The organism is Pseudomonas sp. Irchel 3F6, assembly GCF_900187595.1.
Lineage (GTDB): Bacteria > Pseudomonadota > Gammaproteobacteria > Pseudomonadales > Pseudomonadaceae > Aquipseudomonas > Aquipseudomonas siliginis.
Genome location: NZ_FYDP01000003.1, coordinates 230,008 through 287,678, shown reverse-complemented (window position 1 = coordinate 287,678; position 57,671 = coordinate 230,008). Strand labels below are relative to the sequence as shown.

Below are 57,671 nucleotides of genomic sequence, written 5' to 3'. Positions count from 1 at the left end.
CCAGTTGCGGCAGGGAAGCGACGCCAGCGGTAATCCGCAGATAACGGCACGAACCGACGACAAAGCCCCGAGGCTGGCTGGCTTTCGCGGTGCGGGTGCGAAAGCGGTAGAGCTGTCGCGGCCATTGCAATGGAAACTCAATGACCGTGTCGATGGTATGCACCGGATTCATCGGACTTAACCAGCCGGCTTGATATTCGTATTCACAATCAGCTTCGAGATCCTGCAATACCAGTACACCCGACATGTCATTGGCCGGTTTCAAAAGTGCAAATACGCTGTTCGACCATTTTTCCGTGCCGGCCTTGCGAGCGCGAACTCCGGCAAATACACGTTTTTTGTCCTGTTGTTCGCCGCGCATGAAAATGCGCACTTCGTTAGTTGTGGTGTGGCCCACGATAGGGCCGATAGTCGGTTTGAACATGATCGATTCCGTTCGAGATTTTAATAAACAAGAATTAAATAAGCGGAGCGCGTTGAAGCAACTTTCCTGAGCAGAGGTTAGTTGGCCAGCGGCGGAAAATATTGGCGTTAAGTGGACCAGACCTGTGGCCGATGTCAGCGCAGGTTGTAGGAAAGAGGCGCGATCCGGTTTATTTCAGGCAAAAAAAAGCCCCGTCAATTGACGGGGTTGAGGTACGAGCGTGTGGCGCTCGAAAGGGTACAGCAAGCGGCCCTCCGTCGCCGGAGGGCCGTTTGAGTTACAGCAGGATGGTGCGGATGTCGCCCAACAGACTGCCCAGACGCTGAGTGAAGCGTGCCGCTGCAGCGCCGTTGATCACGCGGTGATCGTAGGACAGCGACAGTGGCAGCATCAGCTTCGGCTGGAAGGCTTTGCCGTCCCAGACGGGCTGGATGGTTGCCTTGGAAACACCAAGAATCGCCACTTCCGGCGCGTTGACGATCGGCGTGAAGCCGGTGCCGCCAATATGGCCGAGGCTGGAAATGGTGAAGCAGGCGCCTTGCATCTCGTCCGACGACAGCTTCTTGGTGCGGGCTTTCTCAGCCAGCGAAGCCGCTTCGGCTGCCAATTGCAGTAGGCTCTTCTGGTCGACGTTCTTGATCACCGGCACCAACAGGCCATCCGGAGTGTCGACGGCGAAGCCGATGTTGACGTATTTCTTGCGGATGATCGCCTTGCCGCTTGGCGCCAGCGAACTGTTGAAGTCCGGCAGCTCCTTGAGCAAGTGCGCGCAGGTCTTGAGCAGCAGCGGCAGGATGGTCAGCTTGACGCCAGCCTTCTCGGCCACGGCTTTCTGCGCAACACGGAAAGCTTCCAGCTCGGTGATGTCCGCCGAGTCGAATTGCGTTACGTGTGGCACGTTCAGCCAGCTGCGGTGCAGGTTGGCGGCGCCGACCTGCATCAGGCGGGTCATCGGCACTTCTTCGATTTCGCCGAAACGGCTGAAATCGACCACCGGGATCGGCGGAATGCCCGCACCACCGGTAGCGCCGCCGGCAGCGGCCGGGGCTTCCTTGGCCTTCTGCATCATCGCCTTGACGTAAACCTGCACGTCTTCCTTGAGGATGCGACCGTGCGGACCGCTGGCGCCAACGGCGCTCAGCTCGACGCCGAACTCACGGGCCAGTTGACGCACGGCAGGGCCGGCGTGAACTTTCGCGCCCGGCTTGGCCGGTGCGGCGGCTGGAGCGGCGGCAGCAGGTGCAGCGGCAGCCGGAGCAGCAGCGGCAGGTGCCGGAGCGCTCGGAGCTGCGGCAGCTGGAGCCGGGGCAGCAGCAGGGGCCGCGCCTTTGACTTTCAGCTTGAGGATCAGGTCGCCGGTACCGACTTCGTCATCCAGCTTGATCGAAACGCTTTCCACCACGCCAGCGGCAGGCGATGGGATTTCCATGCTTGCCTTGTCGGATTCCAGGGTGATCAGCGACTGGTCGGCTTCAACGGTATCGCCCGCCTTGACCAACACTTCGATGATCTTGGCTTTGCCAGCCGAGCCGATGTCCGGAACGTGGATGTCCTGAACGCTGTCGGCAACCGGTGCTGCTGGCGCGGCTGCCGGAGCAGGCGCAGCGGCAGCGGCCGGTGCAGCAGCCTGGGCCGGAGCGGCAGCCGCAGGGGCCGCAGCACCCGCCACTTCCAGATCCAGAATCAGGTCGCCAGTGCCGACTTCGTCGTTGAGCTTGACGCTGATGGCCTTGACCACGCCAGCGGCAGGCGACGGGATTTCCATGCTGGCCTTGTCGGATTCCAAGGTGATCAACGACTGATCAGCTTCGACGCTGTCGCCGACCTTGACCTGGATCTCGATGATCTGTGCCTTGCCCGACGAACCGATGTCCGGCACGTGCACTTGCTGTACCGAAGCGGCAGCAGGAGCAGCGGCTGGTGCGGCAGCAGCAGGAGCGGCAGCCGGTTTTTCCTCGGCTTTCGCAGTAGGCGCAGCGGCAGGCGCAGGTGCCGCTTTAGCGGCGCCCTCGACTTCCAGCTCAAGCAGTTCGTCGCCTTCTTTCAGACGGTCGCCCAGCTTCACTTTCAGGCTCTTGATGACGCCGGCTTTCGGGGCCGGCACTTCCATGCTGGCCTTGTCCGATTCCAGGGTCAGGATGCTCTGGTCGGCTTCGATGCGGTCGCCGACCTTCACAAACAGTTCAATTACTTCACCTTCACCGCTGCCGATGTCAGGTACGCGAATGAGTTCGCTCACAAAATGTCTCCTCAGCAGTCCAGTGGGTTGCGTTTTTCCGGGTCGATGCCGAACTTGACGATGGCCTCGGCCACGACTTTAGGTTCGATATCACCACGGTCAGCCAGTGCTTCCAGGGCTGCCAACACCACGAAATGACGGTCGACTTCGAAGAAATGACGCAGTTTCTTGCGGCTGTCGCTACGGCCGAAACCGTCGGTGCCCAGGACTTTGAATTCCTTGGACGGTACCCACTGACGGATCTGCTCGGCGAACAGCTTCATGTAGTCGGTAGAAGCAATGACCGGACCTTTACGGCCGTTCAGGCACTCTTCGACGTAGCTCAGCTTAGGCTTCTGGCCAGGCTTGAGACGGTTGCTGCGCTCTACGGCGAGGCCGTCGCGACGCAGTTCGTTGAAGCTGGTAACGCTCCAGACGTCAGCGCCGATGTTGAACTCTTCACGCAGGATCTTCGCCGCTTCACGCACTTCACGCAGGATGGTGCCGGAGCCCATCAGCTGAACGTGGTGCGCCGCATCGCGAGTGTCTTCCTCGAGCAGGTACATGCCTTTCTTGATGCCTTCTTCGGCACCGGCCGGCATGGCTGGCTGCTGGTACGACTCGTTCATCACGGTGATGTAGTAGAAGATGTCCTGTTGCTCTTCGGTCATCTTCTTCATGCCGTCCTGAATGATCACCGCCAGCTCGTAGCCGTAGGTCGGATCGTAGGTGCGGCAGTTCGGGATGGTCGCGGCCAGCAGGTGGCTGTGACCGTCTTCGTGCTGCAGACCTTCACCGTTCAGGGTGGTGCGGCCAGCGGTGCCGCCGATCAGGAAGCCACGGGTACGGCTGTCACCAGCGGCCCAGGCCAGGTCGCCGATACGCTGGAAGCCGAACATCGAGTAGAAGATGTAGAACGGCAGCATTGGCTGGTTGTGGCTGGAGTACGAAGTACCGGCAGCGATGAACGAGCTCATGGCGCCTGCTTCGTTGATGCCTTCTTCAAGGATCTGACCTTTCTGGTCTTCCTTGTAGAACATCACCTGGTCTTTATCGACTGGCTCGTAGAGCTGGCCGACGGAGGAGTAGATACCCAGCTGACGGAACATGCCTTCCATACCGAAGGTACGGGCTTCGTCCGGGATGATCGGGACGATGCGCGGGCCGATTTCCTTGTCCTTGACCAGTTGCGCGAGGATCCGCACGAAAGCCATGGTGGTGGAAATTTCACGGTCGCCCGAGCCATCGAGGATGGCTTTGAGGGTGTCCAGATCCGGGGTCGGTACGCTGAAGCTCTGCGCGCGGCGCTGCGGCACGAAACCGCCCAGTGCGGCACGGCGCTCGGCGAGGTAGCGGGCTTCGGCGCTGTTCGGCTCTGGTTTGAAGAACGGCAGGTTCTCCAGTTCTTCGTCCTTGACCGGGATGTCGAAGCGGTCGCGGAACAGCTTCAGGCTGTCGACGTCGACTTTCTTGGTGTTGTGCGCAGTGTTTTTCGCTTCGCCGGCACCGGTGCCATAACCCTTGATGGTCTTGGCGAGGATGACGGTCGGTTGTTCCTTGTGGTTGACCGCTTCGTGGTACGCCGCGTAGACCTTGTACGGGTCGTGGCCGCCACGGTTGAGTTTCCAGATCTCGTCGTCGGACAGATCGGCAACCATTGCCTTGAGTTCAGGCGTGTTGAAGAAGTGCTCGCGAACGAATGCGCCGTCTTTGGCTTTGTAGTTCTGGTATTCGCCGTCGATGACTTCGTCCATGCGGCGTTGCAGGATGCCGTCGACGTCTTTGGCCAGCAGCGGGTCCCAGAAACGGCCCCAGATGACTTTGGTCACGTTCCACTGCGCACCACGGAACACGCCTTCGAGTTCCTGGATGATCTTGCCGTTGCCGCGAACCGGGCCGTCGAGGCGCTGCAGGTTGCAGTTGATGACGAAGATCAGGTTGTCCAGCTTCTCGCGGCCCGCCAGGGAGATCGCGCCCAGGGATTCCGGCTCGTCGCACTCGCCGTCGCCCAGGAAGCACCAGACTTTCTGTTTGCCCGGCTGGATGAAACCGCGATGCTCCAGGTACTTCATGAAGCGCGCCTGGTAGATCGCCTGGATCGGACCCAGACCCATCGATACGGTCGGGAACTGCCAGAAGTCAGGCATCAGCCAAGGGTGCGGATAGGACGACAGGCCTTGACCATCGACTTCCTGACGGAAGTTGTTCATCTGGTCTTCGGTGATGCGGCCTTCCATGAATGCGCGGGCGTAAACGCCTGGCGAGGTGTGGCCCTGGAAGTAGATCAGGTCGCCGCCATGTTCGTCGGTCGGGGCCTGGAAGAAATAGTTGAAGCCGATGTCATACAGGGTCGCACTGGAAGCGAAGCTGGAGATGTGACCACCCAGGTCCGAATCTCGCAGGTTCGTGCGCATTACCATGGCCATCGCGTTCCAGCGTACCAGCGAGCGAATGCGGCGTTCCATGAACAGGTCGCCAGGCATGCGTGCTTCGTGGGTAACGGGGATCGTGTTGCGGTAAGGCGTGGTGATCGCGTAAGGGAGCTGCGAGCCGCTGCGGGTCGCGAGTTCGCCCATACGGGTCATCAGATAGTGAGCACGGTCTTCGCCTTCTTTGTCGAGAACCGATTCCAGGGCGTCCAGCCATTCCTGGGTTTCGACGGGATCGAGGTCTTGCATGGCTTGCTCCAGGGCGGAAAGGCTTCCAGAATCGGTTGCCTGAGTTTGCGACTGGCCTTGTGGGCAGACGATTTAAAATTCTTGGATTGCCGACAGGTTGTTCCGGCGGCGTGTAGTTTTACTACAAATCTTCCGGCATTTCAGCCTTTCGAATGTATAGACGAGTAGTAAAACTACAGATGAAAGGCTTGTGGCCTCCGACTGCGTTGTGAGAATAATCGTTAAGGCGGGTCGATTTCCATCCGAATAAGGTGAAAGTTTGATGCTGGATGCCAAAGAAGAAGAAATTTCAGCTATTTCTAACTTTTGTTCGACAGTCCTTCACGTAGCGGGTTTTCATCATTCACTACAAGCGGCCCTTATTACGCCGATCAAGGATAGACCATGACCCTGCCCGTGCTTGCCGAACTGCCCGCCATTCTCCTGCCGTTGGTCAGCCGATCCGAGCAGTCGTTCCGTACGTCCGTCGCCGCCCTTGAAGACGATCACGGCCTGTCGAACTGGACGTCGGAGCGCTGGGCGCAATTCGCCCGCGTCAGCGCCGCCAGCGAATTTGTCATTGAACAGAGCATTCGTGACCCTTTGATGTTGCTGTCGCTGGTGGCGTCCGGCGAACTTGATCGGGCGTTCGCGCCCGGCGAACTGTGCGCACAGATCGCCGCCGCCGTGAACTGCGCGCAGAGCGAAGACGAAGTCGGCCGCGCCTTGCGCCGTCAGCGTGCACGGCATCAGGTGCGGATCATCTGGCGCGACCTGACCCGTCAGGCCGATCTGGTGCAGACCTGCCGTGACCTCTCGGACATGGCCGACGCCACCATCGATCAGGCTTATCAATGGCTGTACAGCCGCCATTGCGAGCAATTCGGCACACCCACCGGCCGGCGCAGCGGTGAGCCGCAGCAGATGGTCATCCTCGGCATGGGCAAACTCGGCGCGGTCGAGCTGAATCTGTCTTCCGATATCGACCTGATCTTCGCCTACCCCGAAGGCGGCGAAACCGTCGGCGTGAAACGCTCGCTGGATAATCAGGAATTCTTCATCCGCCTCGGCCAGCGTCTGATCAAGGCCCTCGATCCGATGACCGTCGACGGCTTCGTGTTTCGCGTCGACATGCGCCTGCGCCCCTACGGATCGTCCGGCGCGCTGGTGCTCAGCTTCAATGCGCTGGAGCAGTATTACCAGGATCAGGGCCGCGACTGGGAACGCTACGCGATGATCAAGGCGCGGGTGGTGGCTGGCGATCAGGTTGCCGGCGCGCAGTTGCTCGACATGCTGCGGCCGTTCGTCTACCGCCGTTACCTGGATTTTTCGGCGATCGAAGCGCTGCGCACCATGAAGCAGCTGATCCAGCAGGAAGTGCGGCGCAAAGGCATGGCCGACAACATCAAGCTCGGCTCCGGCGGCATTCGTGAAGTCGAGTTCATCGCTCAGGCCTTTCAGTTGATCCACGGGGGCCGCGATCTGAGCCTGCAACAGCGTCCTCTATTAAAGGTGTTGAGCACGCTGGAAGGGCAGGGCTATCTGCCGCCGGCGGTGGTCAGTGAACTGCGCGAGGGTTACGAGTTTCTGCGTTACACCGAACATGCCATTCAAGCGATTGCCGACCGTCAGACGCAGATGCTGCCGGACAGCGCGCAGGATCAGGCGCGGATCGCCTTCATGCTGGGTTTCGCCGATTGGCCGGCGTTCCACCAACAGCTGATGTACTGGCGCGGGCGCGTAGCCTGGCATTTCGCCCAGGTGATCGCCGATCCCGACGAAGAAGAGGGCGGCGAAAGCGAAGTGGTGGTCGGTGGCGAATGGCTGCCGCTGTGGGAGGAAGAACAGGACGAAGAGGCCGCGTGCCGACAGTTGCAGGAGGGAGGTTTCGTCGATGCCGGCAAAGCCCTGAAAGCGCTGGCCGGTTTGCGTGGCAGTCCGCAATTGCGCGCGATGCAGCGGCTGGGGCGCGAGCGTCTCGATGCTTTTATTCCGCGACTGCTCGCGCAAGCGGTGGAGCATGAAAATCCCGATCTGGTACTCGAGCGCGTGCTGCCGCTGGTGGAGGCGGTGGCGCGGCGTTCGGCGTATCTGGTTTTGCTCACGGAAAACCCCGGCGCGCTGCGCCGCCTGCTGACTTTGTGTGCGGCGAGCCCGTGGATTGCCGAGCAGATCACGCGCTTCCCGCTGCTGCTCGACGAATTGCTTAACGAGGGCCGGCTGTTCAAGCCGCCGCTGGCGCCGGAACTGGCGGCCGAGTTGCGCGAACGCCTGACGCGAATTCCCGAAGACGACCTCGAGCAGCAAATGGAAGCCCTGCGCCATTTCAAACTGGCGCACCGCTTGCGCGTCGCCGCCTCGGAAATCGCCGGCAGTCTGCCGTTGATGAAAGTCAGCGATTACCTGACCTGGCTGGCCGAGGCGATTCTCGAACAAGTGCTGGCCCTGGCCTGGCGGCAGACCGTGGCCAAGTACGGCACGCCGCTGCGCACCGACGGCACGCTGTGCGATCCCGGCTTCATCATTGTCGGTTATGGCAAAGTCGGCGGTATCGAATTGGGGCATGGTTCCGATCTGGATCTGGTGTTCATCCATGACGGCGATCCGCAGGCGGAAACCGACGGGCCGAAATCCATCGACGGCGCGCAGTTCTTCACGCGCCTGGGGCAGCGGATCATTCATCTGCTCACAGCGCAGACCAATTCCGGCCAGCTGTATGAAGTGGATATGCGCCTGCGGCCGTCCGGCGCTTCCGGGCTGTTGGTGAGCTCCCTCGGCGCATTCGCGCGCTATCAGGAAAACGAAGCCTGGACGTGGGAGCATCAGGCCTTGGTGCGCGCGCGCGTGCTGGTGGGCAGTCAGGATGTTGGCCAGGCTTTTGAAAAAGTCCGCGCGCAGGTGTTGGGCAAACCACGGGATCTGGCCAAACTGCAACAGGAAGTCAGCGAGATGCGCGCCAAGATGCGCGATAACCTCGGCACCCGCAGCACCGCAGCCGGCACGGCGGCGAATGCGTTCGACGCGGGCGTGCCGTTCGACCTCAAGCAGGACGCCGGAGGTATCGTCGATATTGAATTTATGGTGCAATACGCGGCCCTGGCGTGGTCGCACAGCCATCCGCCGCTGCTGCGCTGGACCGATAACATCCGCATTCTGGAAGAGCTGGAACACGAAGGGCTGATGCCCGCAGAAGATGCCAGTCTGTTGCGCGAGGCCTACAAAGCCTATCGCTCCGCCGCCCACCGGCAGGCCTTGCAGAAGGACGCCGGGGTGATACCGGGCGACCAGTTTGCCGACGAACGCCGGCAGGTTTTGCGGATCTGGAAAGAGATGGGGCTAAGCTGAAAGCGGTTTATGCAGCACCCAATACCCTGTGGGAGCGAGCTTGCTCGCGAAGGCGGAGTGTCAGACGACACCGATGTCGGATGTGATGGCCCCTTCGCGAGCAAGCTCGCTCCCACAGTGATCTGCGCTGAAATGCAGATGTTGAAACAGATGCAAAACCCTGTGGGAGCTGGCTTGCCAGCGATAGCGGAGTATCAGACGACAATAATGTTGAATGTGAAGACCCCATCGCGGGCAAGCCCGCTCCCACAGTAGATCTACAGTGTTTGTAGAATTCTCGAGGCGGGGAGGCGTAAATGCCTCCCCGGTTCGTTTTTGGAAACCACATGAATATTCTGATCGTTGGGCCCAGTTGGGTCGGTGACATGGTGATGGCGCAGACACTGTTTCAGTGTCTCAAGCAGCGCCACCCGCAATGCGCAATCGACGTGCTGGCGCCCGAATGGAGCCGGCCGATCCTTGAGCGCATGCCCGAAGTGCGCAAGGCCTTGAGCTTCCCGCTCGGCCACGGCGCGCTGGAACTGGCGACACGCCGACGCATCGGCAAGTCCCTGCGCGGTCAGTACGATCAGGCGATCCTGCTGCCCAACTCGCTGAAGTCGGCGCTGGTGCCGTTTTTCGCCGGCATCCCGAAACGCACTGGCTGGCGCGGCGAATTCCGCTATGGCCTGCTCAACGACGTGCGCACTCTCGACAAAGAACGCTACCCGCTGATGATCGAGCGCTTCATGGCCTTGGCCTATGAAGCCAACGCCGAGCTGCCGAAGCCGTACCCGCGCCCGAGTCTGCAAATCGACCCGGTGACCCGCGAGGCGGCACTGGTCAAGTTCGGCCTGAGCCTTGATCGCCCGGTCCTGGCCCTGTGCCCCGGCGCCGAGTTTGGCGAATCCAAGCGCTGGCCGTCCGAGCATTACGCCAAGGTCGCCGAAGCGCGCATCCGCGAAGGCTGGCAGGTGTGGCTGTTCGGCTCGAAAAACGATCACGCGGTCGGTGAAGATATCCGCGCACGTTTGATCCCGGGCCTGCGCGAAGAATCGGTCAACCTCAGCGGCGGCACCTCGCTGGCCGAGGCCATTGACCTGCTGTCCTGCGCCGATTCCGTTGTGTCCAATGACTCCGGCCTGATGCACGTCGCTGCGGCATTGAATCGTCCGCTGGTCGCGGTATACGGCTCGACCTCGCCGGGCTTCACCCCGCCGCTGGCTGAGCAGGTCGAGATCGTGCGCCTGGGCATCGAATGCAGCCCGTGCTTTGATCGCACTTGCCGGTTCGGCCATTACAACTGCCTGCGTCAGTTGATGCCGGAAGCGGTCAACGATGCCTTGCAGAAGTTGCAGGGCTCCGTGGTCGAGGTTCATTAACTTGCGGGTATTGTTGATCAAGACCTCATCGCTGGGCGACGTGATTCACGCGTTGCCGGCGCTGACCGATGCTGCACGCGCGATCCCGGGGATCAAGTTCGACTGGGTGGTGGAAGAGGGCTTCGCCGAGATTCCGAGCTGGCACCCGGCGGTCGATAAAGTGATTCCGGTGGCGATCCGCCGCTGGCGCAAGAATCTTTGGAAAACCATCACCAGCGGCGAGTGGAAACGCTTCAAGCAAAGCGTGCGCGCCAATAAATACGATCTGGTGATCGATGCCCAAGGCCTGCTGAAAAGTGCCTGGCTGACCCGCTACGTCAAAGCCCCGGTGGCCGGCCTCGATAAAACCTCGGCCCGCGAGCCGATGGCTGCGCGCTTCTACGATCGCAAGCTCGCCGTCGCCCGTGGTCAGCACGCCGTCGAACGCGTGCGCCAGTTGTTCGCCATTGCCTTGGGTTACGACCTGCCCAAAGGCCTCGGCGATTACGGCCTCAACGTTGAACGACTGGTCGAGTTGCCGCGCAAGAACGCCTACGTGGTGTTCCTCCACGGCACCACTTGGGACACCAAGCACTGGCCGGAAATCTACTGGCGCGAGCTGACCGAGCGGGTCGGCTACCTCGGCGTTGGCGTGAAGCTGCCGTGGGGCAACCCGCAGGAAAAGGCCCGCGCCGAACGCATCGCTGCCGGCTTCAAACACGCCGAAGTGCTGCCGAAACTCAATCTGGCCGGCGTCGGCAAAGTCCTCGCCGGCGCGCAAGCCTGCGTGGCGGTGGACACCGGGCTCGGCCATCTGGCCGCTGCGCTGGATGTACCGACGATTTCGTTGTTCGGCCCGACCAACCCGGGCCTCACCGGCGCCTACGGCAAGCTGCAGATTCATCTGGCCAGCGACTTCCCGTGCGCGCCCTGCATGCAGAAAAAATGTACCTATCAACCGACCGCGCAGGATGCCCGTCAGTTTGACCTGAAACGCGAGCAGCCTTTGTGCTTCACGCGTGTGAACCCCGAGCGTGTCGCCAGCCGACTGAGCACGTTGTTAATGGCTGAGGAGCTGCGCTGATGCAATTGGCATTTGTCCTGTACAAATATTTCCCGTTCGGTGGCTTGCAGCGCGACTTCATGCGCATCGCTCTCGAATGCCAGAAACGCGGCCATCAGATTCGCGTCTACACGCTGATCTGGGAAGGCGACGTGCCGCCCGGTTTCGAAGTGCTGGTGGCGCCGGTCAAGGCCTTCTTCAACCACCGTCGCAACGAAAAGCTCAGCGCGTGGATGGCAGCGGATCTGGCCAAGCGTCCGGTCGATCGCTTGATCGGCTTCAACAAGATGCCGGGCCTGGACGTCTACTACGCCGCCGACGGCTGCTTCGAAGACAAGGCGCAAAATCTGCGCAACTCGCTTTATCGCCGCTGGGGTCGCTATCGCCACTTCGCCGAGTACGAGCGCGCGGTGTTCGCCAAAGACGCGAAGACCGAAGTGCTGATGATTTCCGAAGTGCAGCAGCCGCTGTTCATCAAGTATTACGACACGCCGCTCGAGCGCTTCCACCTGCTGCCGCCGGGCATTGCCCAGGATCGTCGGCGGCCGGCGGATGCCGATGAGATTCGCGCCGGTTTCCGCGCTGAATTCAATCTCAAGGACGACGAGTTGCTGCTGGTGCAGATCGGCTCCGGCTTCAAGACCAAGGGTGTTGATCGCAGCCTCAAGGCGCTGGCCGCCCTGCCGGCCGAATTGCGCAAACGCACCCGGCTGTTTGTAATCGGCCAGGATGACCCCAAATTGTTCCAGATGCAGAGTGCGACGCTGGGCCTGGGCGACAATGTGACCTTCCTCAAAGGGCGCAGCGATATCCCGCGTTTCCTGCTCGGCGCCGACCTGTTGATTCACCCGGCCTACAACGAAAACACTGGCACCGTGCTGCTTGAAGCACTGGTGGCCGGTTTGCCGGTGCTGGTCAGTGCGGTCTGCGGTTACGCCCATTACATCGCCGAAGCCGATGCCGGGCGAGTGCTGGACGAGCCATTCGAGCAGGCGCAGCTGACCCGATACCTGACCGAGATGTTGAGCGACGACGCTGCACGGGCGGCCTGGAGCCGCAACGGTCTGGCCTTCGCCGAGACGGCCGACCTCTACAGCATGCCGCAGCACGCGGCGGATGTGATTCTGGCGGAGCACGCTTAATGAAGTTGATGCTGGCTGAACCGTTCAAAAGCCTTTGGGCCGGACGCGACCCGTTCGCCGAAGTCGAAGGCTTGCAGGGCGAGGTGTACCGCGAGCTGGAAGCGCGCCGGACATTGCGCACGGAAGTCGACGGCAACGGGTTTTTTGTGAAAATCCACCGTGGCATCGGCTGGGGCGAGATCTTCAAGAACCTGCTGACCGCCAAGCTGCCGGTGCTCGGCGCGGGTCAGGAGTGGAAAGCCATTCAGCGTCTGCAGGAAGCCGGCGTGCCGACCATGACTGCCGTCGCCTACGGCGAGAAAGGCAGCAACCCGGCGGATCAGCATTCGTTCATCGTCACCGAAGAACTCGCGCCGACCATCAGCCTCGAAGACTTCAGCATTGACTGGGTCAAGCAGCCGCCGGAGCCAACACTCAAGCGCGCGCTGATTGCCGAAGTCGCGCGGATGACCGGGATGATGCACCGCGCCGGGGTCAATCACCGTGACTGCTACATTTGCCATTTTCTGCTGCACACCGACAAACCGGTCACACCGCAGGATTTCAAACTCTCGGTGATTGACCTGCATCGAGCCCAGACCCGCGCAAAGATCACTCAGCGCTGGCGCAACAAGGATCTGGCGGCGCTGTACTTCTCGGCGCTGGACATCGGCCTGACCCGCCGCGACAAACTGCGTTTCCTCAAGGGCTATTTCCAGCAACCACTGCGGCAGATTCTGGCGGAAGAAGCGCCATTGCTGAGCTGGCTGCAAGGCAAGGCCGACAAGCTCTACGAGCGTAAACAGCGTTACGGGGATGCGCTCTGATGGCGGGTTGGACACTTGAGCCGCAGTACGGCGAACTCGCCGAAGATTTCGGCAGCCTCGAAGCCGTATTTGCCTTGCAGGGCGAACGCCTGACCCGCGATCCGCTGTCGGAGGTGGTTCGGGTGCAGCGCGACGGCGTCAATTATTACGTCAAACGCTACGTCGGCGCCGGTAAAGGCCTGCGCCGTTACCTCGGCAAGCCGCGCGTAAAAATGGAATGGCAGAACCTCAAGCGCTTCGCCAAGTGGGGCATCCCCACTGCCGAGGTGGTGGCCTGGGGGCTGGAGCGGCGGGGCGCGGCCTACGATCGGGGCGCGATGATCACCCGTGAGCTGCCCAATACCGAAGACCTCTCGGCACTGGCCGAGCGCAAGGATCCCAGGCTCAAGGATCGCGCCTGGGTCGACGGTGTCAGCCAGCAATTGGCCGGTTACACCCGGACCATGCACGACCATCGGTTTACGCATAACGATTTGAAATGGCGCAACCTGCTGATCGACGATCAGGCGCGCATCTTCCTCATCGACTGCCCCAACGGCGAATTCTGGCGCGGCTTCTGGCTCAAGTACCGGATCACCAAGGACCTCGCCTGTCTCGACAAACTGGCCAAATATCACCTGTCCAACACCCAGCGCCTGCGCTTCTACAAGCAGTATCGCCAGTGTGATCGGCTCGATGTCGCCGACAAGAAACGGATCCGCCATGTGGTGAGATTTTTTGAGGGGCGCGAATGACTGATTTTCTTGCCGAACAGGACCGCGCACTGCTGGAGCGCCACGGTCTCGGCAATTTCGATGCACTGTGGGCCAAACAGCTTGAAGCTGTGGATGAGCCCAACACTGCCGGTGGCGGCTGGAGCAGCGTGTTCCGTCTCGATCTTGAAGGCCAGGGCTATTACCTCAAGCGCCAGAGCAATTATCTGACCCGCACCTTGCAGGCGCCGTTTGGCGAACCGAGCTTTGCCCGCGAATTTCGCAACATCAGCCGTTACCGCAAGCTAGGCATTCCGGCGTTGCAGGCAGCCTTTTTCGGTGAGCGCAAGGTCGCCGGGGAAGTGCGCGCCATTCTGCTCACCCGTGCACTGGACGGCTGGAGCGACCTGGATTCGTTGCTGGCGTGCTGGGCGCAGCTCAGTGCCGCGCAGCATTCGGCCATTCTCAAGGCTTGCGGGCTGTTGGCGCGGCGGCTGCACGGCGCGCGTCAGGTGCATGGCTGTTTCTATCCCAAACATATTTTCCTGCGCGCCACCGGCGACGGCTATGAGGCGCAGCTGATCGATCTGGAGAAAACCCGGCCGTTGCTGTTCGGCATGCGTGATCGGGTCAAGGATCTGGAACCGTTGCAACGGCGAGCGCCGCAATGGAGCGAGGCAGACTTGCGCCAGTTGCTCGCGGCTTATCTCGATCAGCCGACTGACAGCTCGCTGCTCGACAGCTGGCTGAGCCGACTGACAGCGCGGCGCAGCCACAAGGAGACCCGCTGATGCAATTGTCCGAGCTGGCCCGCTCCGGGCGTACCCCCTCACTGCCGCTGACCGTGACCCTGGCGGACGCCGCCGGTGTTGCGGATTTGCAGTTGCTGAGCCTGCTGCGGGTGTTGCCCGGGCAGCGCTATGTTGGCGCCGGCGTCTGGCGCGGTCGGCCGGTATTGGCCAAGTTGCTGGTCGGCAGCAAGGCCGCCCGGCATTTTCAGCGGGAGCTGGACGGTGTGCGCCTGCTCGCTGCGCAAGGTCTGACCACGCCGCTGCTGTTGGCCGATGGACTGAAAGACGGTGAGGGTGGCTGGCTGCTGTTCGAATTCCTCGAGGGCGCCGAGAGCCTCGGTGATGCCTGGGCCGAGGTCGAGTCTCTGCCGGCACTGGCCGATGAGCAGACCGCCGTTCTGGCCGAAGCGCTTGACGCTATCGGTCGGATGCATGGCAAAGGACTCTGGCAGGAGGATCTGCACCTGGACAATCTGCTGCGTCACGGCGGTCAGTTGTACCTGATCGATGGCGCCGGAGTTCGTGCGGAAGCTGCGGGCCAGCCACTGTCCCGACAAAAAGTGCTGGAAAATCTCGGGGTGTTTTTCGCTCAGCTTCCGAAGTCACTCGAGCCGTTCACCGAAGAGTTGCTGGTCTATTACCTGTTGAGCAACAGCGAACATGCTTTGCCGCTGGAGGCGTTGCAGAAACAGATCGACAAGGTGCGCAGTTGGCGGCTCAGGGATTATCTGAACAAGGTCGGCCGTGAATGCACGCTGTTCGCCGTGCAGCGCGGTGCATTTGTCCTGCGCGCCGTTCGCCGTGAAGAAGCAGCGGCCATGCTGCCGGTGCTTGATCAGGCCGACGCCTTGCTTGATCGGGGGCATCTGTACAAGACCGGCGGCGCGGCCAGCGTCGGCAGAGTCGAGGTGGCCGGGCGAGCTCTGGTTATCAAACGCTACAACATCAAGAATTTCGCCCATTGGCTCAAGCGCTTCTGGCGCCCGAGCCGGGCCTGGCATTCGTGGCGTGAAGGCAATCGCCTGGCGTTCCTGGGCATCGCCACGCCGAAACCGCTGGCGGTACTGGAAAAGCGTTTTTTGTGGCTGCGCCGCAGTGCCTATCTGGTCACCGAGTTCCTGCCCGGGCCGGACATCATCAAGCGCTTTGCGCCGTACGTGGAAAATGGCCAGGCACCGGAAGCCGAGTTGCTGGCGCTTGATCAATTGTTTGCCCGATTGATCGCCGAGCGCATCAGTCATGGCGACTTCAAAGGCCACAACCTATTCTGGCAGGCGGATCGCTGGGCGCTGATCGACCTCGACTCCATGTGTCAGCACTCATCGGTCGGCAGTTTTGCCCCAGCTTACGCCCGCGATCGCGCGCGGTTCATGCGCAACTGGCCTGAAAGCAGCGCGTTGTACCAGGTCATTGATCAGCGGTTGCCGAAAGAAGTCTCCAGCGCAGGGTGATTCCTTCTCACGAGCAGACTCGTTCTTGCAATGGACCTGGTCCACTGCGAAACGGAGTCTGTGGGCAGTAGCGGACAAAATACAGCGATCTGTCCTACAACTTCTCCAGAAGCCATGAACTGTGCCCTGCTCGGGCTCGATGCTAATTTGCCTGACGATCTCGGAGGGCGAATCTTGAGCATGAAAAAAATTCTGACGCTGGGCGTAATGTCTGCAGTTCTCTCAGGCTGTGGCAGTGTCTCGACCGTTTTGCAGGGCGACGCCGATGCTGCCCGTGACCTGCGCAAAAAGAAGACCTACTGCCAATCGATTCCGCGCATCTACAGTGGTCTGGCCTTCGATTTTTGCACGCTGAATGCGCCGCCTGATCCTACGGGTATGCTGGCGCCCTTTGTGTTGCTCGATCTTCCGCTGTCCGCCGTGTTCGATACCGTTTCCTTGCCCTATACGATTTACCGGCAAATCGAGGATGGCAATCTCAGTATCTATTGGCGCCCGAATCGCGGGTGACGTTGTGCAGTTTTCTCGTTTTGAAAATCGGGGCGAGGTGCGCGAGGTTCTTGAAGGCGTAGAGCCTCAGCACACCGACGCGAGATACAGTGATTTCGTCATTTATGTTGATGAAAGCGGTGATCACGGAATGCAGCGGTTGGACCCTTACTATCCGATTTTCGTACTCGCCTTTTGTGTGTTTCATAAGCGCCACTATTGCGAAAAGGTCATCCCAGCGGTTCAGAAGTTCAAGTTCAATCACATGGGACATGATCTGATCGGGCTGCATGAGCTTGAGATTAGAAAAGAAAAAGGCGCTTTCTCTAGTTTGTTTACCTCAAAGGCGCACAAGCATGCGTTTCTTGCCGAATTGACCGGCATCATTGAGGCCAGCAATTTCGTTTTGATCAGCTGTGTCATCGATAAGGCTCCACTCTGCGAGAAGCAGGGTTCTCTAGAGAATCCGTATCATCTGGCGCTCGGCTTCTGTCTTGAAACTTTGTACGATTTTTTATCTGAGAAGGGTCAGCACCGCGCATCAACACATGTGATTTTTGAACGCCGAGGAAAGCGGGAAGATAACGAGTTGGAGCTGGAATTTCGCAGAATGTGCGGTGGTGCCAATCGAATGGGCGTGCAACTGCCGTTCGAAATAGTCTTCGCCACAAAGCAGGTCAATTCCACCGGCTTACAGCTGGCTGATCTTGTTGCGAGACCCATTGGTATGAGTGTTTTGAGAGCGGGTCAGGAAAATCGCGCTTTCGAGGTGCTCAAACGCAAGTTTTATTGCAGCGGTGGGCGCATAAACGCTGGAGAAGGTTTCGAAAATTGGGGCTTGAAGATTTTCCCGCCTCCAAAAAGCGAAAAGCCCCGGTGATCTCACCGAGGCATTAGCGCCGACCGGGATCCCCCAGTCCATTTGAGTTGGAGTCTATTGCGACGTCCAAAGCCTGTCAACGTGGCGACTGCCTGTTCCTGCTAGAGGCTTGCGGGCGCTTTTACGCTATAATCCCGCCCTTTAGCTGCCACTCGCCCTGTGCGAGGGCACATCAATTTTCAAGGCGCATCGCGCCTGCATGCAGACTAAAGAGGCTAGACCCCTGTGGCATTGACGATTCTTGGCCTGTCCGGCGCCCTTAGCCATGATCCTTCCGCAGCCTTGTACATCGACGGCAAGCTGGTCGCGGCGGCTGAGGAAGAGCGCTTCGTACGCGATAAACATGCAAAGAACCGCATGCCCTACGAATCGGCGAAATTCTGCCTCGAGCAAGCCGGCATCAAACCGTCCGACGTTGACGTGGTGGCGATTCCTTTCGCCCCGATCAGCCTGTTCGGCAAGGCCCGCTGGCACTACGCCAAGCGCTACTGGTACGCCCCGGATCGTGCTCTCGATGCGATCCTGATGGGCAACCGTCGCTACAAGCGCTATCGCAACAAGATCGTCTGGTGCCTCGAGCAACTGGGCTTCGATCCGAAGAAAATCAAGATCGAGCCGGTCGAGCATCACCTGGCACATGCCTCCAGTGCTTATCACTGCTCCGGTTTCAAGGAAAAAACCGCAATCCTCGGCATCGACGGTAAAGGCGAATACGCCACGACCTTCTTCGGTTACGGCGAAAACGGCAAGATCCACAAGATCAAGGAATTCTTCGACCCGGATTCCCTCGGTGGTCTGTACGGTGCGATCACCGAATTCCTCGGTTTCGAGATGCTCGACGGCGAGTTCAAGGTCATGGGCATGGCGCCATACGGCGATGCCAGCAAGTACGATTTCTCACGTCTGGCCTCGTTCGAAAATGGCGAGCTGGTGATCAACACCGACTACGCCAACGTGATCGGCCTGCGTCGCTATAAAGAGAAGGGCAAGGGTTTCTACTTCTCGCCGAAGCTGATCGAGTGGCTGGGTCCGAAGCGCGAAGGCGACATCGCCGACGAGCCGTACATCCACTACGCCGCGAGCATGCAAGCACTGTTCGAGAAGCTGGCGCTTCAGATGATCGACCACTATCTGGGCGACGTGCTCAAGGAAACCGGCAAACTGGCTTTCGCTGGTGGCTGTGCGTTGAACGTCAAGCTGAACCAGAAAATCATCGCTCGCGACGACATCAAAGAGCTGTTCGTACAGCCTGCGTCCGGCGATGCCGGCACCGCAGTCGGCGCTGCCGCTTACGTGTCGCACGCCCGTGGCGTACCGGTCGAGAAGATGGAACACGTCTATCTCGGCCCGTCGTACAGCAACGAGGACGTGATTGCTGCGTGTGCCCGGCACGAGAACAAGCCGACCTGGCGCAAGCTCGACAACATGCCGGAGCAGATCGCCCAGATCATGGTCGATGGCAACCCGGTCGCCTGGTTCCAGGGCCGTATGGAGTTCGGTCCGCGTGCGTTGGGTGGTCGTTCGATCATCGGCTGCCCGAGCGTGGCCGGTGTCGCCGACCGCATCAACCACCAGATCAAGTTCCGCGAGCGCTGGAGGCCTTTCTGCCCGTCGATGCTCGACACCGTCGCTCCACAGATGATCAAGATCGATCACCCGGCGCCGTTCATGACCTTCACCTTCGAAGTCGCCGAAGAATGGAAAACCCGCGTGCCGGAAGTCGTCCATGAGGACGGTACTTCCCGTGCCCAGGTGCTCAAGCGCGAATACAACCCGCGCTACTACGACATGATGAAGGCGCTGGAAAACCTCACCGGTAACGGCGTGTCGCTGAACACTTCGCTCAACCGTCGTGGCGAACCGATGATCTGCTCGCCGACCGACGCGCTGAACATGTTTTTCGGCTCGGATCTGCAGTACCTGATCATGGAAGACATTCTGGTGGTCAAAGAGGGCGCCAACGCTTATGACTCGCTCGGCTGAACGCCATGTGCTGCAGTTCTGTCACGGCTATGACGGGCCGTTCCTGGACTGCGCGCGGCAGTACGCCAGCCTGTTTGCCGGCACCGGCTATCGGGTGACCACGGTGTTTCTGACCGGGGCCGCCGATAGCGAGGTGGCCGCAGCGTGTGCTTCCGATGAAGTGTTGTTCATGGAGTACAGCTCCAAGGCCATTCGTGGCCTGAAACTGGGGGCTATCGGCGATCTGCGCAAGATCGTCGCCTCACGCAATTTCAGCCTTTGCATCGCCCATCGCTTCAAGCCGATCTATATCGCCTTGCTCGGCACATCGCTGCCGGTCATTGGTGTGCACCACGCGTTCGGCGATTACCAGCGTGGGACGCGCAAGTTGTTCGCGCATATTTTCCGCCAGCGCCTGAGCCTTCTCGGCGTGTCGGATGCAGTGCGTGACGACATGCGGCGCTGCCTGCCGAAATGGCCGGCAAGCCGAATCCAGACGTTGTACAACCGCATCGATGTGCCTGCACTGCAAGCCCGTCAGGTACCTTCCGAAGAAGCGCGGCAGATCCTCGGGCTGTCGCCGGATGCCTGGATTGTCGGTAACGTCGGCCGCCTGCACCCGGACAAGGATCAGGCCACGTTGCTGCGCGGGTTTGCCCAGGCGCTGCCAGGCCTGCCGGACCACAGTCAGTTGGTCATTCTCGGCAGTGGTCGCCTGGAGCAGGATCTCAAGGGGCTGGCCCGTGAGCTGGGCATTGCCGACCGAGTGCTGTTTCTCGGTCAGGTGCCTGATGCGCGCAATTATTTCCGCGCCTTCGATGTGTTCGCCTTGAGCTCCGATCATGAACCGTTCGGCATGGTCTTGCTGGAGGCCATGGCCGCCGGCTTACCGTTGCTGGCCACCGCGTGCGGCGGGGCGAAGGAAGTGGTGGAGGGTGTGGGCATCCTGTTTCCATTGGGCGATGCCGAACATCTGGCTCAGGGGCTGCAACATCTGGCCGCGATGGATGAGCCGCAGCGTCGTCAATGTGCGCAGATGATGCTCGAGCGACTGCATGAGCGTTTCTCCGACCGTGCGGTGCGCGAGACCTTCTGGCGCCTGCCGCCAGTTACCGATCTGGCAACGAGGGGCTGATGCTCAACCGATTTCAAGGCTGGCGCGAACGTGGCTGGTCGCCCGTTGACGCCTCGACCTACGCCACTGCCTGGCAACGTTATGGCGGCAGTGTCGCGACACATCCGCTGGTCATCGAGCGCCTGGCCGACTTGGCCGGGATCCCGGTGCGTTATCTGGCCTGGCAGCAGCAGGGCGAGGTTGAAGCCGCCATCGCTACCTGGGGACGCGACCTGGCGTTGTCCAAGGACGTGCTCAAACGCAACGGCAAGAAAGGCCTGTTCGACCTCGGCAATGCCGAGCTGATTCTGCCGGCCGCCGTCGATGCTCAGGCACCGCTGCGGCATCGGGCGCGCTATCTGTCGGCACTCAACGAAGGCCGTTTCAGTGGCCTGAAGTTGCAGGCTGAACAACTGGCCATGGCCCGCACGCCGGAAGAATTGTCGAAAAAGTTCCGCTACAACCAGCGTCGCGAATTGCGTCTGCTGGAAGAAGCGGGCGGTGTGGTGCGAGCGGTCAGCGAGTTTTCCAGCGTTGAGCTGGCCGCGATGTACTGCGATCTGTTTCAGCGCCGCTGGGGCTTTCCGGCGACCGGCGCGGCGCGCATGGCCGAGGTCATCGAGTTGCTGCGCGAGCTGTTGATCGGCTCGGTCATTTTCCTCAACGATGCGCCGATTGCGATTCAATTGGTCTACCGCGTTGAGGCGGCAGAATGGATCAGTGTCGAATACGTGAATGGCGGCGTGGATCCCGAAACCCGCGAGTTCAGCCCCGGCAGCGTGCTGAGCTTTCTCAATACGCAAAGCGCCTGGGAACACGCACGGGCACTCGGCAAGCCGTTGCGTTTTTCGTTCGGTCGCGCTGACCGTGAATACAAGGACCGCTGGTGCAACCCTGTGCCGGTGTTCACCGTATGAGTCAGACCATGAGCCGCAAACAGCAATTGCTCAGACGCCATCGACGCAACAAGCGCGTGGCCATGTTGGTCGCGCTGGCCGCCATCATCGCGCTGAGCGTGCTGGTCGCCTGGTGGCTGGCGCCGGTGTTGCTGATTGGCGGCTGGATCGCCCATGAGGCGTGGTTTGCCGATCATCTTTTCTACGCGCCCGGCGACGATTACCAATACAGCTTCCCGGCGTATACGCCGCAGCCTAAGGTGCATCTGAACGGCGAGCAACTGCGTCTGGATGAAGGGGTGATGCTGGCTGACGAAGCCGTGCTGATTCTGGCTGTAAAGGTCAAAAGCACTTGGCTGGGACGTTTTCTTGACCCTTTCATCGAGTTGTCGGGTGGCGCCAATCCTGACGTGCAGACCTTTGAACGCGGTGTCGGCGGCCTGCGCTATCTGAACCTGAGCGGTCAGGCGCAAGCGTTGTCCGAAGGCGTGTTGCGCCTGCGTGGACGCTTCTGTCGTATATCGGGAGAACCGGTACTGTGGGCGCTGGAACACGCTGATTATCGTCGCCAGCGGGTCATGGTCATTGCCCCTCACGCCGACGATGCGGAGCTGGCGGCGTTCGGGTTGTACTGTCAGGCCGATGAAGCCTGGATCGTCACCCTGACCGCTGGCGAAATCGAGGCCGAACATTATCAGCAGATGTGCATGAGCAAGGTCGACGCCGCGCGGCTGAAGGGACGTTTGCGCGCTTGGGACAGCCTGACCGTGCCGCAATGGGCCGGTGTCCCCCAGGAACGCTGCGTGCAGTTGGGGTATTTCTGTCTGCAACTGGCAGCGATGCGCGACCACCCGGAGCAACCGGTGGGCTCGCGCGAGGCGGATTTGAGCGATACCCGTCTGTTCCGTCAATTCAACCGGTTTGTTCTGCCAAGTGACGCCGATGGCGCGCCGACCTGGAACAATCTGCTGGCTGATCTGCGCGAAACAATGCTGCGCGCGCGTCCGGACGTTATCGTGCTGCCGCATCCGACGCTGGACCCGCACCCCGACCACATCTGTGCGCAGCAGGCTGTACTTGAAGTGTTGGGGGGGCTGGACTGGCAGCCGACGCTGCTCGGTTATGCCAACCATCTGCACGATAACGACCGGTGGCCGATGGGCAATAGTGGCGATGGCGTGGCGCTGCCGCCAGCCTTTGATGCTGGCGTGCCGGTGCAGCCTGTATGCCTGACGTTGTCCGTGGATCAGCAGCGTGACAAGGCAATGGCCCTGGGCATGATGCATGACCTGCAGCCGCCCGCGCCGTTCAAGCGTCGCTTGCGTCGAAGCCTGCAGCGATTGCTGGCTGGGCGCGCCGGTTCGCCTTATGGCGAAAACGAATTTTTCCGCAAGGCGGTTCGGCGACACGAACTGTTCTGGCGTTTGTAGCGACACAGGCGCCCGCGCAAGACTGTCTTGCAGGCGGGCATGTTCAGGTTTGCTCGGGTTGCTGTTGCGGCAAGGAAGACAATGAAAGTTCTATTTCTGGTGCAGAAAGATCAGCGGGCCATCCTCGATCGCTTGTATGAGGGTGTCGCCGCCCATTGTGATTGCGACCTGCGCTGGTTGAGCGGCGAGGAGCAGCGCAATCTGCGGCGATATTTCCGCCGCGAAGTCGACGTTTCCCGCTATGACCGCATCGTATTTTTCCTGCGCTTCAAGCAGGAGATCCGGCAGGTCGGGTTTATCCGCACCATCCCCAATCTGGTGATTCTGGAGCACGATGCCTATCAGAATTACATCCCCTGCAAGTACACCGGCAAGTTCAGTGCGCACTATCGGCGTTTGCCGTGGGCACGGGTGATCAGTTCCGGTTTCGTGGTGGCCGAGCGCCTGCGCTCGGAGGGCTTCGACGCCGTGTTCGTGCCCAAGGGCTACGATCAGACGCAATTGCAGGACCAGGGGCGCGAGCGGGATATCGAACTCGCCTTCGTCGGCAGCACCAACAGTGTGGCCTACAGTGGCCGCAAGGCGCTGCTGGATGAACTGGGCCAGGTCGAGCCGCTGCTGGTGACGCGGACCAAGTCCGGGGCTGAATACCTGGAAACGCTCAACCGTATCCGTTTTTTTGTCAGCGCGGACGTGGGCATGGGCGAGTTCATGATCAAGAACTTCGAAGCCATGGCTTGCGGCTGCGTCCTGCTGGCCTATGATCAAGGCGCCGCCGAAGCTGCGGCGCTGGGTTTGCAGGACATGCACAACGTGGTGTTCTATCAGACGATCGCGCAGTTGCAGGAAAAGCTGGCCACGCTGCGCGAGGATCCGCAACTGGCGCAACGCATCGCTGACAACGGTCGCGAACTGGCGGTGGAGCAGTTCAGCTTCGCGCGGATCGGTCAGCGCATCGTTGAAGAACTTGAGCCGCCGTTGCGTGATCGGGCGCCGCTGAGCCTGCTGGAAAAAATCCGCCTGAAAGTGGGCATTTGACAAGTGTCATATAGCCAGTGATATTGCTGGCGACTTCTGATTAACGAGATATCGGTGCAATTTTCCAAAGAAAGCCAGATTACATTGGTGGTTACCAGCTGCGGTCGACTCGATCTGCTCAAGGCCACTCTCGATAGCTTCGACCGGTACAACACGGCACCCATTCGTGAAGTGTTCATCACCGAAGATGCCGGCGACGAAGGCGTTGCCGGGATTCTGCCTGCCCACTGGAAAGAGCATTGCACGGTTTTCGTCAATCGTCCGAAGCTGGGCCAGTTGGCTTCGATCGACCTGGCCTACGGACACGTCAGCACCCCCTACATTTTTCATTGCGAAGATGACTGGGAGTTCTATCGTCCGGGGTTCGTCGAAGACTCGATGACCATTCTGCAAGCGCGGCCGGAAATTCTGCAGATCTGGTTGCGCAGCTATAATCACGATCTGCGTGTTCACAGCCCATACATCCACTTGGGCGCGCGCGAGATTGTCGATGGCGTCGCCTGTTATCCGCTGATTTCCGACAAGCCGGAGTGGCAAGGGTTCTCGCTGAACCCGGGGTTGCGCCGACTCGAGGATTATCGGTTGTGCGCGCCTTTCGCCGGACACGGTGGCGAGAAGGCCTTGTCACAGCGCTACTCGCAACTGAACAGGGAGGCCTTGATACTCGAGGCAGACGCGGTCATGCACACCGGTTTTGGTCTGCATGTGCAAACGGATGTCGAGCGTGAACGCAAAGCGCGCCGCAATCGCCGCGAGCAGATTAAATTTGCCTTGTTTCTGTTGCTGGGAGTCTGCATTGGCTGGTTCATCAACTGAGTTCGAGTACCGCGCAGCTTGTCCCCGCAAATCCGTGCAACGGCTTTCTGCCCTATGAATATTCTCAATATCATGTGGGCCGGTGGCGCTCCGTTCGCATCAATCCATAAAGTGCATCAGCAGATACTCTCTCAGGCTGCGCCGTCGGCGGTGGTCAAAACCTGGCTGCTCCAGGGGCAGGGAGCCGAGTGCGGCGTGGATGTCGGTGAGGTCCGGGAGTGGCAGTTATCGTCAGCCCGCCTGAAGGGCCGGCATTTCTGGCGTTTGGCCAAACCCGTGATGCGGGCGAGGTTTCGCCAGGCGCTCGTGGACAGTGACGCTCGATTGCTGCTGCTGGACGGCATGGGTGTCGCACGCACGTTATTACCGGTCCTCAAGAAACTGCCGCATATCCGCGCGGTAGTGATCTTCCACGGTTCGGCGCGTTTGAATGCCGGCGACCAGGCTCTATTCCAGGCAATCCCTGCGTCCCGGCTGAAACTGGTTGCCGTTTCCAGCACTCTCGCCGATTCACTGGCCCGCGATCTGCAGATGCCTGTCACCCCGTTGCGAAGTGCGTTCGATCCGGAAGCGTTTCGTGCTGACCTGTTCACCCGCGAGCAAGCCCGGACACGGTTGGGGTTGCCGCAAGGCGATACGCCGGTATTGGGCGCGGTAGGGCGGCTGGTCTCCGAGAAGGGGTTCGGTTATTTGCTGGATGCCTTTGCCGCAGCACTCGACAGCCGCCCGGACTTGCGCCTGGTCATTATCGGCGAAGGCTCCAAACGCGCGGCGCTGGAGCAGCGCATCGACGCGCTTGGCTTGCAGGAGAAGGTCTTGCTGACCGGGCATCTGAACGAAGCAGCGCAGCTTTATCGTGCGTTCGACTGGGTTGCCATCCCTTCGCTGGAAGAGGGCTTGGGTCTGGTGATGCAGGAGGCGGTGATGGCCGGCGTACCGGTGCTGTGCAGCGATCTGGAGGTGTTCAGCGAACAGCTGGGCAGCGCCGGCTGGTATGCGCCGGTCAATGACACGAAAGCCTGGGCCGAGGCCATCGACCGCGCCTTCAGTGCCTCATCTCAAGCGATCAATGCCGAGCAGTACCGGATGCTTTCACCGGACGAGGCCTGGGCGAACTTCAGCCAGGCTGCCCGCGCATTGTTTTCATGACGACAAGACCGCGCGCTCAAGTGCCTGCATCGGAAAGCTGTCGTTCAGCTTTTCGCGCGCAATATAGCGTGCGAAGTGTTGCAGGTTGCGTTTGATCAAGCGCTTTGGCAACGGTCCGCGGGTGAAGCGCATGTCGGCGACATCGATCAGGCCCATGCGGTTGTCTGGTGTGACCACGATGTTGCCAAGATGCAGGGAGCGGAAATAGATGCCCGAGCGGTGCAGGCTGCGTATCAGCTCGGCCAGATCCGGCAATGCCTGAGTCCAGTTGAAACCTTGTTTTGCGGCGATCTGGCGCAGCGTTTGCCCGGGCAGAGGCTCATACAGCACGGCGGTCATGCCTGGTTTCTCAAGGCGAAAAAACTGGAGGATCTGCAGCGTCGGTACGCCGAGTTTGTGCAGCTCGACGGCGTTGTCGATGAATCGCTTCGAGTAGGGGCGAAACAAGGCGGATGAAAAAAACCTTTTGCGACGAAACAGTTTGAGAATTTTCCCATCCTGCAGCAGGTAGACTTTCGGCCCATAGCTGTCCGCTTCCAGAACTTTGGCGGCGTCGATCATTTGGTCTAGAGCGGCTTGTGAGAGCCGGGAGCATCGCATCGTAGGAAGCCTTGTCGAAAGTGCGGGGTGTAGTAGCGGGCAATGATGCCGAAAAGTTTCGATTTTAACCATGCCGCGTCGCATGGGCGAACCCTTGTCAGGAGCAGATTGATGCAGGAAACACGCTGGGCGCAACTATGGATGGCGATGGGGCTCTTGTGGTTTTTACTGGCTATTGCCGTAGCGCCCACCAACAAGGTCTACCAGCAGGGGCTGGTGGCTCTCGTCTGGTTGCCGGCGCTAGTGCTGGGCTGGGCTGCGCGGCACCGCGTCAGAGAAGTGCTCCATGAACAACGCTGGATCTACCTGCCATTGCTCGGATTGCTGGTCTGGTCGCTGATCAGTCTGGCATGGACAAACGCACCGGAAACGGGGCGCGAGGCCAAGCGTCTGTTGTATATCGTGGTGTTCCTGCTGTTTTTTCCGGTGTTCGCCAGCGGACGCCCCGAGCGGTTGATTCGCCTGATGCAGTGGGGCGGGCTGGGATTGGCAGTAACTGCGCTGGTGGCCATCGTCAGGTTTTACGTCATCGAAGGTAACGCCTGGTCTGCCCGGGTGGAAGGGCTGGGTGAGCTGGCGCATCCGATCCTCGGCGGCTATGTCATCGGCCTGGCGGCGGTGTGGCTGGCCCTGTGGGCGCCGCGTGGCGTGATGTGGCAAGGGGTCTGGACACTGGCGTTGGCGGTGCTGGGTATCTTTGTACTGATGAGTCAGAGTCGAGGCGCGGCGCTGGCGTTGTTTCTGACCATCCTGGCCATGCCGATCTGGTGTCGTGACCGCCACAGCCGAATCGTCGCAGCCGTGGCCCTGGTGGTGGCGATTGTGGCGCTGTGGCTGTTCGAACCGTTGGTGCTGGCGCGCGGAGTTTCCTTTCGTCCGCAGATTCTGATGGCCTCTCTGGATATGATTGCCCAACATCCCTGGGGTGGGTTGGGCCTGGGTGGGGACTACCGGGTTTTCTGGTCGGGCATGACTTTCGATCACGCCCACAATCTGTTCACCCATGTTGCGATCGTACTGGGTCTGCCGGGACTGCTGTTATGGTCTGCCGTCTGGTTCGCCGTTATTTTCCAAGCGTGGAAAGTTCGGGAAACGCTGTATGCCCGGGGGATCATCGGTATCTGGCTGTTCTCGACACTGGCGATGCAATTCGACGCTGCCAGCCTCACCGGCACCCCGCGCGCCGAGTGGTTCATCAGCTGGCTGCCGTTGGGGCTTGCCAGCGTTTTGGTATGGGCGCGGGCCAATGGCAGCGCTTGTGATAAAATTTCGCGTTCTTCTTAACCAGTGAGCTCTACGATGACTGACGCACCGCCCAAAGCGGAACAGGAATCCAGCCTGAAAATCTACTTTCGGCTGTTGGGGTACGTAAAACCCTATATCGGTCTTTTCCTGCTGAGTATCGTGGGCTTCGTGATCTTTGCTTCCACGCAACCAATGCTGGCCGGGATTCTCAAGTATTTTGTCGATGGCCTGAGCAACCCGGAAGCGGTGCTCTTCCCCAACGTTCCCTATCTGCGAGACGTGCAATTGCTGATGGCTGTGCCGTTGCTGATCATCCTGATCGCAGCGTGGCAAGGCCTCGGCTCGTTTCTCGGCAACTATTACCTGGCGAGGGTTTCGTTGGGGCTGGTGCATGACCTGCGTATCGAACTGTTCAACAAGCTGTTGGTACTGCCCAATCGCTATTTCGATACCCACAACTCGGGTCATCTGATATCGCGCATCACTTTCAACGTGACCATGGTCACCGGCGCCGCCACGGATGCCATCAAAGTGGTGATCCGCGAAGGCCTGACCGTGGTTTTCCTGTTCGCCTATCTGCTGTGGATGAACTGGAAACTGACTCTGGTGATGCTGGCGATCCTGCCCGTGATCGCGTTCATGGTCGGCAATACCAGCAAGAAATTCCGCAAGCAGAGCAAAAAGATTCAAGTGGCCATGGGCGACGTCACCCACGTGGCTTCCGAAACCATTCAAGGCTATCGCGTTGTGCGCAGTTTCGGTGGCGAGGCTTATGAGCAGCAGCGTTTTGCGGCGGCCAGCCAGAGCAACACCGACAAACAGTTGCGTATGACCAAGACTGGCGCGGTGTATACGCCGATGCTGCAGCTGGTGATCTACACCGCCATGGCCGTACTGATGTTCCTCGTACTGTTCCTGCGCGGTGATGCAACGGCCGGTGATCTGGTTGCCTACATCACAGCTGCCGGGTTGCTGCCCAAACCGATCCGGCAATTGTCTGAAGTCAGCTCGACCATCCAGAAAGGCGTGGCCGGCGCCGAAAGCATTTTCGAGCAACTCGATGTTGAACCGGAAATCGACACCGGTACGATCGAGCGTGATCGGGTCAGTGGCCATCTGGCGGTGAACAACCTCAGCTTCACTTACCCGGGCACTGAACGGGAAGTGCTGAAAAACATCAGCTTCACCGCTTCGCCAGGTCAGATGATCGCCTTGGTTGGGCGTTCCGGCAGCGGCAAATCGACGCTGGCCAGTCTCATTCCGCGCTTCTATCACCACGAGACCGGCGAAATCCTGCTCGATGATGTCGAAATCGAGGACTATCGTCTGCGCAATCTGCGTCGCCATGTAGCGCAAGTGACCCAGCACGTGACGCTGTTCAACGACACCATCGCCAACAACATCGCTTACGGCGATCTGGCAGGCGCGCCTCGCGAAGATATCGAGAAAGCCGCCAGGGATGCATTTGCCATGGACTTCATCGCGCAGATGCCTCAAGGCCTGGATACCCAGGTCGGCGAGAACGGTGTGCTGTTGTCTGGCGGACAGCGTCAGCGTCTGGCGATTGCCCGGGCCTTGCTGAAAAACGCCCCGCTGCTGATCCTCGACGAAGCGACTTCGGCCCTTGATACCGAGTCCGAGCGGCACATTCAGGCGGCACTCGACCATGTCATGAAAGGCCGCACCACGCTGGTGATTGCCCACCGTTTGTCGACCATCGAGAAGGCCGATCTGATCCTCGTCATGGATCAGGGCGAGATCGTCGAACGCGGCACTCATGCCCAACTGCTTGCTCATAATGGCTACTACGCGCGTCTGCATGCGATGGGGCTGGATGCTCCGGCTGAAGACATTGCCTGATCTGCAGATGAGGGTGGGCCAGCCTCACCCTCGTGTATTCCCGGCGCGCGCGATCCTGTTAATATCGCGCCCCTGTTCATTTTGTATGTGGGTTGCTCCATGAAATTGTCGATGCCGCGATTCGATCAAGCCCCTGTCTTGGTGGTCGGCGATGTCATGCTCGACCGTTACTGGCATGGCGGAACCTCACGGATTTCTCCTGAAGCGCCGGTGCCGGTGGTCAAGGTCGAGCAGATCGAGGATCGCCCGGGCGGTGCCGCCAACGTGGCGCTGAACATTGCCGCGCTGGGTGCACCGGCATCACTGGTGGGCGTGACCGGCGATGACGAAGCCGCCGACAGCCTGAGCAACAGTCTCAAGGGCGCGGGCGTGCGCGCCTTGTTTCAGCGCATCGCGCACCAGCCGACCATCGTCAAGCTGCGGGTCATGAGCCGGCACCAGCAACTGTTGCGTATCGATTTCGAAGAAGTGTTCGCCACCGATGCTCTGGCACTGGCCGCGCAGGTTGACGGGTTGCTGGAAGGCATCAAGGTGCTGGTGTTGTCGGATTACGGTAAAGGCGCACTGAAAAATCACCAGGCCCTGATCCAGGCCGCCCGTGCCAAAGGTATACCGGTATTGGCTGATCCGAAGGGCAAGGACTTTTCGATCTACCGCGGTGCCAGCCTGATCACACCGAATCTCAGCGAGTTCGAAACCATCGTCGGTGGTTGCGCCGATGAGCACGAACTGGTGAGCAAGGGCGCCGTCCTGATGCAGGAGCTCGACCTCGGCGCGCTGCTGGTGACCCGTGGTGAACACGGCATGACCTTGCTGCGTCCGGATCATCCGGCGTTGCATCTGCCGGCCCGCGCCCGCGAAGTGTTCGACGTGACCGGTGCCGGCGATACGGTGATTTCGACCCTGGCCGCGGCCATTGCCGCAGGCGAAGAACTGCCGCACGCCGTGGCGCTGGCCAATCTGGCAGCAGGCATCGTCGTCGGCAAGTTGGGTACCGCAGCGATCAGCGCCCCGGAACTGCGCCGCGCCATTCAGCGCGAAGAAGGTTCGGAGCGAGGCGTGCTGGGACTTGAGCAGCTGCTGCTGGCGGTTGACGATGCCCGTGCGCACAACGAGCGGATTGTTTTCACCAATGGCTGCTTCGATATCCTGCATGCCGGCCATGTCACCTATCTGGAACAGGCCCGTGCTCAGGGCGACCGCCTGATCGTGGCAGTCAACGATGACGCCTCGGTCAGCCGCCTGAAAGGCCCGGGCCGGCCGATCAACAGCGTGGATCGCCGCATGGCGGTACTCGCCGGTCTCGGCGCGGTGGACTGGGTGATCAGTTTCTCTGAAGGCACACCGGAAAACCTGCTGCGCGAGGTCAAGCCGGACGTGCTGGTCAAGGGCGGCGATTACGGAATCGATCAGGTGGTCGGCGCGGATATCGTCACCGCCTACGGCGGCACCGTGAAAGTCCTGGGGCTGGTGGAAAACAGCTCGACGACAGCGATCGTGGAAAAGATCCGCGGCCAATAAGATCAAAAGATCGCAGCCTGCGGCAGCTCCTACATGGGAATACATTCCAATGCAGGAGTCGTCGAAGGCTGCGATTTTTTGCTTTCAGGAATTCACTTTCTTGCGCGGTACGATTTTCTTCAGCAGCTGCCTGGCCTTGCCGCGCAGGCGTGCCAGTCCAGTAGCCTTCTCGGGTGGCGTCAGACCCTGTTGGCGCAACCAGTCCTTCCAGCGAATCCGCTCATCACGCACCAGCCAGCCATCCTGTCGCGCGAAGCTTTCGGCCAGATACAGACCGCGGGTACTCGCCGGATACAGTTGATCCTTTTTCAGGGTGTACAACTCGGGCAGCGGCTGGCCGTCGTGCAATGGCATTAAGTACAGGTCTGGCCGTTTGCGATCGAGTCGCGCCACCAGTTGATCGCCTTCCAGACGCTCGTCGACATGAAACAGGCTCAAGGACTTCGCCTCCTTGGGCACGTCCAGGCGCAAGTCATAGATCAATTGCAGGGACGCCGTCGGCAGATGCACGTACGCCCTTGGTCGCTCCAGCAATTGCAGGTTGGCGCAGCGCACCGGACGCGCCGAACCGGACAACGGCGTCAGGCGAAACGGCAACGCCTCACGGTAATGCAGCGCAGCGGAGTAGGGCGCCGGCAACCAAGTCTCGTTGAAGCGCCCGCCGAGCCAGCCTTCCGGGGTTTCCAGCAGACACTCTTCGGCAATCTCCTGAATCGCCGTGTGCAGCGGAATATTCAGCTCATGAGCAGGCACATAGCCGGAAATCAGTTTCAGCACCACGTCGCCGCGATCCTGCCGACGCTGGCGCACCAGCACCCAGTAATCGCGATTCTGCCAATGCAGGGTCAGGCGCACGGACACGCCGAGGTTGGCCAGTTCCAGGGCGAAGCGCTCGCTGTCGGCGACGCTGACCGGTTTACGCCGTTGCAGGGTCTGGGCGAAGTTCAGCGGCATGCCGACGCTCTGATAGCTCAGGCCTTCGGGTGTGGCTTCGACGAACAGCGGCAGTGTCTTGAAGTTGCTCGGGTTCTTGCGGATGAGCGTGCGCGGCATATCGGCTCCTGGCTTAAGGCCGCGGGGCGGCGTCAGTGACTACGCAGGACCTGGGCAACGGTCGCTACGTTATGGGCGAGGTGCAGCGGATTGATCGTGCCGACAATAGCACTGGCAACGCCGGGATGAGTGAACAGCAACTCGAAGCTGGCGCGCACCGGATCGACTCCCGGACTCAGACAGACATGACCGCTGGCCAGGGCTTTTTTCACCAGAATGGCTTTGCCGTGGGCAGCAGCATAGTCAATGACCGCCTTTTCGTTTTGTTCGTTCAGATTGTAGGTGACCATCGCGCAGTCGCCTTGCTCCAGCGCTTTCAAGCCGCCTTCGACGGTTTTGCCGGAAAACCCGAAGCCGCGAATCTTGCCCTCGGCCTTCAGCGCCGCGAGGGTGGCGTAGACCTCTTCGTGCTCGAGGATGGCCATGTCGTTGCCGTCCGAGTGCACGAGGACCAGATCGATAAAATCCGTTTCCAGACGTTGCAGGCTGCGCTCGACCGACATTCGCGTGTGCGCGGCGCTGAAATCGTGACGCGACAGGCCATCGGCAAACTCTTCACCGACCTTGCTGACGATCACCCAGTCCTGACGCTGACCGCGCAGCAGCGGGCCGAGGCGTTCTTCGCTGCGCCCATAGGCCGGTGCGGTGTCGATCAGGTTGATGCCCAGATCGCGCGCCTGGCGCAGCAGCATGCGCGCTTCATCATCGCCGGGAATCTGAAAGCCGTTGGGGTATTTCACCCCTTGATCGCGGCCGAGTTTGACCGTGCCCAGGCCCAGCGGCGAAACCGTCAGGCCGGTGCTGCCCAGTGGGCGATGCAGTTCGTGCAGAGTGGCGATGCTCATGGCAGCAGTTGCTCCCACGCGGGTACACCGAGCGGTGGTTTCGGCAGCGGCGGCAGCGGATCAGTCGCCTGCGGCTGGATGCCGTCGCGTTGCAGCGAGGCGATAACGCGGTCGGCGAAGTCCGGCGCCAGTGCCAGTTTGGTCGGCCAGCCGACGAGCAAGCGACCTTCCTCGGCGAGGAATGCGTTGTCCGGACGGGTCAGGCCGGTTTGCAGCGGCTCCGCGCGGTCGACGCGCAGGGTGGCCCATTGCGTGGTGCTGAGGTCGATCCACGGCAGCAATTGGCCGATTTCCTTTTGCGCGGTGGCGATCTGTTCGGCTGGTTCGCGGGCCACGCCTTCGCTTTCGGCGATGTCGCCGCCCATGTACCAGACCCACTGGCCATCAGCCGCCGGATGCGTGGTCACGGTGATGCGCGGCTTGGTGCCGCCGCCCAGGCAGTGCGCGTACAGCGGTTTCAAACCGGGGCCCTTGGCGAGGATCATGTGCAGGGGGCGGCGCTGCATGGCCGGACGGCTCAGGCCCAGGGCGTCAAGCAGTTCGGCCGTGCCGGCGCCGGCGCTGAGGACGATGCGCTGGGCGCGGATCTCACGGCCGTCGACTTTCAGGCCGACCAGCACGCCGGCTTCCAGCAGCGGCTCGATGACCTGCCCGGCGAGCAGACCGTCACCGGCCAGATCGGCGAGACGCTGGATCAGGCTCGGGACATCCACTACCAATTCGGCGAGGCGATAGACTTTGCCCTTGAAACGCTTGTCTTGCAGGGCTGGCGGCAGTTCATCGCCCTTGACCTGATCGACCCGGCCACGCACGGCTTTGCTGGCGAAGAAACTGGTCAGGTTGCCGGCCAAAGTGCCTGGCGACCACAGGTAATGGGCTTCGGACAGCAGACGTACGCCGGACAGATCCAGCTCACCATTACCGGCCAGCGCCTCGCGCCAGCGGCGCGGCATGTCGGCGATGGCTTCCGAGGCCCCGGTCAGCGCGCCGTGCAGCGCGTACTTGGCACCGCCGTGGATGATGCCCTGGGACTTCACGCTCTGCCCGCCACCGAGGCTGGCGCTTTCCACCAGCACGGTCGAGAAACCCTGACCGCGCAGGCGCGCATTCAGCCAGAGGCCGGCGACACCAGCGCCGACAATCAGAACGTCGGTGGAAATAACGGATGGCATGCAACGACCTCAGTGCTCAAGACGAGGGCGCAGTATACAGACTCAGACATCGGCCTCCGATGTGAAAAAAGATCGCAGCCTTCGGCAGCTCCTACCTTGGAATGCGTTACCTGTAGGAGCTGCCGAAGGCTGCGATCTTTTTCTTCAATGCCCCGCGGTTTTCGAAAACAGCTGAATCACGACGACCCCTAGCACGATCAACGCCATCCCCAGCATCGCCGGTACGTCGAGTTTCTGCCCGTAGATGAACAGCGCCGCGACGCTGACCATGACAATGCCCATCCCCGCCCAGACGGCGTAGGCAACGCCCACCGGTACGGTGCGCACTACCAGCGTCAGCATCCAGAATGCAATCCCGTAGCCGACAATGACCAGAATCAGCGGTAGAGGAGTGCTGAAGCCCTTGACCGCTTTCATCGAAACGGTGGCGATCACTTCGGCGCAGATGGCGATGGCCAGATAGACGTAGGCGTTCATGGTTTGATCCTCAAATAAATCATTGCTTGCTGGAGTGACATTCTAGGGATTGCTCAGATGGGGTAAAGTCATTACCTATCTGTTCAGTAGATAGGTTGAAAAATCGTATGCAATGGAATCTTGAGCACCTGCGGGTATTTGTCGACGTCGCCGAACAGCGATCGTTCTCCGCCGTGGCACGTCGACAACGCAAGGCGCAATCGGCGATCAGCAGTGCTGTCGCGATGCTCGAAGAGGATTTGCGCGTGAGCCTGTTCGAGCGCAGCAGTGGCCGTCAGCCCAGTCTCACCGAGGCGGGCGAGGCATTGCTGGAAGAGGCGCGGGAAGTGTTGCGCCAGTGCGAGCGCCTCAACGGCCGCGCGATGGCCATGCTGCGCGGCCAGGAGGCGCAGTTGCGGGTGGCTCAGGACGAGGCGATGCCGTATCAGGCGCTGGTGGAAAGTTTCGGCGAACTGGCCGAGCAGTTTCCCAGCCTGGAAGTGCAACTGACCAGCGCCGCCCAAGGCGAAGTCGCGCGCAAACTGGTCGAACGTCGCGCCGACCTCGGCCTGCTGTTCTATCACGATGAAATCCCCGAAGCCCTTGAGCGCCGCGTACTGGGTCGAGTGGAAATGGTCACGGTCTGTGGCGTCAATCATCCGCTGGCGCAGCATTCCTATGTGACCTGCCAGCAACTGGCGCAGCACCGGCAATTGCTGATGTCGACGCAGACCAGCGTCTATCCCGGCAACGAGCCGGCCAGCCCACAGGTGTGGCGCGCCGACAGCTTTTACGTAATGTCCGAATGGCTGGTGCGCGATCTCGGCTGGGCTTGGTTGCCGCGCCACGTTGTGCAGTACTCGGCGTATCAAGGCCAGATGATTGAGCTCGACAGCGAATGGACGCCGCCAGCGCTGGTGGTGGAACTGGTCTGGCGCCGCGACGAACCGCTCGGCCCGGCCGCGCGCTGGCTGGCGGAACGTTTTGCCGTGCACTTGCGGGCGATCGGCGACAAAAGCCGATAAACTCCGCCGCCATGAATAGAACTCTCTACACCGCGCTGTTTTACTTGGGGCTGCCATTGGTGGCGATTCGACTATGGCTGCGTGCGCGCAAGGCGCCGGCGTATGCCAAACGCATTGGCGAGCGCTTTACTTATGGCATGCCGACGTTGCAGCCCGGTGGCATCTGGGTGCACGCGGTGTCGGTCGGCGAAAGCATTGCCGCCGCGCCGATGATCCGCGCGCTGCTGGAACGCTACCCGACGCTGCCGATCACCGTGACCTGCATGACCCCGACCGGTTCGGAGCGGATTCAGGCACTGTTCGCCAACGAGGCGCGCATTCAACACTGCTATCTGCCGTATGACTTGCCTTGTGCGGCGGCGCGTTTTCTTGATCGCGTACAGCCCAGGCTTGCAGTGATCATGGAGACCGAGCTGTGGCCTAACCATATTCATCAATGTGCCAAGCGCGGGATTCCGGTGGCGTTGGCCAATGGGCGGTTGTCGCAGCGTTCCGCCAAAGGCTATGGCCGCTTCAGCAAACTCACTGCGCCGATGCTCGCCGAGATGAGTTTGCTGGCCGTGCAGACCGCAGCCGAGGCCCAGCGCTTCCGCGATCTTGGCGCACGTCCGGAAACTGTCGAGGTCACCGGTTCGATCAAGTTCGACCTGACCATCGACCCGCAACTGTTGCAGCGTGCAGCCGAACTGCGCAGCCGGTGGCAGGCGCAGGATCGCCCGGTATGGATCGCTGCGAGCACCCACGAAGGCGAAGACGAAGTGGTGCTCGAAGCCCATCGTCGTTTGCTGGGCAGTCATCCCGATGCGTTGCTGATTCTGGTGCCGCGTCATCCCGAGCGTTTCAATTCGGTGTTCGACTTGTGCCAGCGCGAAGGTTTCGCCACGGTACGTCGCTCGACCGGGGCCAATGTCGATGCGCAAACGAGCGTGCTGCTCGGCGACACCATGGGTGAGTTGCTGTTTCTCTATGCCCTGGCCGACAGCGCATTTGTCGGCGGCAGTCTGGTGCCGAACGGCGGGCACAACCTGCTCGAACCCGCCGCGCTGGCGAAACCGGTACTCAGCGGCCCACACCTGTTCAACTTCCTCGACATCGCCGCGCAATTGCGCGAAGCCGGGGCGTTGGCCGAAGTGGATGATGCCGAAGGGCTCGCAGTCGAGGTGCAGCGCTTGTTCGAACTGCCACGTGATGCGCAGCGCATGGCCGAGGCCGGGCTGGCGGTGATGCGCCGTAATCAGGGCGCGTTGCAGCGCTTGCTGGATGGCTTGGCGCGGCTGATCCAATAGTCGCCTGGAATATCAGGGTGGCGAGGGGATTCATCCCCGCTGGGTTGCGAAGCGGCCCAAAAACCATTCAGCGCGGTCATTCAGTCAGATCTGACAAGCAGGATTCACGACTGCTGCGCAGCCGGACGGGGATAAATCCCCTCACCACAGGGATTCATCCCCGCTGGGTTGCGAAGCAGCCCCAAAACCATTCAACGCGGTGATTCAGTCAGATCTGGCAAGCAGGATTTACGACTGCTGCGCAGCCGATCGGGGATAAATCCCCTCACCACAGGGATTCATCCCCGCTGGGTTGCGAAGCAGCCACAAGACCATTCAACGCGGTGATTCAGTCAGATCTGGCAAGCAGGATTTACGACTGCTGCGCAGCCGGACGGGGATAAATCCCCTCACCACATGGGATTCATTCCAGATTGTTTATGGCCGGGGCCTTTGGCTGGATGGTCTGGCGCGGCTGATCCAATAGTCGCCTGGAATATTACTGTGGTGAGGGGATTTATCCCCGTTGGGTTGCGAAGCAGCCCCAAAACCATTCAGCGCGTTGATTCAGTTAGATCTGGCAAGTCGGATTTACGACTGCTGCGCAGCCGGACGGGGATAAATCCCCTCACCACAGGGATTCATCCCCGCTGGGTTGCGAAGCAGCCCCAAAACCATTCAACACGGTGATTCAGTTAGATCTGGCAACTCGGATTTACGACTGCTGCGCAGCCGGACGGGGATAAATCCCCTCGCCACAGGAATTCATCCCCGCTGGGTTGCGAAGCAGCCCCGAAACCATTCAGCGCGGTGATTCAGTTAGATCCGGCAAGTCGGATTTACGACTGCTGCGCAGCCGGACGGGGATAAATCCCCTCACCACAGGGATTCATCCCCGCTGGGTTGCGAAGCAGCCCCAAAACCATTCAGCGCGGTGATTCAGTCAGATCTGGCAAGCAGGATTTACGACTGCTGCGCAGCCGATCGGGGATAAATCCCCTCACCACAGGGGATTCATCCAGATTGTTTAAGGCCGGGCCTTGAGCTGCGCCTCGGCCGCCGACGCCAGATCCGGCGGCAGGAAATCCTTGTCCGGGTTGTAGTCGGCTTTCAGATAACGCCGCAGGTCTTCCAGGTCACCCGGGTTCAGCGTCCCCGCCGCCTGCTTCAGGCGCAGGTTGTCGAGGATGTAGTCGTAGCGGGTGTTGTTGTAGTTGCGCACCGAGGTGTACAGCTGGCGCTGCGCGTCGAGCACGTCGACGATGTTGCGTGTGCCGACCTGATAACCGATTTCCGTGGCTTCCACCGCGCTCTGGTTGGAGATGATCGACTGGCGGCGCGCCTGCACCTGCTCGACGTCGGTGTTCACCGCGCGGTGCAGATTGCGGGTGTTTTCCACCACTTGCCGGCGCAGCGATTCGCGCTGCTGTTCGCTCTGATCCAGTTGCGCATAGGACTGGCGCACTTGCGAACTGGTCAGCCCGCCGCTGTAGATCGGGATGTTCAGTTGCAGGCCCAGCGTGCTCTGCTCGACGTTGCCGCCATAAGGCGCGCCGAACGAGTTGGGGTTGGCGAAGCCGAGGGCGTCGTTGTCGCCTTTCTCGTATTTCGCCACGGCGTCGAGGGTCGGCAAGTGGCCGGCCTTGCGCTGCTTGAGCGTCTGTTCGGCGGAGCTGACCGCGTAGTTGCTGGCGAGCAGATTGAGGTTCTGCCGCGCCGCCGTGTCGACCCAGGATTTCGCATCGTTGGGCGCCGGCGGCAGGATCGGCAGCGTATGAACGATGCCCTGAATCGAGTTGTACTGACGGTTGGTCAGGGTGATCAACGCCTGGAACGCATCATCGACCTGACGCTGGGCGACGATGCGGTTGGCTCGCGCGGTGTCGTAACTGGCTTGCGATTGCAGCACGTCAGTCTTATCCGAGAGGCCGACATCGAAGCGCTCGTTGGACTGATCGAGCTGACGTTTGAACGCCGCTTCTTCAGCCTTGGTCGAGGCCAGATTGTCCTGGCTGCGCAGCACGTTGAAGTAGCTTTCGGCCGATTGCAGGATCAGGTTCTGTTCGGTCGCCGACAGCTGCAGCGCGGCCTGCTCGTTGACGTCCTTGGCTGCTTGATACTGGAACCAGCGATCGGCGCGGAACAGCGGCTGCGCGAGTGTCGCCTGGTAGGAATGCGCGCTGCGGTTGGCGATGGCCGAAGGCTGGTCGATCGAGGTGCGCACGTCGGCGACTTCGGCGCCACCGGACAGGTTCGGCAGCAGACCGGCGCGAGCCTGCGGCACCACTTCTTTCTGCGCGCCATACTGGGCGCGGGCCGCCGCGAGGTCGGCGTTATTGTCGACCGCTTCCTGATAGACGCTGACCAGATCGGTTTTGGTCGACAAGGGTGCTTCCGCTGCCCAGGCCATTGTGTTGGACGCACAGGACACGGCAACAGCCAATGAAAGTTTGCGCAGCATGAGGCGATCCCTAGCATGAATATTATGGAAGTAATCCGGGCGCCAAAGGTAAGGCGCAGCCCGCACAGCGTCAAGGCTGAGCAGGCCCAGCGAGTGTAGTTGCGCATTGCTCCGGCAACAATCGGCCAGCCTGGGTATTTACGCCATTCATCATGGCGTTCGCTGCGGTGTTGGCGTTCCTTGATGGTTGTGTCTAGACTGGCCGGGTTCTTGTCGGGGTGCCTTGCTATGAGGCTGAGATCGAATAATTTCGGATCCCGTTGAACCTGATCAGGTTAGCGCCTGCGTAGGGAACAAGATTTCTCGTCACCCGGCGAGTCCTCTTGTGCTTCGTCCGGGATATTGTTCGACAATCGAACGCTCATGACGAATGCACAGCACCGGTCCTGGTGCGTCCGTGCCTTTCAGGTTCTGCTCCGACAATCCACTGCTGGATGCTGTCTGGAGAGCCCGTGATGACAACAAAAGAAAAAAACGCGATCAACCTGAGTGACTCGGCCAAGGTCGACGAGCAATCGGTCAAGCCGTTCACCCGTTCGCAAAAAATCTACGTTCAGGGCTCGCGCCCGGACATCCGCGTGCCGATGCGCGAAATCAGCCTCGATGTAACCCCGACCGATTTCGGCGGCGAGATCAATGCGCCGGTCACGGTCTACGACACTTCCGGCCCGTACACCGATCCGAACGTGGTCATCGATGTGCGCAAAGGCCTTGGCGATGTGCGTTCAGCGTGGATCGATGACCGTGGCGATACCGAGCGCCTGCCGGGCCTGAGCTCGAACTTCGGCCAGCAGCGTCTGGCCGATGCCGAACTGACCAAACTGCGCTTCGCTCACGTCAACAACCCGCGCCGCGCCAAGGCCGGGGCCAACGTCAGCCAGATGCACTACGCGCGCAAAGGCATCATCACCGCCGAGATGGAATACGTCGCCATCCGCGAAAACATGAAGCTGCAAGAGGCCCGTGCAGCCGGCCTGCTCAAGCAGCAACATGCCGGCCACAGCTTCGGCGCAAGCATTCCGCAAGAAATCACCCCTGAATTCGTCCGCGAAGAAATCGCTCGCGGCCGCGCGATCATTCCCGCCAACATCAACCACGTCGAACTGGAACCGATGATCATCGGCCGTAACTTCCTGGTGAAGATCAACGGCAACATCGGCAACAGCGCCCTGGGTTCTTCGATCGAAGAAGAAGTGGCGAAACTGACCTGGGGCATTCGCTGGGGCTCGGACACGGTGATGGACCTGTCCACCGGCAAACACATTCACGAAACCCGCGAGTGGATCATCCGCAACTCGCCGGTGCCGATCGGTACCGTGCCGATCTATCAGGCGCTGGAGAAGGTCAACGGCGTCGCTGAAGACCTGACCTGGGAGTTGTTCCGCGACACCCTGATCGAACAGGCCGAGCAGGGCGTCGACTACTTCACCATTCACGCCGGCGTGCTCCTGCGCTACGTACCGCTGACTGCCAAACGCGTCACCGGCATCGTCTCCCGTGGCGGTTCGATCATGGCCAAGTGGTGCCTGGCGCACCACAAAGAGAACTTCCTCTACACCCACTTCGACGAAATCTGCGAAATCATGAAGGCCTACGACGTCAGCTTCTCGCTGGGCGATGGCCTGCGTCCGGGCTCGATTGCCGACGCCAACGACGAAGCGCAATTCGGCGAACTGGAAACCCTCGGCGAGCTGACCAAAATCGCCTGGAAACATGACGTGCAATGCATGATCGAAGGCCCGGGCCACGTGCCGATGCAATTGATCAAAGAGAACATGGACAAGCAGCTCGAATGCTGCGACGAGGCGCCGTTCTACACCCTCGGCCCGCTGACTACCGACATTGCTCCGGGCTATGACCACATCACCTCGGGTATCGGCGCGGCGATGATCGGCTGGTTCGGTTGCGCGATGCTCTGCTACGTGACGCCGAAGGAGCACTTGGGCCTGCCGAACAAGGATGACGTGAAGACCGGGATCATCACTTACAAGATCGCCGCCCACGCAGCGGACCTGGCCAAGGGACACCCGGGCGCGCAGATTCGTGATAACGCACTGAGCAAGGCGCGTTTCGAATTCCGCTGGGAAGACCAGTTCAACCTCGGCCTGGATCCGGACACCGCGCGCTCCTATCACGACGAAACCCTGCCGAAGGACTCGGCCAAGGTCGCGCACTTCTGCTCAATGTGCGGGCCGAAATTCTGCTCGATGAAGATCACCCAGGAAGTCCGTGAATACGCAGCCAACCAACGCATCGATGCGGTCGACGTGGACGTCGCCAAAGGACTCGCGGAACAGGCCGAGCGGTTCAAGAAGGAAGGCAGTCAGCTGTACAAGAAAGTTTGACCCCGTACTGATCGTTCCCACGCTCCGCGTGGGAATGCAGCCCGTGACGCTCCGCGTCACTGGACGCGGAGCGTCCCGAGAGGCATTCCCACGCAGAGCGTGGGAACGATCACACCAAATGTCCCTTTGAGATAACACCCTTGAGCATTCAACCCGGCACTTATTCCCCCGACCTCGCCGTCCCCGCTGAAAAGCGTGTGTTCGGCGGGCGCGATCTGTTTTCCCTGTGGTTCTCCCTCGGCATCGGCCTGATGGTTTTGCAGACCGGCGCATTGCTCGCGCCGGGTCTGGGTCTGTCCGGTTCTTTGCTGGCCATCTTCCTCGGCACGCTGGTCGGCGTGCTGTTGCTGGCTGCTGTCGGCGTGATCGGCAGCGACACCGGCCTGTCATCGATGGCGGCGCTGAAGCTCAGCCTCGGCAGCAAAGGCGCGAGCCTGCCGGCGCTGCTCAATCTGCTGCAACTGATCGGCTGGGGCTCGTTCGAAATCATCGTCATGCGCGACGCCGCCAGTCTGCTCGGCAGCCGCGTCTTCAGCGAAGGTTCGCTGTGGGCCAATCCGATTCTGTGGACGCTGTTCTTCGGTGCGCTGGCGACCTTGCTCGCGGTGAGCGGGCCGTTGACGTTCGTGCGGCAGATTCTGCGCAAGTGGGGCATCTGGCTGTTGCTCGCCGCGTGCCTGTGGCTGACCTGGAACCTGTTCGCCAAAGCCGACCTCGCGGCGCTGTGGGCGCGCGCCGGTGACGGTTCGATGCCGTTTGCCGTGGGCTTCGACATTGCCATCGCCATGCCGCTGTCATGGCTGCCGCTGATTGCCGACTACTCGCGTTTCGGCAAACGCGCGAAGAATGTTTTCGGTGGCACGGCTGTGGGTTTCTTCATCGGTAACTTCTGGCTGATGAGCCTTGGCGTGGCCTACACCCTGGCGTTCGCGCCGAGCGGTGAAGTCAATGCGTTGCTGCTGGCCTTGGCTGGCGCCGGTCTGGGCATTCCGCTGTTGCTGATTCTGCTCGACGAGTCGGAAAACGCTTTTGCCGACATTCACTCGGCGGCGGTATCGAGCGGGATTCTGTTGCGTCTGAAAGTCGAGCATCTGGCCTTGGCCATCGGCGTGATCTGCACGCTGATCGCACTGCTGGCGCCGTTGGCGCAGTACCAGAATTTCCTGCTGTTGATCGGCTCGGTGTTCGCGCCGCTGTTCGGCGTGGTGCTGGTGGATCACTTCATTCTGCGCAAACGCAGTGCTCAGGTCGCGTCAGCCGCATTGCGCTGGCCGGCGTTGCTGGCGTGGCTGGGTGGTGTGAGCACCTACCACTTGCTGGCGAATCTGTATCCGGATGTCGGCGCAACCCTGCCGGCGCTGGTGCTGGCAGGATTGCTTCAACTGGTGCTGGGCCGGGCCTTCAGTTACGGCCGGGAAACAGCTCAGGCTTGAGAATGCCGTTCAGGCGCGGGTAAGGAATCTTCAGTTCGACGTGGCCCAGCGCATAAGGCGCGATGGTGGTCACGTCGTACTTGAGGATCACGCCACCATAGGTCAGCGCCACGTGCGGGGTTTTCACGAACGGCCAGTTCGCGACGAATTCCGCCTCCTGATCGAGTTTGGTACTGATCAGCCAACTGTTGTGCGCCACTTGCGCGGCTTTCCAGAACGCCTCTTCCTGCCCCGGCAGCAACATGTCGGACAGGTTCAGCACCTTGTGCTGCTGGCGCGAATAGTTGATGAAACCGCGACCCGGCGTGCCGTGGGCGCCGCCGGTGTCGAGGTAGCTCGACAGCTCGATGATCACCAGTCCGTCATGCTGCTCGCGTACTTTCGCTTGCAGATAGCTGCTGTTGCGCGGGCCGGCGCTGGCGAGGAACTGCTCGCGGTAGGCGGCCAGGGTTGGCGCTACCGGCGCGTTCTTCTCGGTGCGGGTCATTTGCAGCAAACGTTTTTCGATGATGCCATCCAGCGCCGGTTCGTCCGGGAAGCGCAGGGTGTCGATGTTCACCAGCGGGCAATCGGGGTTGGAACAGCCGGGTTTGAGTTGTTCCGAGGCGTCGCGGGTGGTTTCCAGCGGCGTGCGATAGTTGGGCTGGAACAGGCTGGCACAAGCGCCCAGAGTCAGGGCAATAGCGGCCACAGAGGCAATTTTGAAAAGCGACATGGGCGTCCTTTCGAAAGCAGGGGAAGGCGAAAAAGTTACCGCTTCGACTCTCAACGGAGCAGTCAGTTCGCCACTAAGCTGATTAGAGTGTGTTTCACCGTCACCGTCCATCCCGCTGACGGTAAAGGGGCTGCATCAAACGGTGCGGGCGCGTTAGGATGGCGCGAAGTCGAGGTTGCCGGTTGTACACAGCAACCTCGTAATGGATGTGCAGTAAAGAGGAAGATTATGACTGACTTTGCCAACGCCATTCCGACCGCCGTCGATATCGTGCGGCGCGAAAGATGCTACGAGGGCTTTTACAAGCTTGACCGTGTGCACCTGCGCCATGAGTTGTTCGCCGGTGGCATGAGCCGCGAAATCAATCGTGAAATCTTCGTGCGCCACGATGCCGTGTGCGTCCTGCCTTACGATCCGCAGCGCGATGAAGTGGTGTTGATCGAGCAGTTTCGTGTCGGCGCCATGGGCAAGGCCGACAACCCGTGGCTGGTCGAACTGGTCGCCGGTCTGATCGACAAGGATGAGCAACCGGAAGAAGTTGCTCACCGCGAGGCGCAGGAGGAAGCTGGGCTGGACATCAAGGCGTTGTGGCCGATGACCAAGTATTTCCCCTCGCCGGGTGGCAGCAACGAATTCGTGCATTTGTATCTGGGGCGTTGCAGCACCGACGGTGTCGGCGGGCTGCACGGGCTGGAAGAAGAGGCCGAAGACATTCGCGTAACGGTCTGGGCATTCGAAGATGCCTTGCAGGCGGTCCGCGACGGTCGTATTGCCAACGCGGCGAGCATCATCGCCTTGCAGTGGCTGGCGCTCAACCGCGCCGAAGTGAGGGGGCTATGGTCGTAAACAAGCTGCGCGATCGTTATCGGGTTGACCTCGTAGGGCTGCAAGCCGCCTGCGAGGCCAACTACGCGCGCCTGATGCGACTGCTGCCGGACATGCGCAACGAACCCGAAGCGCGGCGTATCGCCGTGACCCAGGGCGAGCAGATGCTTGGCGTGCTCGCTCTCGAGGTGTTGCAGACCTGCCCGTACACCACGACCTTGCAGGTGCGCCAGGAGCACAGCCTGCCGTGGTTGCCGGTGCCGCAACTGGAAGTGCAGGTCTATCACGACGCGCGCATGGCCGAAGTGGTCAGCGCCGAGCATGCACGACGCTTTCGCGGCATCTATCCTTATCCGAACGCCGCCATGCACCAGCCCGATGAAAAGGCCCAGCTCAATGTGTTTCTGGGCGAATGGCTGAGTCATTGCCTGGCGTTGGGGCACGAGTACGAAGTCGTTCGCTAGTTGTGAACTGCGTCCGCTTCGGCGGTTTCCCCTTTGTGTCATCCCCCAGCATAATTGCCGCACCCATCCATTGCGTGCTTAGCCCCGGGAGAGCGCCTTGCCCAGCGTATCGACATTGACCAGCGCCGACCCGGCGCTGCTGGTGCAGTTGTCCGACAGCCACCTGTTCGCCGAGGCGGACGGCACGCTGCTGGGCATGAAGACCCGCGAGAGCCTGCAAAGGGTCATCGACCTGGTGTTGGCGCAACAGGCGCAGATCGACCTGGTGCTGGCCACCGGCGATATTTCCCAGGACGGCACGCTGCAGTCGTACCAGGCATTCCGCCAACTGAGCGCGCAGATCAGTGCACCCGCGCGCTGGATTCCCGGCAATCACGACGAGCCGATGGTCATGGCCGAGGCGGCGGTGCAAAGCACGCTCCTGGAGCCGGTGATCGATATCGGCAATTGGCGGGTGACGATGCTGGATTCGGCGGTGCCGGGTTCGGTGCCGGGCTATCTGCAGGATGATCAATTGCAACTGCTCGCACGCGCGCTGAGCGAAGCGCCGGAGCGCCATCATCTGGTGTGCCTGCATCATCACCCGGTGTCGATCGGCTGCGCGTGGATGGAGCCGATCGGCTTGCGCAACCCGGAAGCGTTCTTTGAAGTGCTGGATCGCTTCCCGCAGGTTCGCGCGGTGTTGTGGGGGCATGTGCATCAGCAAATCGATCGCGAACGCAATGGCGTGCGTTTGATGGCTTCGCCTTCGACGTGCATCCAGTTCGAGCCGGGGAGTGCGGATTTCAAGGTCGGTGAGCAGGCGCCGGGGTATCGCTGGCTGCGATTGTTGCCGGACGGGAAACTGGAAACGGGCGTCGAAAGAGTCACCGACTTCGAGTTCACAGTCGATTACGGCTCCAACGGTTACTGAGACCTCCGTGTAGGAGCTGCCGAAGGCTGCGATCTGTTGATTTTCGCTTTAAAAGACAAGATCAAAAGATCGCAGCCTTCGGCAGCTCCTACAGGTGCATTTGTATGGCCCATCCAATGCAGACTCCCTGTAAACTCCGCTATCTTTCGCCGACAGCCAGGGAGCTCAAATGTCCGGTTCGATCCTCTATATCCACGGTTTCAACAGCGCGCCGGCCTCGAAGAAGGCCTGTCAGCTGGTCGCGGTCATGGAGCAGCTGGGTTTGAGCGGGCAATTGCGCGTGCCGGCGCTGCATCACCATCCGCGTGAAGCCATCGGTCAGCTCGAGCAGGCAATCGCCGAGCTGGGCCGGCCGTTGCTGGTGGGAAGTTCGCTCGGCGGCTACTATGCGACTCACCTGGCCGAGCGCCATGGCCTGAAAGCCCTGCTGGTCAACCCGGCGGTCAGCCCGCACCGGATGTTCGATGGTTATCTGGGCACGCAGCAGAACCTCTACACCGATGAAACCTGGGAACTGACCCACGACCACGTCACGGCGCTGGCCGAACTGGAAGTGCCACCACCGCAGGATCCGCAGCGTTATCAGGTCTGGTTGCAAACCGGCGACGAAACGCTGGATTATCGCCTCGCCCAACAGTATTACCGCGCCTGTGCCTTGCGCATCCAGGCTGGCGGCGACCACAGTTTCCAGGGCTTTGCCGGGCAATTGCCGGCGTTGCTGAGTTTTGCCGGCATGGCTGCCGATATGTACCAGGCAATCGATTTCACCACGCTGTGAAGTCTTGCCCCTCTTTCATGAATGACTGACGACGAGACCTTATGGCCACTCCCAGCGCTAGTTCTTATAACGCCGACGCCATCGAAGTCCTCTCGGGCCTCGACCCGGTGCGCAAACGCCCCGGCATGTACACCGACACCAGTCGGCCGAACCACCTCGCCCAGGAAGTCATCGACAACAGCGTCGACGAAGCCCTGGCCGGCCACGCCAAATCGGTGCAGGTCATCCTGCACGCCGACCATTCGCTGGAAGTCAGCGACGACGGCCGTGGCATGCCGGTCGACATTCACCCGGAAGAGGGTGTGTCCGGCGTCGAACTGATCCTCACCAAGCTGCATGCGGGCGGCAAGTTCTCCAACAAGAACTACCAGTTCTCCGGCGGCTTGCACGGTGTGGGTATTTCCGTGGTCAACGCGCTGTCGACCGAAGTGCGCGTACGGGTCAAACGTGACGGCAACGAATACCAGATGACCTTCAAGGACGGCTTCAAGGCCTCCGAGCTGGAAATCGTCGGCACCGTCGGCAAGCGCAACACCGGCACCAGCGTGTACTTCGCGCCGGACCCGAAATACTTCGACTCACCGAAATTCTCCATCAGCCGCCTCAAGCATGTGCTCAAGGCCAAGGCTGTGTTGTGCCCGGGCTTGCTGGTCAGCTTCGAAGACAAAGGCACCGGCGAGAAAGTCGAGTGGCATTACGAAGATGGCCTGCGCTCCTACCTGGTCGATGCGGTCAGCGAATTCGAACGTCTGCCGAACGAGCCGTTCTGCGGCGCTTTCGCCGGTAATAAAGAAGCGGTCGACTGGGCACTGTTGTGGCTGCCGGAAGGTGGCGACGCGGTGCAGGAAAGCTACGTCAACCTGATCCCGACCGCCCAGGGCGGTACGCACGTCAACGGTCTGCGTCAGGGCCTGCTCGATGCGATGCGCGAGTTCTGCGAGTTCCGCAGCCTGCTGCCGCGCGGCGTGAAGCTGGCGCCGGAAGACGTCTGGGAGCGCATCGCTTTTGTCTTGTCGATGAAGATGCAGGAACCGCAATTCTCCGGCCAGACCAAAGAGCGTCTGTCTTCCCGTGAAGCAGCGGCGTTCGTCTCCGGTGTGGTTAAAGACGCTTTCAGCCTGTGGCTCAACGCCAACCCGGAAACCGGTCTGGCCCTGGCCGAATTGGCGATCAACAACGCCGGTCGCCGTCTCAAGGCGAGCAAGAAAGTCGAGCGCAAACGCGTCACCCAAGGTCCGGCGCTGCCGGGCAAACTGGCTGACTGCGCCGGGCAGGACCCGATGCGTTCCGAGCTGTTCCTGGTCGAGGGTGACTCCGCCGGCGGTTCGGCCAAACAGGCGCGGGACAAGGAGTTCCAGGCGATCCTGCCGTTGCGCGGCAAGATCCTCAACACCTGGGAAGTCGACGGCAGCGAAGTGCTCGCCAGCCAGGAAGTGCATAACATCGCCGTGGCCATCGGCGTCGATCCGGGCGCGGCGGACATGAGCCAGCTGCGCTACGGCAAGATCTGCATCCTCGCCGACGCCGACTCCGACGGTCTGCACATTGCGACTTTGCTGTGTGCGCTGTTCGTCCAGCATTTCCGCCCGTTGGTGGATGCCGGTCACGTCTACGTGGCGATGCCGCCGCTGTACCGCATCGACCTCGGCAAAGAGATCTACTACGCCCTCGACGAAGCCGAGCGCGACGGCATTCTCGATCGCCTGGTGGCCGAAAAGAAACGCGGCAAGCCGCAGGTCACCCGATTCAAAGGTCTGGGTGAAATGAACCCGCCGCAGTTGCGTGAAACCACCATGGACCCGAACACCCGGCGTCTGGTGCAGTTGACGCTGGGCGAAGACTTCGCCGAAACCTCGGAAATGATGGATATGCTGCTGGCGAAGAAACGCGCCGGTGACCGCAAGACCTGGCTCGAATCCAAAGGCAACCTCGCCGAGGTGCTGGCCTGATGCAGTTTGGCTGGGCCTTGGCGGGTGCGTTGCTGCTGAGTGCGCTGAGCGTGTCGGCCGAGCCGCTGCAACAATTGCGGCTGCTTTCCGAACACCCGGTCGAAGGCATGCGCGGCGGTAACCTGTCGGGTCTGGCCATGTGCGGCAATGAGCTGTGGACGGTTTCCGATCGCGATGACGAGCAGATCTATCGGCTCGATACCCGCGATCCGGTCTGGCAGGCGCAAACCGTGCACATCGACGTGCCGCCCGTGCCCGAGAGCGGCTTGCCGTGGGGCTTGAGCTCGCGCACTTGGGCGGCGTCGTTCATTCGCGGGGGCGAACTGGATTTCGAAGGCATCAGTTGCGACAGCGCTGGCAATCGCTACATCGTCAGCGAAGCCCATGCGGCGGTGTTGCAGGTGCCGGTCAGTGGCCCGGCGAACTGGCTGAAAATCTCGCCGCTGCTGGTTCGCGAAGCGCGGGCGAGCGGCCTGTTGCTGAAGTTCAATTCGATCTTCGAAGGCCTGGCGATCAACCCGGCCGGTGATCAGATATGGCTGGCCGCCGAACGGCAAAAGCGCGGCCTGCTGCTGATCAAGCGCCAGCAGACGGTGTGGGATTGTGACGGTCGCTGCGTGCTGCTCAGTGAGGGCGGCAAGGAGATGCAGCCGCCACAGTTTCCCAAGGCGAAAGCGGTTCATCGCGACTTTTCCGACATTTCCTTGTTCAACGGCAAGCTGTTTACCCTTGAGCGCAACGCTTTCGAGATCTGCCGTCGCGATGCACAGACGGCCAAGGTCGAGCAATGCTGGTCGTATGCTGGCGAACTGTTGCAGGAAAATCGCCGTTACTCTCAGAACTACGGACTGGAAGAAGCGCTGATCATTGATGCCGAAGGTGCGTGGATCGGCGTCGACAACAATTTTGGCCCACGTGCTGATGGCGAAGTCCGCCCGGTGGTCTGGCGCTTCGCCGCGCCGGACGGTGGCTGGAGTGCCAGGCCATGAGCCAGCAACCGCCGGGCAAGCGTGCCGGTCGGGTGTTGATGATCCTCGCCTGGTGCGCGGCGCTGTTTCTCGCGACGCGGTTTTTCGGTCAGTGGGAGCAGCGCCAGCAGAATCCGAACATCGTGGTTACGTCGGAGCAGGGCGAAGGTTTTATCGAAGTGAAACTGGCGAGCAATGCCCAAGGGCATTTTGTCGCCAGCGGCCAGATCAACGGCGAGCCGGTGGAGTTCATGCTCGACACCGGCGCGACCGATGTGGCGATCCCGGCGGATCTGGCCAAGCGTTTGAAGCTGCAAGAAGGTTTCGGCGTGACCCTGAGCACGGCCAATGGCCTGAGCCAGGGCTATCGAACGAAGATTGCCCGCCTGCAACTGGGCGACATCGTGCTGCGGGATGTCCGTGCACTGGTGGCGCCGGGGCTGCATGGCGACCAGGTGCTGCTCGGCATGAGCGCCCTGAACAAACTTGAATTTACCCAGCGCGGTGGCACCATGCTGCTGCGCCAGACAACGAACCGATGAGGCCCGCATGAGCGACTCCCTTGATCTCAGCCTGGATGGTGTAGAACGCCGCTCGCTGGCTGACTTCACCGAAAATGCCTACCTCAACTACTCCATGTACGTGATCATGGACCGCGCCTTGCCGCATATCGGCGACGGCCTGAAGCCGGTACAGCGGCGTATCGTCTACGCCATGAGCGAACTGGGGCTGGACGCTGATTCCAAGCACAAGAAATCGGCGCGTACCGTCGGTGACGTGCTCGGCAAGTTCCACCCCCACGGCGATTCGGCGTGCTACGAAGCGATGGTGCTGATGGCGCAGCCGTTCAGCTATCGCTACACGCTGGTCGACGGCCAGGGCAACTGGGGTGCGCCGGACGATCCGAAGTCCTTCGCCGCCATGCGTTACACCGAAGCGCGGCTGTCGCGCTATTCCGAAGTGCTGCTCAGCGAACTGGGCCAGGGCACCGCGGACTGGGGGCCGAACTTCGACGGCACCCTGCAGGAGCCGCTGGTGTTGCCGGCGCGCCTGCCGAACATTCTGCTCAACGGCACCACCGGTATCGCCGTGGGCATGGCCACCGATGTGCCGCCGCACAACCTGCGTGAAGTCGCCACCGCCTGCGTGCGCTTGCTGGATGAGCCGAAAGCCACGGTCGAACAGCTCTGCGAACACATTCAGGGTCCGGATTATCCGACCGAAGCGGAAATCATCACGCCGCGCGCCGACCTGCTGAAGATGTACGAAACTGGCAAGGGCTCGGTGCGTATGCGCGCCGTGTACCACGTCGAGGACGGCGACATCATCGTCACCGCGCTGCCGCATCAGGTCTCCGGCGCCAAGGTGCTGGAGCAGATCGCCGCGCTGATGCAGGCCAAACCGTCGAAAGCGCCGCAGATCGCCGATCTACGTGACGAATCCGACCATGAAAACCCGTGCCGCATCGTGATCATCCCGGTCAACAGCCGCGTCGATCACGAAGCGCTGATGCAGCACCTGTTCGCCAGCACCGAGCTGGAGTCGACCTACCGGGTCAACGTCAACATCATCGGTCTGGACGGCAAGCCGCAGCTGAAAAACCTCCGTGCGCTGCTGGTCGAATGGCTGGAATTCCGCGTGCTGACCGTGCGTCGCCGCCTGCAATTCCGCCTCGACAAGGTCGAGCGTCGCCTGCACCTGTTGGACGGTTTGCTGATCGCCTACCTCAACCTGGATGAAGTGATCCACATCATCCGCACCGAGGAACACCCGAAAGCCAAGCTCATCGAGCGTTTCGCCCTCAGCGAGATCCAGGCCGACTACATTCTCGACACCCGTCTGCGTCAGTTGGCGCGGCTGGAAGAAATGAAGCTGCGCGACGAGCAGGACGAACTGCTCAAGGAGCAAGCCAAGCTGCAAGCCCTGCTGGGCAGCGAAGCCAAGCTGAAGAAACTGGTGCGTACCGAGCTGCTCAAAGACGCCGAAACCTACGGCGACGACCGCCGCTCGCCAATCGTCGAGCGCGCCGAAGCCAAGGCGCTGAGCGAGCACGATCTGCTGCCGAACGAGAAAGTCACCGTCGTGCTGTCGGAAAAAGGCTGGGTGCGTTCGGCCAAGGGCCACGACATCGACGCTACCGGTTTGTCGTACAAGGCCGGCGATGGCTTCAAGACCTCGGCGGCGGGGCGCTCCAACCAGTTTGCCGTGTTCATCGATTCCACCGGTCGCAGCTACTCGGTTGCCGCGCATACCTTGCCGTCGGCCCGTGGCCAGGGCGAACCCTTGACCGGCCGTCTGACGCCGCCACCGGGCGCTTCGTTCGAATGCGTGCTGATGCCCGAAGACGATGCGCTGTACGTGATTGCGTCCGATGCCGGTTACGGCTTCGTGGTCAAAGGCGAAGACCTGCAAGCGAAGAACAAGGCCGGCAAGGCCCTGTTGAGCCTGCCGAACAACGCCAAGGTCATCGCGCCGCGCCCTGTGGCCGATCGTGAGCAGAACTGGCTGGCCTCGGTCACGACCGAAGGTCGCCTGCTGATCTTCAAAATCAGCGATCTGCCACAATTAGGTAAGGGCAAAGGCAACAAGATCATCGGTATATCCGGTGAACGCGTGGCCAGTCGCGAAGAATATGTCACGGACATCGCCGTCCTGCCGGAAGGCGCCACCCTGGTATTGCAGGCTGGCAAACGGACCCTGTCGCTGAAAGCCGACGACCTCGAGCACTACAAAGGTGAGCGTGGACGGCGCGGAAACAAACTTCCGCGGGGCTTCCAGAGAGTGGATGCGCTGCTCGTCGAAAACCTCAATTAGGCGAGAACGCCTTCCTAGAGCGTTCGATCTGCGATTAAACGCGTAGATCGACGCTTTGGCGCTGGAGTCGGAACGCATATTCACGGATGATATGGCCTTTCAAGCGCCGGCGTGGCCGAGCGTTCTTCATATTTATTGAGTATTTTCACTGTGGTCAGCCTTGTGGCGGCCACCTGGACGGGATGATGACTGCTCTACGCCCCCTTATTTTGTTGCTCGCCGGCGTTCTTGGCCTGGCGGGTTGCAGCGTTCACCAGCCGGTGTCGCTGTACCAACTGGACAGCGGAAGTCCGGTTCAGCCTGCGCAAAGCGCAGGCATGGCGGTTTTGCTGGGGCCGGTAGTTGTTGCCGATTACCTGCAACGCGAAACCCTGCTGCAACGTCAACCCGACGGCAGCCTGCAAGCGGCGACCGACGGTCGTTGGGCTGGCAGCCTTTCGTCGGATATCGATCAACTGCTGATGCGTCAGGTCGCCGGTCACCTGGACAGTCAGCGTGTGGTGCTGGCGCCTGCTACTGCCGGATTCACGCCGGATGTGCAGGTTCTGCTGACCATCACCCGTCTGGATTCCGGGGCGAAACAACCGGCGATTCTCGATGCGCAATGGCGTTTGATCGATCGTCGCGGCAAGGTGCGCGATAACCGCATCATTCACCTGCAGGAAACGCACGCCGGCAGCACCGCGTCCCAGGTGCAGGCACAAGGGGTTCTGTTGCAGCGTCTGGCCGAGCAGTTGTCGGTGGCGCTCAAGCCACTGGCCAACCAGCCGCCCGTGGCCGAGGCACCGCGTAAAGCCGCGCCGAAACCCGCAGCGCCGGCTGCGGATGCCGAGAAGCAGCCGAAGATCCCGATGGCCTCGCCGATTCGTACCGATATGGAAGTGTTTCGCTTCTGAGGCTGGAACGAGCCAGAACAGAGCCCGCCTAGTGCGGGCTTTGTTGTGTCTGGGGGTGGGGTGGAAGATCAAAAGCCCCTCACCCTAGCCCTCTCCCGGAGGGAGAGGGGACCGACTGAGGTGTCGGGCGTCTTACGTCGACCTGAGAGATCTTGGCGATTATGGATTCACAGCCAAACGTGCATGTCGATGTAACTCTCGAATATCCCCCAATCTGTTCCCTCTCCCTCTGGGGGAGGGCTAGGGTGAGGGGCTTTTCAGGAATGCACTCGAATCCAATAACGCCGCGCACAAAAAAGCCCGCAGACAATCACTCGTCTGCGGGCTTTTGCGTATCTGGCCTAAGCCTTACGCCCGGCGCTCATGCATCCGCGCCAGTTGCCGTTCGAGCATCGACGGATAAGGCTCCATCAACCGTTCTACACAGCAAGCGCCTTCAGGGCTGGCGATCGGCCGGATCCGCGCACGCTGGCGGATCAGCGTGTCATCGCTGATCTTGCGCTCGACCAGCAGCAGATTGCGGCTGTGTTGCGACAAGGCCAGTGCATCCTGGGCCGAATCGGTCAGCAGCAGATCAATCTGGCTCAGACCGAACAACTCATCGCCCAAGGTCAGGCCCAGCTGCAATTGCAGGGTGATGCCGCTGTCTGCGACCTCGATCTGCAATTGGTGGCCGAGTGCACGCAGCAGTTCGCCGCAGCAGATGGCATTGGTCAGGTAATCGTCGCCGCAGTCTTCGGTGTGGAACAGCAACAGCGTGCTGCCATCGTTGAGGGTTTCGATTTCGCCCTGATACAGCGACGCGGCCTGCTCGAGGCAGTCGCGATAGCGTTCCTGCAATTCTTCCAGACGTGCGCGAGGCAAACGACGCAATTGTTCCTGCGAGCCCAGTTGCACGGCCAGTACGGCGGTGTGCTGTGGCACGTCAGGGCTCGGTTTGCGCGTGAGCGGTTGGGCGGCGCCGTTCAGCGATTCGTCGCGCAGGTCGGCGAAAGCGTCATCGTCATCATCGTCTTCGACGGTGCTGACCAGGTGACGCGGCGCCGGTTTCTTCGCGGCCAGCGGGCGGCTTTCGTCGAAGCTCGGATCGCGCAGGTTACGCACCTCGAATTCCGGCTCGTCTTCTTCCTCGGCGAATTCCGGCTCGGGTTCGGGCTCAGGCTCCGGTTCCGGGGCGTAGCTGGCGTGCAGCTGGCGCGCCAGATCGCCGATTTCATCCTGGCGATCGATGCCCGGTGTATGCGCGTCGATGCGGCGCAGCCACACGCGCAATTGCAGCAACGGCGTCGACAGATAGCGGCCCATGCGCAGACTCAGAGCCAATGACAGCGCCAGCAGAATTGCGCTCAGAATGCCCATGCTTTGCAGGCTGATGGTCATCGGCTGCTGGAACTGATCCATGTCCAGGCTGATGCGCAGTTGCCCGGCAGTCACGTCCTGGAAAGTGATCTTGCTCTCGTACATGCCCTCGGCTTCGCCCAGCAGGCTGTGCTTGGGACGCTGACCGGACTCGGCGAGGATGCGGTTGTCCACACTGTAGATTGCCGCGTGGGCGACCAGTTTGTTCTTGGTGAGGTTGTTGAGCAGCACGTTGAGGCTGAGGATGTCGTTGGACACCAGCAGCTCGGTGGCGGAGGTGGCGGTCTGCGTGGTCAGGCTTTCGCCCAGCGCATCGGCCTGCTCGTGCATGGCCTGCTTGAATTGCAGCCCCATCACCCCGGCATAGATCACCAGGGCCAGAGCGACCAGGATCACGTTGTGGCTGGCAATGCGCAATGCAATCGGTACACGGCGATGGCGCAGTGCACGGAAGATCAGCAGGAAGAAGTTATCGGTTTTGACTGGCGTGGGCCGGTTCACTTGAGCTCGGCTCTTTGTCCGTGAAGTTGACGCGCAGTATAGCGACAGGCCCCAGACCGGCAAAGCGCTCGCGGTGCCCGATGGTCACTGAAAGTGGGTAGAATGCGGTTTTTTTCCAGTTGCGGGGGTGCGCGTTGCGCGAAATCGTCCTGATTAACATCACGGGAGTCGACCGTCCCGGTCTGACAGCGGCCATCACCGGTGTTCTGGCACAAGGTGGTGTGAACATTCTCGACATCGGTCAGGCGGTGATCCACGACACCCTGTCGTTCGGCATCCTGGTTGAAATTCCCGATTCCGAACAAGGCAAGTCGGTGCTCAAGGACATCCTGTTCAAGGGCTACGAACTGGATCAGCAAGTGCGTTTCACCCCGGTGTCCGAAGAGGATTACCAGCAGTGGGTGGGCAATCAGGGCAAGAAACGCCATATCGTTACCCTGCTGACGCGCAAAGTCACCGCCGGCCAATTGCAGGCGGTCAGCGCGATCACCGCCAAATATGGCTTGAACATCGACCATATCGACCGTCTGTCGGGGCGCATGCCGCTGGACACGCCGGCCGACAAGGGCAAGGGTTGCATCGAGTTTTCCGTGCGCGGTGAGGCCGCCGATCCGCAGGCCTTGCGCGCCGAATTCCTCAGCGTTGCCCAGGAATTGAACGTCGATATCGCCTTCCAGGAAGATTCGCTGTTCCGCCGTAACCGCCGCCTGGCGGTGTTCGACATGGACTCGACGCTGATCGAAGCGGAGGTCATCGATGAGCTGGCCAAGGCAGCCGGTGTGGGTGAACTGGTGTCCGCAATCACCGAGCGCGCGATGGCCGGTGAACTGGATTTCCGCGCCAGCTTCAAGGAGCGTCTGGCGCTGCTCAAGGGCCTCGACGTCAGCGTGCTCGACTCGATCGGCGCCTCGCTGCGCCTGACCGAAGGCGCTGAAACCCTGTTCGCCGAACTCAAGCGCCTTGGCTACAAAACCGCCATCCTGTCCGGCGGCTTCACTTATTTCGCCAAGCAGCTGCAAGCCAGGCTGGGCATCGACTACGTGTTCGCCAACGAGCTGGAAGTGGTCGACGGCAAGTGCACCGGCGTGGCGATCGAGCCGATTGTCGATGCGCAGCGCAAGGCTGATCTGCTCAAGGAGCTGGCGCACAAGGAAGGGCTGCGTCTGGAGCAGACCATTGCCGTCGGCGACGGCGCCAACGACTTGCCGATGCTGGCGATTGCCGGGCTGGGCGTGGCGTTCCGCGCCAAACCGTTGGTCAAGCAGTCGGCGAAGCAGGCGATTTCAACGCTGGGGCTGGATGGTGTGTTGTATCTGCTGGGTTTCCGGGATCGTGACGGGCAGCTCTGAGATCTCCATAAGCTGATCTGGCCTCTTCGCGAGCAGGCTCGCTCCCACAGGAAATCTCATTCCAGTGTGGGAGCGAGCCTGCTCGCGAAGGCCGCGCCTCGGTCTAGAGCGAATTCCACAACGAATCAAAATCCTCCTCACCTCCGCCATTCTGCGCAGGATCCAGCGAGCGGTAGGCGAACTGGTTGAAGCTGTGCGTACTCGCCACCCGCCGATCCAGCCCGGCGCGGTGTTCTTCGCCCTGGGTGTTGATCAACACCTTGTTGCCTTCCTGGAACGGCAGGCGCGGCGCAAGCACGGTGGCCGGCACATCGATCGCACTGATCTCCGGCAACAGCAAACCGCGCAGATAATGGCTGTGATCGTCCTTGGAACGAACCAGTTGCAGCCCGCACGGCTGCGCGTGTGGCGCGACCAGTTCAATGCCCATCTGTGTGCCGCTGCCGCGCACCTGGCGAATCCAGCGAATCACCGCAATGCTCCAGCCTTTGCTCTCGCTGTCCTGAATGCCGAGCATTTCCCCGGCCTGCAATTCCGCCGGCACCTCGCTCGGCCAGGCCAGGCAATAGCCGCCGGGGCTATGGTTGATCACCGGCAAGGCGTAAGTCGGATAGTTCGGCGCATTGTCGCGGCCTTCGTCCTCGCCTAATTGGTCGTACTGGATTTCCTCGTATGGCAACAGCTCATCGTTGCCTTGCGGTGCGGCGTCGAACGCTTGACTCCAGCTGTCCTTTTCGCCGTTGGCCACCACGCTGCTGAAATTTGCCGCGCGGGCACCGGGATGTTTGAGCAACTCGCTGAAGGTGCGCTCGCCGCCGAGGTAGAAGTGCAGGGCGCTCATGCCGACGCACACGGTCAATGTGCCCTGGCCGGCGCTGCGCTGAAAACTGCGTTCGGCAGCCTGGCCCCAGGTCGCGTGCAGATGTTGCAGGGTATCGATGCTGAGACCGGCGGAAACAGGCAGGGGGGGCGAAGTCGGCTGCTGCAGCAGGTGCGTTTCGAGCTGCTTGACCAAGGGCTGCGGGTCGAAGCCCAGGAGCGCGCTCTGTTGTTCACTGCGAAACATTTTGCGGTAGCGCGGGCCGACATCGAGTTCCGGACTGACCGCAAACAAGCCGTCGTCGGCGCTATCGGGATGCAGCTTGAGCAGGGCGCT

Annotated in this window: 47 protein-coding genes and 1 riboswitch (2 of these 48 only partly in view); of the genes, 35 read left to right on the top strand and 12 right to left on the bottom strand. The window is 61.0% G+C overall.

The features are described 5' to 3' along the window. From CKW30_RS12930 to aceE, 3 genes are all read right to left on the bottom strand, one after another. On the bottom strand, nt 1-424 hold the beginning of the coding sequence (locus CKW30_RS12930) for an alkaline phosphatase D family protein (RefSeq protein ID WP_095180996.1). 974 nt of this gene lie to the left of the window's left edge; the window shows 424 of its 1,398 coding nt (coding positions 1-424); its start codon is at nt 422-424; the stop codon falls past the left edge of the window. A 277-nt stretch (nt 425-701) separates the two neighbouring features. Next, a complete protein-coding gene (aceF, locus tag CKW30_RS12925) occupies nt 702-2,663 on the bottom strand; it encodes a dihydrolipoyllysine-residue acetyltransferase (RefSeq protein WP_095180995.1) in 1,962 nt (653 codons plus the stop codon). Nucleotides 2,664-2,674: 11 nt separating this feature from the next. Then, the gene (gene aceE / locus CKW30_RS12920; RefSeq protein ID WP_041477616.1) at nt 2,675-5,320 is read right to left on the bottom strand and encodes a pyruvate dehydrogenase (acetyl-transferring), homodimeric type; all 2,646 of its coding nucleotides are present in this window, start codon (nt 5,318-5,320) and stop codon (nt 2,675-2,677) included. Nucleotides 5,321-5,582: 262 nt separating this feature from the next. Between aceE and CKW30_RS27565 the strand changes: the two genes are divergently transcribed. The 18 genes from CKW30_RS27565 (at nt 5,583) to CKW30_RS12830 (ending at nt 25,703) form a co-directional block, all read left to right on the top strand. Next, entirely contained in the window at nt 5,583-5,708 is a 126-nt protein-coding gene (locus CKW30_RS27565; protein ID WP_256584330.1) for a hypothetical protein, read from the top strand. After that, on the top strand, nt 5,705-8,644 hold the full coding sequence (glnE, locus tag CKW30_RS12915; RefSeq protein ID WP_095180994.1) for a bifunctional [glutamate--ammonia ligase]-adenylyl-L-tyrosine phosphorylase/[glutamate--ammonia-ligase] adenylyltransferase: 2,940 nt from the start codon (nt 5,705-5,707) through the stop codon (nt 8,642-8,644). The genes CKW30_RS27565 and glnE overlap by 4 nt, the downstream gene beginning before the upstream one ends. Nucleotides 8,645-8,970: 326 nt before the next feature. Beyond that, nucleotides 8,971-10,005, top strand: a complete 1,035-nt coding sequence (waaF, locus tag CKW30_RS12905; RefSeq protein ID WP_095180992.1) for a lipopolysaccharide heptosyltransferase II — start codon at nt 8,971-8,973, stop codon at nt 10,003-10,005. 1 nt (nt 10,006) lies between these two features. After that, complete coding sequence (rfaC, locus tag CKW30_RS12900) at nt 10,007-11,068, top strand: lipopolysaccharide heptosyltransferase RfaC (RefSeq protein WP_095180991.1); 1,062 nt, start codon at nt 10,007-10,009, stop codon at nt 11,066-11,068. Beyond that, a complete protein-coding gene (locus tag CKW30_RS12895) occupies nt 11,068-12,189 on the top strand; it encodes a glycosyltransferase family 4 protein (protein ID WP_041477621.1) in 1,122 nt (373 codons plus the stop codon). Before rfaC ends, CKW30_RS12895 begins: the two co-directional genes overlap by 1 nt. Further along, nucleotides 12,189-12,995: a lipopolysaccharide core heptose(I) kinase RfaP gene (gene rfaP / locus CKW30_RS12890; RefSeq protein WP_056787471.1), complete on the top strand. Its 807-nt coding sequence runs from the start codon at nt 12,189-12,191 to the stop codon at nt 12,993-12,995. The genes CKW30_RS12895 and rfaP overlap by 1 nt, the downstream gene beginning before the upstream one ends. Beyond that, nucleotides 12,995-13,729: a lipopolysaccharide kinase InaA family protein gene (locus CKW30_RS12885; RefSeq protein WP_041477623.1), complete on the top strand. Its 735-nt coding sequence runs from the start codon at nt 12,995-12,997 to the stop codon at nt 13,727-13,729. The genes rfaP and CKW30_RS12885 overlap by 1 nt, the downstream gene beginning before the upstream one ends. Continuing rightward, nucleotides 13,726-14,478, top strand: coding sequence for a lipopolysaccharide kinase InaA family protein (locus tag CKW30_RS12880; protein WP_056787474.1), 753 nt, complete (start codon nt 13,726-13,728; stop codon nt 14,476-14,478). The genes CKW30_RS12885 and CKW30_RS12880 overlap by 4 nt, the downstream gene beginning before the upstream one ends. Further along, nucleotides 14,478-15,929, top strand: a complete 1,452-nt coding sequence (locus CKW30_RS12875) for a lipopolysaccharide kinase InaA family protein (protein ID WP_095180990.1) — start codon at nt 14,478-14,480, stop codon at nt 15,927-15,929. Before CKW30_RS12880 ends, CKW30_RS12875 begins: the two co-directional genes overlap by 1 nt. 180 nt (nt 15,930-16,109) lie before the next feature. Next, nucleotides 16,110-16,439 carry a YceK/YidQ family lipoprotein gene (locus CKW30_RS12870; RefSeq protein WP_370593503.1) on the top strand — a complete coding sequence of 110 codons (330 nt, stop codon included), beginning with the start codon at nt 16,110-16,112 and terminating at the stop codon, nt 16,437-16,439. Beyond that, complete coding sequence (locus CKW30_RS12865) at nt 16,399-17,298, top strand: DUF3800 domain-containing protein (RefSeq protein WP_095180988.1); 900 nt, start codon at nt 16,399-16,401, stop codon at nt 17,296-17,298. Before CKW30_RS12870 ends, CKW30_RS12865 begins: the two co-directional genes overlap by 41 nt. A gap of 225 nt (nt 17,299-17,523) precedes the next feature. Continuing rightward, nucleotides 17,524-19,281 carry a carbamoyltransferase gene (locus CKW30_RS12860; RefSeq protein WP_024011327.1) on the top strand — a complete coding sequence of 586 codons (1,758 nt, stop codon included), beginning with the start codon at nt 17,524-17,526 and terminating at the stop codon, nt 19,279-19,281. Next, the gene (locus CKW30_RS12855; RefSeq protein WP_056787481.1) at nt 19,265-20,395 is read left to right on the top strand and encodes a glycosyltransferase; all 1,131 of its coding nucleotides are present in this window, start codon (nt 19,265-19,267) and stop codon (nt 20,393-20,395) included. The genes CKW30_RS12860 and CKW30_RS12855 overlap by 17 nt, the downstream gene beginning before the upstream one ends. Beyond that, nucleotides 20,395-21,291: an antimicrobial resistance protein Mig-14 gene (locus CKW30_RS12850; RefSeq protein ID WP_056787483.1), complete on the top strand. Its 897-nt coding sequence runs from the start codon at nt 20,395-20,397 to the stop codon at nt 21,289-21,291. Before CKW30_RS12855 ends, CKW30_RS12850 begins: the two co-directional genes overlap by 1 nt. An 8-nt stretch (nt 21,292-21,299) precedes the next feature. Beyond that, nucleotides 21,300-22,700, top strand: a complete 1,401-nt coding sequence (locus CKW30_RS12845; RefSeq protein WP_056787815.1) for a PIG-L deacetylase family protein — start codon at nt 21,300-21,302, stop codon at nt 22,698-22,700. Between the two features lie 81 nt (nt 22,701-22,781). Then, nucleotides 22,782-23,738, top strand: a complete 957-nt coding sequence (locus tag CKW30_RS12840) for a glycosyltransferase (protein ID WP_095180987.1) — start codon at nt 22,782-22,784, stop codon at nt 23,736-23,738. A gap of 54 nt (nt 23,739-23,792) precedes the next feature. Continuing rightward, a complete protein-coding gene (locus CKW30_RS12835) occupies nt 23,793-24,554 on the top strand; it encodes a hypothetical protein (RefSeq protein ID WP_056787489.1) in 762 nt (253 codons plus the stop codon). Between the two features lie 54 nt (nt 24,555-24,608). Further along, nucleotides 24,609-25,703 carry a glycosyltransferase gene (locus tag CKW30_RS12830; protein WP_095180986.1) on the top strand — a complete coding sequence of 365 codons (1,095 nt, stop codon included), beginning with the start codon at nt 24,609-24,611 and terminating at the stop codon, nt 25,701-25,703. On the opposite strand, the gene CKW30_RS12825 is transcribed toward CKW30_RS12830, so the two are convergent. After that, a complete protein-coding gene (locus tag CKW30_RS12825) occupies nt 25,698-26,264 on the bottom strand; it encodes a lipopolysaccharide kinase InaA family protein (RefSeq protein WP_224787295.1) in 567 nt (188 codons plus the stop codon). The genes CKW30_RS12830 and CKW30_RS12825 overlap by 6 nt on opposite strands. A 150-nt stretch (nt 26,265-26,414) precedes the next feature. Here CKW30_RS12825 and CKW30_RS12820 point away from each other — a divergent pair, with 150 nt between their 5' ends. From CKW30_RS12820 to hldE, 3 genes are all read left to right on the top strand, one after another. Then, on the top strand, nt 26,415-27,587 hold the full coding sequence (locus CKW30_RS12820) for an O-antigen ligase (RefSeq protein WP_095180985.1): 1,173 nt from the start codon (nt 26,415-26,417) through the stop codon (nt 27,585-27,587). Nucleotides 27,588-27,602: 15 nt separating this feature from the next. Next, a complete protein-coding gene (gene msbA / locus CKW30_RS12815; RefSeq protein ID WP_016771984.1) occupies nt 27,603-29,408 on the top strand; it encodes a lipid A export permease/ATP-binding protein MsbA in 1,806 nt (601 codons plus the stop codon). Nucleotides 29,409-29,507: 99 nt separating this feature from the next. Continuing rightward, on the top strand, nt 29,508-30,929 hold the full coding sequence (gene hldE, locus CKW30_RS12810; RefSeq protein ID WP_041477636.1) for a bifunctional D-glycero-beta-D-manno-heptose-7-phosphate kinase/D-glycero-beta-D-manno-heptose 1-phosphate adenylyltransferase HldE: 1,422 nt from the start codon (nt 29,508-29,510) through the stop codon (nt 30,927-30,929). Between the two features lie 84 nt (nt 30,930-31,013). On the opposite strand, the gene CKW30_RS12805 is transcribed toward hldE, so the two are convergent. From CKW30_RS12805 to CKW30_RS12790, 4 genes are all read right to left on the bottom strand, one after another. After that, complete coding sequence (locus CKW30_RS12805) at nt 31,014-31,982, bottom strand: hypothetical protein (RefSeq protein ID WP_041477637.1); 969 nt, start codon at nt 31,980-31,982, stop codon at nt 31,014-31,016. Nucleotides 31,983-32,014: 32 nt separating this feature from the next. Beyond that, nucleotides 32,015-32,827 carry an aldo/keto reductase gene (locus CKW30_RS12800; RefSeq protein ID WP_095180984.1) on the bottom strand — a complete coding sequence of 271 codons (813 nt, stop codon included), beginning with the start codon at nt 32,825-32,827 and terminating at the stop codon, nt 32,015-32,017. Beyond that, nucleotides 32,824-33,999, bottom strand: a complete 1,176-nt coding sequence (locus CKW30_RS12795; RefSeq protein ID WP_095180983.1) for an FAD-binding oxidoreductase — start codon at nt 33,997-33,999, stop codon at nt 32,824-32,826. Before CKW30_RS12795 ends, CKW30_RS12800 begins: the two co-directional genes overlap by 4 nt. A 144-nt stretch (nt 34,000-34,143) precedes the next feature. Beyond that, nucleotides 34,144-34,476 carry a multidrug efflux SMR transporter gene (locus CKW30_RS12790; protein WP_016771980.1) on the bottom strand — a complete coding sequence of 111 codons (333 nt, stop codon included), beginning with the start codon at nt 34,474-34,476 and terminating at the stop codon, nt 34,144-34,146. A 107-nt stretch (nt 34,477-34,583) separates the two neighbouring features. Between CKW30_RS12790 and CKW30_RS12785 the strand changes: the two genes are divergently transcribed. Together CKW30_RS12785 and waaA are read left to right on the top strand one after the other, a co-directional pair. Then, the gene (locus CKW30_RS12785; protein ID WP_095180982.1) at nt 34,584-35,480 is read left to right on the top strand and encodes a LysR family transcriptional regulator; all 897 of its coding nucleotides are present in this window, start codon (nt 34,584-34,586) and stop codon (nt 35,478-35,480) included. Between the two features lie 11 nt (nt 35,481-35,491). Next, nucleotides 35,492-36,766, top strand: coding sequence for a lipid IV(A) 3-deoxy-D-manno-octulosonic acid transferase (gene waaA, locus CKW30_RS12780; RefSeq protein WP_095180981.1), 1,275 nt, complete (start codon nt 35,492-35,494; stop codon nt 36,764-36,766). Between the two features lie 1,006 nt (nt 36,767-37,772). On the opposite strand, the gene CKW30_RS12775 is transcribed toward waaA, so the two are convergent. Beyond that, on the bottom strand, nt 37,773-39,206 hold the full coding sequence (locus CKW30_RS12775; RefSeq protein ID WP_016771977.1) for a TolC family outer membrane protein: 1,434 nt from the start codon (nt 39,204-39,206) through the stop codon (nt 37,773-37,775). 204 nt (nt 39,207-39,410) lie between these two features. Further along, nucleotides 39,411-39,516, top strand: a riboswitch (TPP riboswitch). A 145-nt stretch (nt 39,517-39,661) separates the two neighbouring features. On the opposite strand from CKW30_RS12775, the gene thiC reads away from it, so the two are divergent. Further along, entirely contained in the window at nt 39,662-41,551 is a 1,890-nt protein-coding gene (thiC, locus tag CKW30_RS12770) for a phosphomethylpyrimidine synthase ThiC (protein ID WP_095180980.1), read from the top strand. A 140-nt stretch (nt 41,552-41,691) separates the two neighbouring features. Further along, on the top strand, nt 41,692-42,984 hold the full coding sequence (cytX, locus tag CKW30_RS12765) for a putative hydroxymethylpyrimidine transporter CytX (protein WP_095180979.1): 1,293 nt from the start codon (nt 41,692-41,694) through the stop codon (nt 42,982-42,984). On the opposite strand, the gene CKW30_RS12760 is transcribed toward cytX, so the two are convergent. Then, nucleotides 42,953-43,699 (bottom strand): RsiV family protein, encoded by a 747-nt coding sequence (locus CKW30_RS12760; protein ID WP_016771974.1) that lies wholly within the window; start codon nt 43,697-43,699, stop codon nt 42,953-42,955. The two genes, cytX and CKW30_RS12760, sit on opposite strands and share 32 nt — an antisense overlap. Nucleotides 43,700-43,927: 228 nt before the next feature. Here CKW30_RS12760 and CKW30_RS12755 point away from each other — a divergent pair, with 228 nt between their 5' ends. From CKW30_RS12755 to CKW30_RS12715, 9 genes are all read left to right on the top strand, one after another. Further along, on the top strand, nt 43,928-44,545 hold the full coding sequence (locus CKW30_RS12755) for an NUDIX domain-containing protein (RefSeq protein WP_095180978.1): 618 nt from the start codon (nt 43,928-43,930) through the stop codon (nt 44,543-44,545). Next, nucleotides 44,536-44,988 (top strand): DUF1249 domain-containing protein, encoded by a 453-nt coding sequence (locus CKW30_RS12750; RefSeq protein ID WP_016771972.1) that lies wholly within the window; start codon nt 44,536-44,538, stop codon nt 44,986-44,988. The genes CKW30_RS12755 and CKW30_RS12750 overlap by 10 nt, the downstream gene beginning before the upstream one ends. 97 nt (nt 44,989-45,085) lie before the next feature. Next, nucleotides 45,086-45,901, top strand: a complete 816-nt coding sequence (gene cpdA, locus CKW30_RS12745) for a 3',5'-cyclic-AMP phosphodiesterase (RefSeq protein WP_095180977.1) — start codon at nt 45,086-45,088, stop codon at nt 45,899-45,901. Between the two features lie 169 nt (nt 45,902-46,070). After that, nucleotides 46,071-46,679, top strand: coding sequence for a YqiA/YcfP family alpha/beta fold hydrolase (locus tag CKW30_RS12740; protein ID WP_095180976.1), 609 nt, complete (start codon nt 46,071-46,073; stop codon nt 46,677-46,679). A gap of 41 nt (nt 46,680-46,720) precedes the next feature. Then, nucleotides 46,721-48,628 carry a DNA topoisomerase IV subunit B gene (gene parE / locus CKW30_RS12735; protein ID WP_095180975.1) on the top strand — a complete coding sequence of 636 codons (1,908 nt, stop codon included), beginning with the start codon at nt 46,721-46,723 and terminating at the stop codon, nt 48,626-48,628. After that, the gene (locus CKW30_RS12730; protein WP_095180974.1) at nt 48,628-49,617 is read left to right on the top strand and encodes an esterase-like activity of phytase family protein; all 990 of its coding nucleotides are present in this window, start codon (nt 48,628-48,630) and stop codon (nt 49,615-49,617) included. Before parE ends, CKW30_RS12730 begins: the two co-directional genes overlap by 1 nt. Then, nucleotides 49,614-50,138 carry a TIGR02281 family clan AA aspartic protease gene (locus CKW30_RS12725; protein WP_071174225.1) on the top strand — a complete coding sequence of 175 codons (525 nt, stop codon included), beginning with the start codon at nt 49,614-49,616 and terminating at the stop codon, nt 50,136-50,138. Before CKW30_RS12730 ends, CKW30_RS12725 begins: the two co-directional genes overlap by 4 nt. A 7-nt stretch (nt 50,139-50,145) precedes the next feature. Continuing rightward, complete coding sequence (parC, locus tag CKW30_RS12720; RefSeq protein WP_024011349.1) at nt 50,146-52,410, top strand: DNA topoisomerase IV subunit A; 2,265 nt, start codon at nt 50,146-50,148, stop codon at nt 52,408-52,410. Between the two features lie 185 nt (nt 52,411-52,595). Next, on the top strand, nt 52,596-53,306 hold the full coding sequence (locus CKW30_RS12715; RefSeq protein WP_024011350.1) for a membrane integrity-associated transporter subunit PqiC: 711 nt from the start codon (nt 52,596-52,598) through the stop codon (nt 53,304-53,306). Between the two features lie 348 nt (nt 53,307-53,654). Here the strand turns inward: CKW30_RS12715 and CKW30_RS12710 are convergent, their stop codons facing one another. Then, on the bottom strand, nt 53,655-55,166 hold the full coding sequence (locus tag CKW30_RS12710; protein ID WP_095180973.1) for an AhpA/YtjB family protein: 1,512 nt from the start codon (nt 55,164-55,166) through the stop codon (nt 53,655-53,657). 134 nt (nt 55,167-55,300) lie between these two features. On the opposite strand from CKW30_RS12710, the gene serB reads away from it, so the two are divergent. After that, a complete protein-coding gene (gene serB, locus CKW30_RS12705; RefSeq protein ID WP_095180972.1) occupies nt 55,301-56,515 on the top strand; it encodes a phosphoserine phosphatase SerB in 1,215 nt (404 codons plus the stop codon). Nucleotides 56,516-56,618: 103 nt separating this feature from the next. On the opposite strand, the gene CKW30_RS12700 is transcribed toward serB, so the two are convergent. Further along, nucleotides 56,619-57,671, bottom strand: the 3' portion of a protein-coding gene (locus CKW30_RS12700) for a molecular chaperone (protein WP_095180971.1). Its footprint extends 696 nt past the window's final position; 1,053 of the gene's 1,749 nt are visible here — the last part of the coding sequence; its start codon lies off the right edge, out of view; its stop codon occupies nt 56,619-56,621.

What these genes read in the sequence shown, in the direction of transcription:
- aceE (WP_041477616.1), bottom strand. Translation starts at nt 5,320, where the DNA reads ATGCAAGACCTCGATCCCGTCGAAACCCAGGAATGGCTGGACGCCCTG.
- CKW30_RS27565 (WP_256584330.1), top strand. Translation starts at nt 5,583, where the DNA reads ATGCTGGATGCCAAAGAAGAAGAAATTTCAGCTATTTCTAACTTTTGT.
- glnE (WP_095180994.1), top strand. Translation starts at nt 5,705, where the DNA reads ATGACCCTGCCCGTGCTTGCCGAACTGCCCGCCATTCTCCTGCCGTTG.
- waaF (WP_095180992.1), top strand. Translation starts at nt 8,971, where the DNA reads ATGAATATTCTGATCGTTGGGCCCAGTTGGGTCGGTGACATGGTGATG.
- CKW30_RS12895 (WP_041477621.1), top strand. Translation starts at nt 11,068, where the DNA reads ATGCAATTGGCATTTGTCCTGTACAAATATTTCCCGTTCGGTGGCTTG.
- rfaP (WP_056787471.1), top strand. Translation starts at nt 12,189, where the DNA reads ATGAAGTTGATGCTGGCTGAACCGTTCAAAAGCCTTTGGGCCGGACGC.
- CKW30_RS12885 (WP_041477623.1), top strand. Translation starts at nt 12,995, where the DNA reads ATGGCGGGTTGGACACTTGAGCCGCAGTACGGCGAACTCGCCGAAGAT.
- CKW30_RS12880 (WP_056787474.1), top strand. Translation starts at nt 13,726, where the DNA reads ATGACTGATTTTCTTGCCGAACAGGACCGCGCACTGCTGGAGCGCCAC.
- CKW30_RS12875 (WP_095180990.1), top strand. Translation starts at nt 14,478, where the DNA reads ATGCAATTGTCCGAGCTGGCCCGCTCCGGGCGTACCCCCTCACTGCCG.
- CKW30_RS12870 (WP_370593503.1), top strand. Translation starts at nt 16,110, where the DNA reads ATGAAAAAAATTCTGACGCTGGGCGTAATGTCTGCAGTTCTCTCAGGC.
- CKW30_RS12865 (WP_095180988.1), top strand. Translation starts at nt 16,399, where the DNA reads ATGGCAATCTCAGTATCTATTGGCGCCCGAATCGCGGGTGACGTTGTG.
- CKW30_RS12855 (WP_056787481.1), top strand. Translation starts at nt 19,265, where the DNA reads ATGACTCGCTCGGCTGAACGCCATGTGCTGCAGTTCTGTCACGGCTAT.
- CKW30_RS12850 (WP_056787483.1), top strand. Translation starts at nt 20,395, where the DNA reads ATGCTCAACCGATTTCAAGGCTGGCGCGAACGTGGCTGGTCGCCCGTT.
- CKW30_RS12845 (WP_056787815.1), top strand. Translation starts at nt 21,300, where the DNA reads ATGAGCCGCAAACAGCAATTGCTCAGACGCCATCGACGCAACAAGCGC.
- CKW30_RS12840 (WP_095180987.1), top strand. Translation starts at nt 22,782, where the DNA reads ATGAAAGTTCTATTTCTGGTGCAGAAAGATCAGCGGGCCATCCTCGAT.
- CKW30_RS12830 (WP_095180986.1), top strand. Translation starts at nt 24,609, where the DNA reads ATGAATATTCTCAATATCATGTGGGCCGGTGGCGCTCCGTTCGCATCA.
- CKW30_RS12825 (WP_224787295.1), bottom strand. Translation starts at nt 26,264, where the DNA reads ATGATCGACGCCGCCAAAGTTCTGGAAGCGGACAGCTATGGGCCGAAA.
- CKW30_RS12820 (WP_095180985.1), top strand. Translation starts at nt 26,415, where the DNA reads ATGCAGGAAACACGCTGGGCGCAACTATGGATGGCGATGGGGCTCTTG.
- msbA (WP_016771984.1), top strand. Translation starts at nt 27,603, where the DNA reads ATGACTGACGCACCGCCCAAAGCGGAACAGGAATCCAGCCTGAAAATC.
- hldE (WP_041477636.1), top strand. Translation starts at nt 29,508, where the DNA reads ATGAAATTGTCGATGCCGCGATTCGATCAAGCCCCTGTCTTGGTGGTC.
- CKW30_RS12805 (WP_041477637.1), bottom strand. Translation starts at nt 31,982, where the DNA reads ATGCCGCGCACGCTCATCCGCAAGAACCCGAGCAACTTCAAGACACTG.
- CKW30_RS12800 (WP_095180984.1), bottom strand. Translation starts at nt 32,827, where the DNA reads ATGAGCATCGCCACTCTGCACGAACTGCATCGCCCACTGGGCAGCACC.
- CKW30_RS12795 (WP_095180983.1), bottom strand. Translation starts at nt 33,999, where the DNA reads ATGCCATCCGTTATTTCCACCGACGTTCTGATTGTCGGCGCTGGTGTC.
- CKW30_RS12790 (WP_016771980.1), bottom strand. Translation starts at nt 34,476, where the DNA reads ATGAACGCCTACGTCTATCTGGCCATCGCCATCTGCGCCGAAGTGATC.
- CKW30_RS12785 (WP_095180982.1), top strand. Translation starts at nt 34,584, where the DNA reads ATGCAATGGAATCTTGAGCACCTGCGGGTATTTGTCGACGTCGCCGAA.
- waaA (WP_095180981.1), top strand. Translation starts at nt 35,492, where the DNA reads ATGAATAGAACTCTCTACACCGCGCTGTTTTACTTGGGGCTGCCATTG.
- CKW30_RS12775 (WP_016771977.1), bottom strand. Translation starts at nt 39,206, where the DNA reads ATGCTGCGCAAACTTTCATTGGCTGTTGCCGTGTCCTGTGCGTCCAAC.
- thiC (WP_095180980.1), top strand. Translation starts at nt 39,662, where the DNA reads ATGACAACAAAAGAAAAAAACGCGATCAACCTGAGTGACTCGGCCAAG.
- CKW30_RS12760 (WP_016771974.1), bottom strand. Translation starts at nt 43,699, where the DNA reads ATGTCGCTTTTCAAAATTGCCTCTGTGGCCGCTATTGCCCTGACTCTG.
- CKW30_RS12755 (WP_095180978.1), top strand. Translation starts at nt 43,928, where the DNA reads ATGACTGACTTTGCCAACGCCATTCCGACCGCCGTCGATATCGTGCGG.
- CKW30_RS12750 (WP_016771972.1), top strand. Translation starts at nt 44,536, where the DNA reads ATGGTCGTAAACAAGCTGCGCGATCGTTATCGGGTTGACCTCGTAGGG.
- CKW30_RS12740 (WP_095180976.1), top strand. Translation starts at nt 46,071, where the DNA reads ATGTCCGGTTCGATCCTCTATATCCACGGTTTCAACAGCGCGCCGGCC.
- parE (WP_095180975.1), top strand. Translation starts at nt 46,721, where the DNA reads ATGGCCACTCCCAGCGCTAGTTCTTATAACGCCGACGCCATCGAAGTC.
- CKW30_RS12730 (WP_095180974.1), top strand. Translation starts at nt 48,628, where the DNA reads ATGCAGTTTGGCTGGGCCTTGGCGGGTGCGTTGCTGCTGAGTGCGCTG.
- CKW30_RS12725 (WP_071174225.1), top strand. Translation starts at nt 49,614, where the DNA reads ATGAGCCAGCAACCGCCGGGCAAGCGTGCCGGTCGGGTGTTGATGATC.
- parC (WP_024011349.1), top strand. Translation starts at nt 50,146, where the DNA reads ATGAGCGACTCCCTTGATCTCAGCCTGGATGGTGTAGAACGCCGCTCG.
- CKW30_RS12715 (WP_024011350.1), top strand. Translation starts at nt 52,596, where the DNA reads ATGACTGCTCTACGCCCCCTTATTTTGTTGCTCGCCGGCGTTCTTGGC.